This window comes from Streptomyces sp. NPDC031379 (genome assembly GCF_055569615.1).
On sequence record NZ_JBVIIT010000025.1, the window covers coordinates 122,841 to 165,870 of the forward strand.

The 43,030-nt window shown below is 69.0% G+C and carries 38 protein-coding genes and 10 pseudogenes; 31 read left to right on the forward strand and 17 right to left on the reverse strand.

The features are described from left to right. Positions 1 to 381 precede the first annotated feature (381 nt). Positions 382 to 1,098, reverse strand: coding sequence for a TetR/AcrR family transcriptional regulator (locus ACZ5CW_RS31770; protein WP_468607446.1), 717 nt, complete (start codon positions 1,096 to 1,098; stop codon positions 382 to 384). Between the two features lie 115 nt (positions 1,099 to 1,213). Here ACZ5CW_RS31770 and ACZ5CW_RS31775 point away from each other — a divergent pair, with 115 nt between their 5' ends. Next, on the forward strand, positions 1,214 to 1,921 hold the full coding sequence (locus ACZ5CW_RS31775) for an NAD(P)-dependent oxidoreductase (RefSeq protein ID WP_468607448.1): 708 nt from the start codon (positions 1,214 to 1,216) through the stop codon (positions 1,919 to 1,921). Between the two features lie 276 nt (positions 1,922 to 2,197). Here the strand turns inward: ACZ5CW_RS31775 and ACZ5CW_RS31780 are convergent. After that, positions 2,198 to 2,491 (reverse strand): annotated as a pseudogene (locus ACZ5CW_RS31780) (transposase); the annotation flags it as partial. A gap of 309 nt (positions 2,492 to 2,800) precedes the next feature. Next, on the reverse strand, positions 2,801 to 3,199 hold the full coding sequence (locus ACZ5CW_RS31785; RefSeq protein ID WP_468607450.1) for a hypothetical protein: 399 nt from the start codon (positions 3,197 to 3,199) through the stop codon (positions 2,801 to 2,803). A 331-nt stretch (positions 3,200 to 3,530) separates the two neighbouring features. On the opposite strand from ACZ5CW_RS31785, the gene ACZ5CW_RS31790 reads away from it, so the two are divergent. The 6 genes and pseudogenes from ACZ5CW_RS31790 to ACZ5CW_RS31815 all read left to right on the forward strand — a co-directional run bounded on the left by ACZ5CW_RS31790 (position 3,531) and on the right by ACZ5CW_RS31815 (position 6,073). Further along, positions 3,531 to 3,758 carry an FG-GAP repeat protein gene (locus ACZ5CW_RS31790; protein ID WP_468607452.1) on the forward strand — a complete coding sequence of 76 codons (228 nt, stop codon included), beginning with the start codon at positions 3,531 to 3,533 and terminating at the stop codon, positions 3,756 to 3,758. Continuing rightward, positions 3,671 to 3,871 (forward strand): FG-GAP repeat protein, encoded by a 201-nt coding sequence (locus ACZ5CW_RS31795; RefSeq protein WP_468607454.1) that lies wholly within the window; start codon positions 3,671 to 3,673, stop codon positions 3,869 to 3,871. The genes ACZ5CW_RS31790 and ACZ5CW_RS31795 overlap by 88 nt, the downstream gene beginning before the upstream one ends. A 316-nt stretch (positions 3,872 to 4,187) precedes the next feature. Next, positions 4,188 to 4,442 (forward strand): DUF6332 family protein, encoded by a 255-nt coding sequence (locus ACZ5CW_RS31800; RefSeq protein WP_468607456.1) that lies wholly within the window; start codon positions 4,188 to 4,190, stop codon positions 4,440 to 4,442. Positions 4,443 to 4,479: 37 nt separating this feature from the next. Beyond that, a pseudogene (locus ACZ5CW_RS31805) lies at positions 4,480 to 4,930 on the forward strand (transposase). 223 nt (positions 4,931 to 5,153) lie between these two features. Then, on the forward strand, positions 5,154 to 5,369 hold the full coding sequence (locus ACZ5CW_RS31810; RefSeq protein ID WP_468607458.1) for a hypothetical protein: 216 nt from the start codon (positions 5,154 to 5,156) through the stop codon (positions 5,367 to 5,369). A 482-nt stretch (positions 5,370 to 5,851) separates the two neighbouring features. After that, a complete protein-coding gene (locus ACZ5CW_RS31815) occupies positions 5,852 to 6,073 on the forward strand; it encodes a hypothetical protein (protein ID WP_468607460.1) in 222 nt (73 codons plus the stop codon). A 538-nt stretch (positions 6,074 to 6,611) separates the two neighbouring features. On the opposite strand, the gene ACZ5CW_RS31820 is transcribed toward ACZ5CW_RS31815, so the two are convergent. Then, a complete protein-coding gene (locus tag ACZ5CW_RS31820; RefSeq protein WP_468607462.1) occupies positions 6,612 to 6,914 on the reverse strand; it encodes a hypothetical protein in 303 nt (100 codons plus the stop codon). Here ACZ5CW_RS31820 and ACZ5CW_RS31825 point away from each other — a divergent pair. The 4 genes from ACZ5CW_RS31825 (at position 6,913) to ACZ5CW_RS31840 (ending at position 9,469) form a co-directional block, all read left to right on the forward strand. After that, on the forward strand, positions 6,913 to 7,059 hold the full coding sequence (locus ACZ5CW_RS31825) for a hypothetical protein (protein WP_468607464.1): 147 nt from the start codon (positions 6,913 to 6,915) through the stop codon (positions 7,057 to 7,059). The two genes, ACZ5CW_RS31820 and ACZ5CW_RS31825, sit on opposite strands and share 2 nt — an antisense overlap. A gap of 28 nt (positions 7,060 to 7,087) precedes the next feature. Continuing rightward, on the forward strand, positions 7,088 to 7,357 hold the full coding sequence (locus tag ACZ5CW_RS31830) for a cadmium resistance transporter (RefSeq protein ID WP_468607531.1): 270 nt from the start codon (positions 7,088 to 7,090) through the stop codon (positions 7,355 to 7,357). Positions 7,358 to 8,049: 692 nt separating this feature from the next. Continuing rightward, the gene (locus ACZ5CW_RS31835) at positions 8,050 to 9,009 is read left to right on the forward strand and encodes an N-acetylmuramoyl-L-alanine amidase (protein ID WP_468607466.1); all 960 of its coding nucleotides are present in this window, start codon (positions 8,050 to 8,052) and stop codon (positions 9,007 to 9,009) included. Positions 9,010 to 9,280: 271 nt separating this feature from the next. Continuing rightward, positions 9,281 to 9,469, forward strand: coding sequence for a hypothetical protein (locus ACZ5CW_RS31840; RefSeq protein ID WP_468607468.1), 189 nt, complete (start codon positions 9,281 to 9,283; stop codon positions 9,467 to 9,469). A gap of 143 nt (positions 9,470 to 9,612) precedes the next feature. Here the strand turns inward: ACZ5CW_RS31840 and ACZ5CW_RS31845 are convergent, their stop codons facing one another. Continuing rightward, the gene (locus tag ACZ5CW_RS31845) at positions 9,613 to 9,897 is read right to left on the reverse strand and encodes a hypothetical protein (protein WP_468607470.1); all 285 of its coding nucleotides are present in this window, start codon (positions 9,895 to 9,897) and stop codon (positions 9,613 to 9,615) included. 7 nt (positions 9,898 to 9,904) lie between these two features. After that, positions 9,905 to 10,813, reverse strand: a complete 909-nt coding sequence (locus ACZ5CW_RS31850) for a hypothetical protein (protein WP_468607472.1) — start codon at positions 10,811 to 10,813, stop codon at positions 9,905 to 9,907. 398 nt (positions 10,814 to 11,211) lie between these two features. On the opposite strand from ACZ5CW_RS31850, the gene ACZ5CW_RS31855 reads away from it, so the two are divergent. Next, entirely contained in the window at positions 11,212 to 11,904 is a 693-nt protein-coding gene (locus ACZ5CW_RS31855) for a transposase (RefSeq protein ID WP_468607474.1), read from the forward strand. Between the two features lie 19 nt (positions 11,905 to 11,923). On the opposite strand, the gene ACZ5CW_RS31860 is transcribed toward ACZ5CW_RS31855, so the two are convergent. After that, the gene (locus ACZ5CW_RS31860; protein ID WP_468607476.1) at positions 11,924 to 12,781 is read right to left on the reverse strand and encodes an alpha/beta fold hydrolase; all 858 of its coding nucleotides are present in this window, start codon (positions 12,779 to 12,781) and stop codon (positions 11,924 to 11,926) included. Between the two features lie 80 nt (positions 12,782 to 12,861). On the opposite strand from ACZ5CW_RS31860, the gene ACZ5CW_RS31865 reads away from it, so the two are divergent. Continuing rightward, positions 12,862 to 13,293, forward strand: coding sequence for a winged helix-turn-helix transcriptional regulator (locus tag ACZ5CW_RS31865; protein WP_468607478.1), 432 nt, complete (start codon positions 12,862 to 12,864; stop codon positions 13,291 to 13,293). A gap of 95 nt (positions 13,294 to 13,388) precedes the next feature. Further along, complete coding sequence (locus ACZ5CW_RS31870; protein WP_468607533.1) at positions 13,389 to 13,529, forward strand: hypothetical protein; 141 nt, start codon at positions 13,389 to 13,391, stop codon at positions 13,527 to 13,529. Positions 13,530 to 13,613: 84 nt separating this feature from the next. Here ACZ5CW_RS31870 and ACZ5CW_RS31875 read toward each other — a convergent pair. After that, positions 13,614 to 13,802 (reverse strand): annotated as a pseudogene (locus tag ACZ5CW_RS31875) (IS5/IS1182 family transposase); the annotation flags it as partial. A gap of 359 nt (positions 13,803 to 14,161) precedes the next feature. On the opposite strand from ACZ5CW_RS31875, the gene ACZ5CW_RS31880 reads away from it, so the two are divergent. After that, on the forward strand, positions 14,162 to 15,913 hold the full coding sequence (locus ACZ5CW_RS31880; protein ID WP_468607480.1) for a serine/threonine-protein kinase: 1,752 nt from the start codon (positions 14,162 to 14,164) through the stop codon (positions 15,911 to 15,913). Between the two features lie 481 nt (positions 15,914 to 16,394). On the opposite strand, the gene ACZ5CW_RS31885 is transcribed toward ACZ5CW_RS31880, so the two are convergent. Then, positions 16,395 to 17,288: an NADP-dependent oxidoreductase gene (locus ACZ5CW_RS31885; protein ID WP_468607482.1), complete on the reverse strand. Its 894-nt coding sequence runs from the start codon at positions 17,286 to 17,288 to the stop codon at positions 16,395 to 16,397. A 70-nt stretch (positions 17,289 to 17,358) separates the two neighbouring features. On the opposite strand from ACZ5CW_RS31885, the gene ACZ5CW_RS31890 reads away from it, so the two are divergent. Continuing rightward, complete coding sequence (locus ACZ5CW_RS31890; RefSeq protein WP_468607484.1) at positions 17,359 to 17,934, forward strand: TetR/AcrR family transcriptional regulator; 576 nt, start codon at positions 17,359 to 17,361, stop codon at positions 17,932 to 17,934. A gap of 314 nt (positions 17,935 to 18,248) precedes the next feature. Then, a pseudogene (locus ACZ5CW_RS31895) lies at positions 18,249 to 18,596 on the forward strand (IS30 family transposase); the annotation flags it as partial. A gap of 90 nt (positions 18,597 to 18,686) precedes the next feature. On the opposite strand, the pseudogene ACZ5CW_RS31900 reads toward ACZ5CW_RS31895, so the two are convergent. Together ACZ5CW_RS31900 and ACZ5CW_RS31905 are read right to left on the reverse strand one after the other, a co-directional pair. Beyond that, a pseudogene (locus tag ACZ5CW_RS31900) lies at positions 18,687 to 19,237 on the reverse strand (IS5 family transposase); the annotation flags it as partial. Further along, positions 19,216 to 19,473: pseudogene (locus ACZ5CW_RS31905) on the reverse strand (RNA polymerase subunit sigma-24); the annotation flags it as partial. The pseudogenes ACZ5CW_RS31905 and ACZ5CW_RS31900, both read right to left, overlap by 22 nt. 1,210 nt (positions 19,474 to 20,683) lie before the next feature. On the opposite strand from ACZ5CW_RS31905, the gene ACZ5CW_RS31910 reads away from it, so the two are divergent. Then, a complete protein-coding gene (locus tag ACZ5CW_RS31910) occupies positions 20,684 to 22,003 on the forward strand; it encodes a helix-turn-helix domain-containing protein (RefSeq protein ID WP_468607486.1) in 1,320 nt (439 codons plus the stop codon). A 3-nt stretch (positions 22,004 to 22,006) separates the two neighbouring features. After that, entirely contained in the window at positions 22,007 to 25,780 is a 3,774-nt protein-coding gene (locus ACZ5CW_RS31915; RefSeq protein WP_468607488.1) for a hypothetical protein, read from the forward strand. A gap of 355 nt (positions 25,781 to 26,135) precedes the next feature. Here ACZ5CW_RS31915 and ACZ5CW_RS31920 read toward each other — a convergent pair whose 3' ends face one another. The 3 genes from ACZ5CW_RS31920 to ACZ5CW_RS31930 all read right to left on the reverse strand — a co-directional run bounded on the left by ACZ5CW_RS31920 (position 26,136) and on the right by ACZ5CW_RS31930 (position 29,246). After that, complete coding sequence (locus tag ACZ5CW_RS31920) at positions 26,136 to 26,534, reverse strand: peptidase inhibitor family I36 protein (RefSeq protein ID WP_468607490.1); 399 nt, start codon at positions 26,532 to 26,534, stop codon at positions 26,136 to 26,138. A gap of 362 nt (positions 26,535 to 26,896) precedes the next feature. Beyond that, the gene (locus ACZ5CW_RS31925) at positions 26,897 to 27,907 is read right to left on the reverse strand and encodes a hypothetical protein (protein ID WP_468607492.1); all 1,011 of its coding nucleotides are present in this window, start codon (positions 27,905 to 27,907) and stop codon (positions 26,897 to 26,899) included. 982 nt (positions 27,908 to 28,889) lie between these two features. Next, entirely contained in the window at positions 28,890 to 29,246 is a 357-nt protein-coding gene (locus ACZ5CW_RS31930) for a MerR family transcriptional regulator (RefSeq protein ID WP_468607494.1), read from the reverse strand. 98 nt (positions 29,247 to 29,344) lie between these two features. Between ACZ5CW_RS31930 and ACZ5CW_RS31935 the strand changes: the two genes are divergently transcribed. The 8 genes from ACZ5CW_RS31935 (at position 29,345) to ACZ5CW_RS31970 (ending at position 36,739) form a co-directional block, all read left to right on the forward strand. Continuing rightward, positions 29,345 to 30,133, forward strand: coding sequence for an amidohydrolase family protein (locus tag ACZ5CW_RS31935; protein ID WP_468607496.1), 789 nt, complete (start codon positions 29,345 to 29,347; stop codon positions 30,131 to 30,133). Positions 30,134 to 30,536: 403 nt separating this feature from the next. Continuing rightward, positions 30,537 to 31,043 carry a hypothetical protein gene (locus ACZ5CW_RS31940; protein ID WP_468607498.1) on the forward strand — a complete coding sequence of 169 codons (507 nt, stop codon included), beginning with the start codon at positions 30,537 to 30,539 and terminating at the stop codon, positions 31,041 to 31,043. Positions 31,044 to 31,070: 27 nt separating this feature from the next. Next, positions 31,071 to 31,817, forward strand: a complete 747-nt coding sequence (locus tag ACZ5CW_RS31945) for a hypothetical protein (protein ID WP_468607500.1) — start codon at positions 31,071 to 31,073, stop codon at positions 31,815 to 31,817. Between the two features lie 607 nt (positions 31,818 to 32,424). Further along, positions 32,425 to 34,134, forward strand: a complete 1,710-nt coding sequence (locus ACZ5CW_RS31950; RefSeq protein WP_468607502.1) for a sensor histidine kinase — start codon at positions 32,425 to 32,427, stop codon at positions 34,132 to 34,134. Then, complete coding sequence (locus tag ACZ5CW_RS31955) at positions 34,131 to 34,541, forward strand: roadblock/LC7 domain-containing protein (RefSeq protein ID WP_468607504.1); 411 nt, start codon at positions 34,131 to 34,133, stop codon at positions 34,539 to 34,541. The genes ACZ5CW_RS31950 and ACZ5CW_RS31955 overlap by 4 nt, the downstream gene beginning before the upstream one ends. Continuing rightward, positions 34,538 to 34,909, forward strand: coding sequence for a DUF742 domain-containing protein (locus tag ACZ5CW_RS31960; RefSeq protein ID WP_468607506.1), 372 nt, complete (start codon positions 34,538 to 34,540; stop codon positions 34,907 to 34,909). The genes ACZ5CW_RS31955 and ACZ5CW_RS31960 overlap by 4 nt, the downstream gene beginning before the upstream one ends. Beyond that, on the forward strand, positions 34,890 to 35,495 hold the full coding sequence (locus ACZ5CW_RS31965; protein ID WP_468607507.1) for a GTP-binding protein: 606 nt from the start codon (positions 34,890 to 34,892) through the stop codon (positions 35,493 to 35,495). The genes ACZ5CW_RS31960 and ACZ5CW_RS31965 overlap by 20 nt, the downstream gene beginning before the upstream one ends. After that, positions 35,492 to 36,739 carry a cytochrome P450 gene (locus ACZ5CW_RS31970; protein ID WP_468607509.1) on the forward strand — a complete coding sequence of 416 codons (1,248 nt, stop codon included), beginning with the start codon at positions 35,492 to 35,494 and terminating at the stop codon, positions 36,737 to 36,739. The genes ACZ5CW_RS31965 and ACZ5CW_RS31970 overlap by 4 nt, the downstream gene beginning before the upstream one ends. 54 nt (positions 36,740 to 36,793) lie before the next feature. Here ACZ5CW_RS31970 and ACZ5CW_RS31975 read toward each other — a convergent pair whose 3' ends face one another. Further along, on the reverse strand, positions 36,794 to 38,467 hold the full coding sequence (locus tag ACZ5CW_RS31975) for a hypothetical protein (protein WP_468607511.1): 1,674 nt from the start codon (positions 38,465 to 38,467) through the stop codon (positions 36,794 to 36,796). 383 nt (positions 38,468 to 38,850) lie between these two features. On the opposite strand from ACZ5CW_RS31975, the pseudogene ACZ5CW_RS31980 reads away from it, so the two are divergent. Beyond that, a pseudogene (locus ACZ5CW_RS31980) lies at positions 38,851 to 39,095 on the forward strand (TetR/AcrR family transcriptional regulator); the annotation flags it as partial. A 174-nt stretch (positions 39,096 to 39,269) separates the two neighbouring features. Here ACZ5CW_RS31980 and ACZ5CW_RS31985 read toward each other — a convergent pair. Beyond that, entirely contained in the window at positions 39,270 to 39,458 is a 189-nt protein-coding gene (locus tag ACZ5CW_RS31985) for a hypothetical protein (protein WP_468607535.1), read from the reverse strand. 105 nt (positions 39,459 to 39,563) lie between these two features. On the opposite strand from ACZ5CW_RS31985, the pseudogene ACZ5CW_RS31990 reads away from it, so the two are divergent. Then, positions 39,564 to 39,924: pseudogene (locus ACZ5CW_RS31990) on the forward strand (IS5 family transposase); the annotation flags it as partial. A 57-nt stretch (positions 39,925 to 39,981) separates the two neighbouring features. Next, positions 39,982 to 40,651: pseudogene (locus ACZ5CW_RS31995) on the forward strand (NAD(P)/FAD-dependent oxidoreductase); the annotation flags it as partial. Positions 40,652 to 41,189: 538 nt separating this feature from the next. Here ACZ5CW_RS31995 and ACZ5CW_RS32000 read toward each other — a convergent pair. Then, a pseudogene (locus tag ACZ5CW_RS32000) lies at positions 41,190 to 41,998 on the reverse strand (IS5 family transposase). 148 nt (positions 41,999 to 42,146) lie between these two features. Between ACZ5CW_RS32000 and ACZ5CW_RS32005 the strand changes: the two are divergent. Further along, positions 42,147 to 42,887, forward strand: coding sequence for a class I SAM-dependent methyltransferase (locus tag ACZ5CW_RS32005; protein WP_468607513.1), 741 nt, complete (start codon positions 42,147 to 42,149; stop codon positions 42,885 to 42,887). The last annotated feature ends 143 nt before the right edge of the window (positions 42,888 to 43,030 follow it).

Consider the following 43,030-nt stretch of genomic DNA (forward strand, 5'->3'; position numbering starts at 1 on the left):
TCCTCCGTGGGGGTAAGCTGCACCACGGTCGGTGGTTGGTTGGTTTTTCTTTTTTCCTTTCTTCTCTCCCCCTCCTCCCCCCCCCCCCCCCCCCCCCCCCCCCCCCCCCCCCCCACCACCCCAAACCAGCCGAGGCTGCACCACGACGACCCATGACCCGTCCGCCGTCACGGCCCGGGCAGGCCCACCTTCTGCGCTGACGCACACCCGAACGGCGATCAGCCACGGTGGAAGACAGCACCGTGTGACGTGGCCCTTGCCCGTGACAACGAGCCCATCAGGCCCGCCGCTTGCTCATGTCAGTTACGCAAGAGCGAAGGCCAGCCGGGTTTGGGCATGCCCAATTCCGCAGTTCAAGGAGCATGTCGGCGCTTGGGAGGCTCAGCGCCGACGCGGGATGCCCAGCCTCTGTATGAGCTGGGCGAGTTCCTCCCGGAAGAGCTTCTCCGGGCTGGTGGTCTGGGTGTGCATGTGGCCGTAGACCTCCAGTGACACCAGTCCATGCAGGTGCCCCCAGATGCGCAGGGCAAGGGCGACGGCTGCGGGCGGCAAGTCGGGGAAGGCGGGACGCACCTTCTCAAGGAGCCCAGGGTCAAAGTCGGACCAGTCGAAGGTGCTGTCCTGGTAGAGGTGTCGGGCGTGGGGCCAGGCGGCTGCCGCGAGGGCGGTGAGCCCGGTGCAGACCCGGCGTGCGGCATCCGGGGCGGGGCCTCCCTGGGGCGCCTGGTAGCCGGGCACGGGGTCGCCGTAGATGAGGCGGAACCCCTGGGGGTTGACCAGGGCCCAGGTCCGGAAGGCATTGGCCCATGCCTCGATCCGGACGGCGGGATCGGCGGAGGCCGTGGCTTCCCAGGCCGTTTCCACAGCGTCGGCCAAGGCGGTGTACACGTCGTTGATCAGCGTGGTGACCAGGTCGTCCCTAGTCGGGAAGTACCCGTAGATGGCGTTAGCGGTCATGCCCATCTCACGGGCGATGGCCCGCAGGGTGATCGCGTCCGGCCCGCCCGAGGCCATCAACCCCAGTGCCACCTTCTTGATTTCGGCCGTGGTCTCGGCCCGTAGCCGCTCGCGCCTTCCCCTGCTTCCCGTGACTGTCACAACAGACACTCTACAGCGTCGACTTACTTAGCCCAGTACCGAAACTTCACGGCGTATAGTTTCTGTACGGCGTCACATCAGTGGCGTCCCACTTCTGCATGCACAGGGGAGAACCATGCACATCGGAGTCATCGGAGCCACGGGCACCATCGGCAGCCGGGTCGTCACCGAGGCCCTCGACCGAGGCCACAACGTCAAGGCGCTCAGTCGGGACGCCGTTCAGGCGCAGCGCGAGGAGCGTCGGGACAACATCACCTGGACGAGCGTCGACATCCTGGACCCGAAGAGCATCGCCGGCGTCCTGCCCGGACTCGACGTCCTGATCAGCGGCTTCCAGCCGGGCAATGCCGCCAAGGACTTCGCGGACACCGTCCGGCGCTCGATCGCCGACCCGACCGTCTACGCGACGGCGGCGCGGGCCCTGCTGAAGGCTCTCGAGAGCCGCCCGCAGACCCGACTCATCGTGATCGGCGGCGCCGGCAGCCTCGAAATCGAACCTGGAGTGGTGCGAGCAGATTCCGACGAGCTGCTGCACGCCGCCCTCGACCAGCTTGGGCTGCCCCGCGAATACGCCGCAGCGGTCCGCGGTCACCGCGACGCCCTAGCCGTCCTGCGGACATCGAACCGGCTGTGGACCTACTTCAGCCCCGCGGAGGAGATCGGCCCCGGCGAGCGCACCGGCCGCTTCCGGATCGGCGGCGACCAGCCGGTCCTGGACGCGGACGGCCGCAGCCGCATCTCGGTGGAGGACGCGGCCATCGCCTTGATCGATGAGGCGGAGCTGCCGCGCTTCGTGCAGCGCCGCTTCACCATCGGCTACTGAATGCCACAACCCACGTCCCTGTGGGGGACCTCATGAACTCCCCAACGGGTCAGGGCAACGTCCGTCCGAGCCAACCCGGCTGGTCGGCCTTCCAGCGTTGTCAGCCCAGATATGGCCCCAGAGAGGTGCTGCCAGTCCAGCTGCGCGGCACATCCGCACTTGGCCGTAGCCATCACGCAACCGCGGCCAGAACCGATTTCAAAGATGAATCAGCAGGGCGGGGCTCGCCGTGCGTCCAGTCTGGAGTCTGTCGCGCTGAGGCCAGGCTCCGACGAATCACCGAAGCAGAAAGGTAAGCGGCAAGTTCACCGACACGGCCCAGGCCAGGTCTTCATCGGCTTCGGCCTGAGCTATCAGCGCGGTGAACACCCGCTCCCAGGTGCCGTCGACGGCCCACATGCGCAGCCGGTTGTAGATGCCCCGCCAGTTGCCGTACTTCCCTGGCAGGTGCACCCACTGCGTTCCGGTCTGGAACTTGAAGGCAATCGCATCGATCACCTCACGGTGATCCCGCCACCGGCCGCCCCGCTTCGGCGTCCGGTCCGGGAGCAACGGCTCGATCCGAGCCCACTGCGCATCTGTTCACGGCACACCCGGACCAACGACCGACCGATCCAAACGAAACCGCCTAGGCCGCCCTGTGCATGCCCCCCGCCGCCTCACCGGTCGGGGGTTATCGACGGCCGTAGAGACCGGGCGGGCGTCCAGGTGCCCGCCCGCGGGCCGGCTTCTGCTCCGCGAAGAGCCAATACCTCCCCAGCAGTAAGCTGCCTCTTCGTAATTCCGCGTCTGGCCCACCGGAATGCACCTCGCAGACCATTGCGGCTGCCGGCCCGCACTGGCTGCCACTACCGGTTGTTGCGATCTTCTCAGGGGCGATCAAGCGGCGAATGGAAATATGCGACTCTTTTTGGTTTGACTCACAACGCCAGGCAGGTTGCGTCGATGGTGGACCACTGCATAAACCTCTTCGTTGTCGATCTCCGTGTCGAGCTCGGAGGCGGTGATGACGATGTCGTCGAAGCGGCGCGTTTCGATGCGTGATGCAGGTCGGAAGAACCGTATCGGAACATTGAAGTAGTGGTCGTCAGCGCCGCCGAGGGGTTCACCCTCGTCGCTCTCGAAGAGGGCCATGCTTTCGGCGAAGGAATCTCCAGGGAGACTGAGCTCTTCTGGAGTGTATTCGATGGTGTACTCCACCGTCAGTAGAAAGTGAAAGCTAAACCCGGCAAGGTTGTGTTCGATTTTAATATTTGGGGGGTCGACGAAGCGTGCCATGAGGAAGCTCTTTCCGTTAGATGTGAAAGGGGATCGCTGATCAGGATTCTTTCCCCGCCAGCCACACCCCTAGATCCTTTTCCGGGTAGAGCGAGCGGACGGTTTCTGATCCGTGCGAACCAGCACTTCAAGTAGGCCCTGCCAGAGACATCGCGTCACGCCACTGGAACTCGGGACTTGACAGGGCCGTGCAGAAGGGCGTCGTGGGCGGCTCGATGGTCGTCACACGGAAGCGCCGCCGGGATGAGCACCGTCCGCAAGCCGGTGCGCATCAGCCAGGACACCGCCGACGTCCCGGGCCGGAGAGACGTACGACCGGTTCGGATACGACGTGGACTCCGGCGACGTCAACGACGACGGCTACGCCGAGGTCGCAATCGGCGCCATGCAGAAAAGCATCTCCGGAGTCAGCACGACGGGCGCGGTCACCGTGATGCGCGGCTCGTCCAAGGGCCTGACCGGCACCGGCAGGTGTCCCTCCACCAGAACACCCCCGGAGTCCCGGGCGTCAACGAACCGTACGACCGGTTCGGCCAACAGGCCTCCCTCGTCGACATGAACCATGACGGGCGCAGCGAACTCGCCGTCGGCACGGACAGCGAGAACAGCTACGGGGCAACGTCTGGTATCTCAAGTCGGGCAGCAACGGCCCGACCACCAGCGGCATCGTGACCTCCGGCCCCAGAACGGTCGGCCTGACGGGCAAGTACTTCCCGGAGGATGGCGGCGGCATGGACACTTGGCGCGGACGGCTCCTCGCCGTACATGCCCGGGTGCTCGCCGTACGTCTGCTGCCAGTGCTCCCGCTAGGCCTCGGCCAACCCCCGTTCGCTCCCAGACACTGCCGACGCCCCTCTCACTGCCCAGCCCGCGCCGGGACTCTCCTGCACGTGAGCCTAGGAGGTCATCTCAATTGGTGGTGAGCCGCCTGTGAGCCAGCGGTCAGGCGCAGGCGGGGTGGACTTGACTGTGCTGTGAGACTTGCGGCATGGACATGGGGCGTGAGTCGCGGTGGGAAAAGGACGCAATGACGGTGGAGATCGTTTTTGCCCTGGTGACTGCCGCCGCGCTGGCTGGGGTGATCTTTGTTGTCGCCTGGACTCTCGTCCAGGTCCTTGACCTCTCTGGTTCAGCGGAGAGGGGCGTGTTGGCGGGGGGCGCACTGCTCGGAGCAGTGGCCGGAGTGTGGCTTCTGGTACGGGTGTTGCTTCGGTTCGACAAGCAGCGCCGAATGGGCCGCTGACTACGGCCCTTCCCCTTGCGGTCGGTAGCCTTCCGGCGTGGGGATCGTTGAGCGGCTGGTGCCGGACGAGTTGTGGCAGTTGTTTCAGCGCGTGGTTCCGGAAGCGCCATCGCGGCCGCAGGGTGGTGGCCGGCGTCGCCACGGTGACCGCGAGGTGCTGGCGGCGATCGTGTTCGTGGCAACGTCAGGTTGCACGTGGCAGAGGACCTCGCCGGCGCAAGCCCGGCAAGCTTCACGGCGACAAGGGCTACGACCACCGCCACCTGCGCCAATGGCTGGCACAGCGCGGCGTCCGACACCGCATCGCCCGCAAGGGCGTCGACACCTCACAGCGACTCGGACGACATCGGTGGACCATCGAACGGACCATGGCCTGGCTCGTCGGCTGCCGCCGGCTCCATCGCCGCTACGAACGCAAGGCTGAGCACTTCCTCGCCTTCGCGAGCATCGCCTGCACGCATATCTATTACCGAAGGCTCGCCAAATGAGATGACTTGTAAGGGCCCTGGAGAGCCAGTTCGAAGAAGTCATCGCCGCGCCATACGGCGAAGCGGTCGACTCCCTGGACCCGGACGCCCGCCGCGCGCTACTGGTCCTCGCCGTGCGCGAGGGGAAGCCACCCTGTTCACAGACGTCTTCCCCAAAGAACTGATCCGCGACAAGCACCCGGACGCGCTGCCCGCCCTGCAGCACTGGGCCTCCCATCTGCAAGTGCCCTCCCCCTTCTGGCGAGATGCCGTGAGCTGCCACCTGCTCGGCATCGAAGGCTGCGCCGCCCACCTGCCCGCTCCTCCCCCGCTCTTGGACGGCCACCAGGGCACCGACGCCGACGCCCGGCGCTGCTACGGCCACATACTGTTCTGGCTGGCCCGCCCCGGCCTCGGCCCACACGAACGAGACACGCGCTGCGCTCCCCTGTGGGAGTAGCTGACCGAGCCTCTCCTGGACGCCGCAGTCGATCCCCGACGTCAGTTCCAGCACGCCGCCATGTTCGCCCAGGACATCCGCACCAGCGCGCTCGGTCGCATCATCGACGCCTTCCCCGCCCAAGCCCGCACCGTGCTCCACCACGGCCTGCACGCTCCTGACCAGTTGACCTCGCTCTTCCCGCTCCCCCGGCCAGACCACCGCACCGCCACCGTGATGCGCCTGCTCGCCCGCATAGGCGACCGCTCCTCCCCCCTGCTCGCCGCCTACCGCGACCACCCTGCTCTCGGCAGCACACCCGCAGACACCATCCGCCGCATCAACAAACGCACCACTGCGGAACGCGGGCCGACACCTGGCTCACTCACGGCGAGCAGAAGCACCACGTCCACCTGCCCCACGCGCTCACCGCGCTCGGCGACACCAGACGGGCACGCGAGAGCCAGCAGCGGGCATGGGAACTGTCCGCGCCGACCAGCACCATGACCCGCGCTCTGCTGACCATCGACGCCGCTACCTGCGTCCACCACGACGGCAACACGCAGGAGGCATGCCAACGCACCGTCGCCGTCCTGTCCGACCTCCCGGCGGTCTACCGCTCCGGACTCGTCCGCCGCCGCGCGCTCGACCTGTACCACTCCATCCCCGCCCACCATCACCAGGAGACCGACGTACGCGCACTGCACGAGGCCCTGGCGCCCTGAGAGCCAATGGGACGGCTACCGTGCCCAGCTCGCCGTATACGCGGACGGGCAGGTGCTGCTGCGCTCCCGGCAGGGCACGGAGATGACGGCAGCGTTCCCCCGAGATCCGGGCGGCCGCACTCGCGCAGGGGGCAGCCGCCACCTGCTGGAGGTGACCCTGGTGACCCCCGACCTCGTGGCTGAGGTCGGTGTCGACGTTGCCCGCGATGCGGGCGGCCGGTGGCGCCATCCCGCCGGCTTCCACCGCACCCAGGCCGATCTACGGCCGATCGACGTCGCATGTTGGGCAGGACCGTCGAACTGACGGCGAAGGGCACCAGGGCGCGGGCCAGGTCGTCGTCGAGGTCGGTGAGAGAGTCGAAGCCGAGCTTGTTGGCCTCGGTGAGGACGGCGGCGTAAATGTCGATCATGCGGTAGTTGATCCTGGTGGACCAGCTGGCGGCGAGCATCCGCATGCGCGGGTCGGCGATGATGGGCGGCCGCGTACGTCGGCGAGCGCGGCGGCGCGGGTGACGAGCCCGTCTACAGAGACACGCTCCTAGCGGTGCAGGAAGGTCCCGCCGTCGATGACCCAGAGGCTGGCCGGAACCGCGCCGCACTTGACGACTTCGGAGTGCATCTGGAGGTTGGTCCGGTTCCAGCCGACCCGACGCTGGTGCTGCTCGTCGGCCGGGCAGAAGGTGAGGCCGACCTCGAGGTGCTGGCCCTCCTCGAACAGGTACGGCTCGCCCCCGAGCGGGGTGACCACAGTCTGCGAGATGGGCCCGGTCACGGTGATGGCGCCGTTCCCGTCGGCGGTCAGGCAGTCGACGTCGAACTCGGCCGGGCAGGGCGTCATCATGGGCGCCGCACTCACTGGCGCGACCGTGGCCGGGACTCTGCTCTACGACAAGTGGCGCGCCCGGCGCGCCGCCGCCGAGCCGGCGCACGAGAACACTACAGCGGCGCCGGCACCCGACGACGCCCCGGCGACCGAGCACAGCTGACCCCCAGGCGCGGGGCGGCCCCAGCCCACTGTTAGTCGCCGCGGTCACCTTCGCCAACGACGGCGACAACGTCGGCGTCTACGTCCCGGTGTTCGCCACCGCCGGCATCGGCGGGATGAGCGGATACGCCGTGATATTCCTCGCGCCGGTGGCGGTGTGGTGCTTCGCCGGCCGGTTCTTCGCCACCCGCCCCGTCATCGCCAAGGTCCTCGCTGGCTGGGGCCACATTCTGCTGCCCCTGGTCCTGATCACCATCGGCCTGCTCATTCTCATCGAAGGCGGAGCCTTCGGACTCTGAGCCGGCGCAGGACCGGGGCAGTGGTCCAACTCCGATGGCAAAAGGACATTCGCCCCCTCCGAACGAGCTTTGAGACTCGTCCGCCTTGACTGTCACACCGCGCGTCGTCCGCACATCTGTAGCAGGTGACAGCGGACCTCACAGCGGGGATTGCACGTGATTCACGCCCTCACCCCGTACACGCCCGGACAGCAGTGGGGCCTTCGCACAACCGACCCGGACCTTGCTCCGATCGCCCTGCGCCAGATGGCCACGGGTGAGTCCGAGGAAACCGCCCGGGCCGAGCTCATGGACCCCGTGCACCTCATCCTGATGCCCACGCTCGGACAGGCCCGAGGCGAGGCATGGGTGTTCCAGGCACTCATCGCCGCCTACCGCCGCCACCGCCCCGCCCTCACCGGAGGCCCCTTCGGTATCCGCAGCCTCACTCCCCGCCCCGACGAACTGGTGGTGCGGATCACACCCTCCCCACACGACCGGTGGATCAACGCGCTCGCCCACCGCCCGGGTGGGATCGGCGTCGCAGGCCTGCGCTGGGCCGGCCCTGTGACCGCGTACGTCGGCCAGCGGGTCGGTGTAGGTGCCGTCGTCAGCCCAGGTGGCGGTACTCGGCGACGCCGTTTGGCTGATCGGCTGCGGTCTGTGTGGCAAGGCCGCCGTCCGCGACGGAGCCCGGACTCTACGGTGGCGGCGTGTCGTATCTAGACCCGGAGTTCGAATCCCCCGAGCGGCGTTCTGCCCGGCGCGGCCCGCTGCTCGTGGCACTCGCTGCGCTGGTGCCCGGCGCGCTGCTTGGCTGGATGGTGTACGAAGCGGTGGGCGGAGGTGGTTCGGGCGCTTCGCCGCACGCGGGCGTCCCCGCCTCGGCGTTCTCCCGGACGTCCGCAGCGGCCTCCTCGCCGGTGCGGTCCGCGTCGGCGCAGCCCTTCGCCTCGCCCGGCGACGACGCCAAAGGGGCCGCGATGGCGGAGTCCGGCCCGCTCGCGGGGAAGGTGATCGTCATCGACCCCGGACACAACCAGGGCAACTTCCAGCACCCGACCGAGATCAACCGTCAGGTGGACATCGGAACGAACTGGAAGGAGTGCGACACCACCGGGACGTCCACGAAAGCCGGTTACACCGAGGCCAACTTCACCCTCGACGTGGCGCACCGGCTGGGCACCCTGCTGGAGCAGCAAGGTGCCACGGTGAAACTGACCCGCGACGGAGACGCACCCCTTTGGGGGCCGTGCGTGACCGAGCGGGCGCAGATCGGCAACGAGGCGCACGCCGATGCCGCCATCTCCATCCACGCTGACGACTCGGCCGAGGGCGACCGCGGCTTCCACGTGATCCTCCCGGGCACGGTGCACGCCGGAGCTGCCGACACCCGCCCGATCGTCGGCCCGTCCCGCGACCTCGGCGCTCGCGTCGCCGACTTCTTCCAGCGCGAGACCCGCGAACCGCCGTCCAACTACGTTGGCGAGGGCACCGGGCTCGTGACGCGCACGGACCTCGGCGGCCTCAACTTGTCCACGGTCCCGAAGGTGTTCATCGAGTGCGGCAACATGCGTGACAGCAAAGACTCGGCACTGCTGGCCTATGGTGCCTGGCGGCAGAAGGCGGCGCAGGGGCTCTTCGAGGGCATCGCGGACTTCTTGAACCGATAGCCACCCGCGCGAGGGTTGTCAGGGAGGTGCGCAGGTTGATCTCATTGGCGAAGTCCGACTCCTTCCACTCCTTCGCCCGCTCGATCCGCCACATCCGGTCGACCAAGTCGGCGTCCTTCAACGGCCTCGGTATTCCCACCACCACTGACCGTGCTGCCCGATCCGGCAGCACGTGCTCGGGATGCCCGCACCGGTTGTCGCGAAGGCTCTGAGCTACCACCGAGTTACCTCGGCCAAGCTGGCCTCCGAGGCCGGAGGCAGTCGATGCACCATGCCGCATCGTTCGGCCCATCCGGGGCCACGGCCCGGGCTGTACTTCTCCATCCGCCTGGTGTGGGCGGACGGCGGTTATGCCGGAAGCCTGGTCGACTGGGCCGGCGAGAAGCTCCGCCTCTCGCTGGAGATCGTCAGACGCTCCGACGACACGACGGGGTCGTGGTGCTGCCGCGCAGGTGGGTAGTAGAGAGAACGCTGAGCTGGCTGATGCGCTCGCGCCGCCTGGCGCGCGATGTCGAGCGCTGCCCGCCATGCACGAGGCCATGGTGCTGTGGTCCATGACCATGCTCATGAGCGGTCGCCTGGCCGGGCGCCGCCCGGGTTCGTTCAGCCGGACGGCGCCACGAGCGCGGTGAACACCCCCGGCCGCTCCTGCACGGCCCATCCCCGCTCCACCAGGCGTTTCGCCTTCGACCGCAGTCCCTCGACCTTCGCCGGCACCGCCTCCAGCCCCAGGGCCGCAGCCAGTTGCTGGCAGCGCATACCCTCCTCGCCCGCTTCCGACTCCAGCACCGACACAATCCGCCGGTAGTCCGGCGCCAGGACCGACGCCGCCATGCCTTCGGTCCGGTGCGGCACCACCGAGCCCGCCACCGCCTTCCGCGTTGGCACCTTGGCATCAGAGTGTCACGGTAAACCAGGGAGCCCACAGGTGGTTCTTTGCACCGGCGAATGAGTACCCGATGGCCTTCTGGCCGGAGTCAACGACGACAGCCGTGCTGAGAAGGGTCACGTGGAAGATTTGCCCTGCCGCTAGGGCAACGGTGGTCTCGATGTCGGGCACGTAGATCTGATCCGCATACTCACCTTCGGCGCGTGTTTGCGATGTGTGGCTCCACAACCTCACCACCTTGTGCCCCTGGGGAAGAACTGTCCCAGAACCGTCCTGCACCACCATCTCGCACCAGCCCTCGGTGTACCCCGAGAGGAAGGAAGCGAAGATGTACCACTGATAGTCATACTTGAAGACAGGCGCAATACGTGCGTACCCACCTGTCTGTGCCTGCAAGGCCATGCTCACGCCTGCTGTAGCGACGCGCCTGCCGTGGGCGTTTCCCTCTTCCGGCCCAGAAAAGTGGACCGTGAAGCGTCCCGTTCCCAAGTCCGACTCCGCGTGGGCATGCTTGCCCTGAGTGGGCCCGAGAACTCGCCAGTCGTAGGGCGGGCCGAAAATATTGAGTCCGGGCCTCGCCGGGTGCACGGCTCGGGTCGGGCCGCCGAAGAGTTGAACTCCGCCCCCACCCCCCGACGGCAGCCTCTTGCGCGGGCGCTTCATCGCCTCGACATCCAGATTCTGCAGTTCCCGGGCCGCCGCTACCGCCTTGGGATCACGCTCCACAAGTTCGAAAACCGGCGCCAAAACCTGGAGCTCCAGATCGTTGATGCGCGTCTGCACGTCGGCCGCACGCGCGTTTTCCTCTACCAGCCGGTTCAGTTCAGCCTGATGAGGAGGAGTGATTGTCTGGGGTACGCCTTCGGCGCGGCCTACGGTCGCTTCCGCTTCGAGGTCGTCCTGCTTGTAGTCCATACAACGAGCCTGCTTCCGCCCGACATGGGTGCAACCCGGGTCGGCCGTTCGGGTCAATAATTCGTTTCGGGGAAGTCCGGAGGTCACGCCGACTACGCGACAGCAGCGGCGAAACGGTGGGCGGCGGAAGGCACCCCCACGAGTCGGTCGGCTTGGGCGGCGCGGATGCTGTGCGGGGCTGGGGGCCGGCGCCAAGGGTGCGGCGGCCTGTCACGCGATCATCGTACGAGCGGCGTATCAGTCACAGACGGCGCGCAGGGTGACGCCTCGTGGGCCCGGCCGCCGTCGGTCTGCTTGGAGGTCGCGTGGATAGGCGCGGTTGGGGACACCGTCAACAGAACGGGCACAGGTCCCGGTGATCATGGAGTTGCGACGCTCTGTGATCACTGGGGAGACCTGTGCCCGCGCTTCCATCATGGCTGACCGAACCGCTCTGGGACCAATTCGCGGCCCTGCTGCCCGAGCGGCCGAAGTACCACCCGGACCATCCACTCGGCTGCCACCGCCGGCGCATCAGAGACCGGATCACCTTCGACAAGATGCTGCAACTGCTGCGCCTCGGCTGTTCTTACGAGGCGATCGCCGACACAACCTGCTCGGCCCCGACGATCCGCAGCCGCCGCGACGAGTGGATACGACTGGGCGTTTTCGCCCGGCTCATGCAGCTCGCGCTGGAGTCCTACGACCGGATCGTCGGCCTCGTCCTCGACCAGATCGCCGTCGACGGAGCGATCACCAAGGCACCTGGAGGCGGAGAGGCCGCCGGACGCTCACCGGTCGACCGCGGCAAACAGGGACTGAAGCGCTCGGGCATGACGGATGGATACGGCATTCCGCTGGGCCGTGTCCTGGCCGGTGCCAACCGTCACGATTCTCCGCTGCTCGCCCCGACTCTGCACCGGCTGGAGGGCCTCGGCCCGTTGCCCGACACCATCACCGTGCACCTGGACGCCGGCCGGTGCTACGAGCGTCGCGTCACTGTCATCGATGCCTTCTTCGACCTCGCCGGCACGATCATCACCGTGCGCAGCCTGATCCGGCGGTCCTGGACAACTCACCGCTGGGACGAACGCCCGAACCGCCGACCGTGATCCTTCGGCCCCGCTCCGGTCACTTCGGCAGATCGGCGGAGAGGAAGGGAGCAAGGAGCGCGAATAACGCGTCGGGGCGGTCCAGGGGGATGATGTGGCCGCAGTCCTGGAGATGGTGTCCGACCAGGTCATCGGCGATGGGACGGAGTTGGCGTTCGAGCCCGGTGCCGACGGGGTGAGAGCCGACGGCCATGGTGGGCATGGTCAGCCGAGCCGTCGCGACTGCGTCCTGGATCTGCTGCGCGCTGGTGGGCAGGGCCCGGTAATAGGAGAACGCGCAGCGCAGGGCCTCACCCCTGGTGTACGCGTGGACGAAGGCCGCACGGATATCGTCGGGTACTCCTCGCCCGAGCGTCCCCGAGTCGAGGAACCAGTCGACGTACGGGGCCTCGTTGCCGGCCAGGACGGTCTCGGCGAGGCCGGGGACGGCGTGGAAGCCGAACCACCACGGGGCACCGCCCGCGACGACGTCCTCTGCTCCGGGCAGGCGGCCGAGCAGTGCCTCCATCACGACCAGGCGCCGGACGAGGCCGGGCCGGCGCAGCGCGAGCAGGACGGCGGGGGCAGTGCCCGCGTCGATGCCGACCACCGCTGCCGAGGGCTCGCCGAGTGCGTCGAGCAGCCCTTCGGCGTCGGCGGCGAGTGTGCCTGCGTCGTAACCCTCGACGGCGCGTGCGCTGGCACCGAAGCCTCGAAGATCCGGGGCGATGACCCGGTACTGCCCGGCCAGTCGGCCCATGATGCCGCTCCAGAGTTGCCAGGTGTGCGGGAAGCCGTGCAGCAGGAGAACCGCAGGTCCGTCCCCGGCGATTGCGACATTGAGTTGGACGCCGTTCGTCGCGATGCGGCGCAGGTGGTGTGCGGTGGTGACGGGCATGACGGCTCCTCCCGGATGGTTACCATTGGTGACCACAGAACGATAGGTAACTGACCGACCGCTTCCTAGACGGCACTTTCATGGAAGGTGGTGAGCCACAGGTGACCACCCGAGGAGCCCGGGCCGCTGGTCACGGGGTACGCGGCGATCTGTTCGATCCCCATTGCCCGACGCGGCAGTTGCTGGACCGCCTCGGTACGAAGTGGACGTCCATGGCCGTCAAGACGCTCGCCGATGCCGCACCGGACGAGGTGCGCTTCGCGGAGCTGAGACGCCGGATGCCCGGCGTGTCGCAGAAGATGCTGTCCGTGACGCTGCGAAGCCTGACCCGCGACGGGCTGGTGGCGCGCCGGGTCGAACCCACCGTGCCGCCGCGGGTCTTCTACCGACTCACCGGACTCGGGCTGTCCCTGGAAGCCGCGCTTGCGGGGCTGCGGACCTGGGCGGAGGAGCACATGGCCGAGATCGACCGCGCCAACGAAGCCGCCGCCCAGGAGGCCGATGAGGGGTAGGCAGGCCGATTCCGCGCTCAGTACTGGTGGCTGGGGTACTCGATGCAGCCGGCATCGCCGCCCTGATACCACGTCGCCTTGTCGGGTCGACGCCAGTGGAGGACGTCGACGCGATGGTGTTGGGCACGTCGTTCCACTTCGACGGGCAGGGCACGGCGACGGCCGCGCACGCGATGAAGCGGTACTGCGGGCTGCTGGGCGAGCAGGAGATGGAGGGGATGTCGCCGACGCAGTAGCTGGCGGCAAAGGAGCTGGTGAAGGACGACGGGGAGATGGTGTTCGAGGACGGCATCTCCCGGTTCTGCCCGAAGCACCAAGATTGCCCGCCGTTGCCAGCGGATCCGCAGGCGTCGGAAGCCGTGCCGCCAGGCAAAGGTCCGTTCGACCACCCACCGGTAAGTTCCCAGGCCAGTGCCGTGCCGGGTTCCGCGTCTGGCGATGGCCGGCACGATGCCGCGAACGCGGACCTGGTCACGGTAGATGTCGTGGTCGTAGCCGCGGTCGGCGTGGTACGCCACGGTGCGCAGGTCCTCTTCGTGAGCTGACGGGTCAGGCAGTCGACGGGTCTTCTCCCAGCTGGTGCCACCTGCAAAACTTCGGGGAGCGTCAGTGCCTCGGCGGCCTGGACGCGCCGGCGCAGCCATGACGGTGGCGCCGTACAGAGTGTGGTGGGCGAAGCGGTGGCGTACGGAGGCGGATGCGGGCACCGCCCTGGGGGCCGACGGGGCTAGGGTCGATGCCGCGGGCGCGGTCGGCCGCGGGCCGGCCCGCTTTTAACTCACGCGCGCCGTCGTGGAACGCACCGGCTCGCAGGCGTTGGACCTACCTGCGCGGGACCGTGTCACCGGCATCTCGTAAGCTCCCGCGCATGAGCGAGGGGGAATCCGGCAGACGGGTGATAGACGGGCGCTTCGAGCTGGGGGCGCGGCTCGGTGGCGGCGGCATGGGCACGGTGTGGCGGGCGCGCGATCTGGTCCTTGACCGGGCCGTGGCCCTGAAGGAGGTACGGCCGCCCGATCCGGCTCTTGCTGAATACGATCCCCGGGGCTCGGCGATACTCCGGGCCCGGGTGTTGCGCGAGGCTCGGGCGCTCGCCCGTGTCGATCACCCCAATGTGGTGTCCATCCACCACGTGGTGGATGGTGGGGAGCACACCTACCCGTGGCTCGTCATGGAGCTTGTGACCGGCGGATCGCTTCAGGACCGGCTTGGGAAGGGGTCGCTGGAGCCCGTGGAGGCCGCCCAGATCGGCCGTGAGGTGCTGGCCGCGCTGCGCGCCGTGCACGATGTTGGAATCCAGCACCGGGACGTGAAGCCCGCCAACGTCCTGATGAGGCCCGACGGACGTCCTGTCCTCACCGACTTCGGCATCGCGGCCATCAGGGAGTCGACCGCCCTGACTGCGACCGGGTCCGTCATCGGCACGCCCGACTACATGGCGCCCGAGCGTATCTCCGGCGGCGAGGGCGGCCCGGGCTCCGACCTTTGGTCGCTGGCGATGATGCTGTACGTCGCAGTCGAGGGGCATCACCCGCTGCGCAGGGCAACCACCCTGGCGACACTGGCGGCCCTCTTGAGCGAAGAGCTTCCGCCGCCCCTCCGGGCCGGAGTGCTAACCGGCTTCCTGAACGCCGTGCTCGTCAAGGACCCGGCCGGCCGGGCGGATGCGGAGACCGCCGACCAGATGCTCGCGGAAGCGGCCGAAGGCAGGGATACGACTCCGAGGACTCCAAGTACTGAGCACGGGGCGGGCGGGCCCACCTCGTACCGGCTGGCACCTCCGCCGGGACCGACGCCCACACCCTCCGTACCGATCGGATTCGGACCGCCCTCGGGCTTCGGGCCGCCTGCTTGCATCGGACCATCGGCTCCGCACGACGCCGTGCCCGGCCCCCTTGGGCCGCCGACCCCCTACCCGGTGGCCCCCACTCGGCCGACGTCCCCGCGAACGGGCCGCCGCGCGAAGACCCAAGTCGCGATCATCTCGTCTGTCGTCGGGACCATGCTGGCAGGAGTCCTGGGGTGGGCCCTGATGCCGGACGGAGGCGACAAGGACGCGGGAATGGCAGCCAATTCACCCGTCTCGTCCTCAACCCGGACAAAGGCCCCGACTCAAGCAGCGCCGGAAGCGTCCCGTTCGCCCTCGGCGCCCCAGGCCGACACGAAGGCCAATCTGCTCACCCCGGACGGCATCAGGACGGCGGTGAAGGAGATCAAGGCCGCGACCGGCACTGACCGCGCGTGCGACTTCACCGTCTATCCGGACTACGTATCCGCGGAAATCATGGTCAAGGGCAGCGATACCAAGTACGACAGTTACACCTACCGCCCGGGCCAGGGCGTCGAGAAGGGCATCATCAGCAGCGCCCTCATTGGCGGCGAACGCCCGTTCAGCCTGGACAGCTTCGATTGGGACGTCCTTCCCGCCCTGCTGAAGCGGGCGGAGAAGGACCTGAACGTCAAGCGGCCGACCATGCGATACGTCCTTGTCCGCCCTGCCGACACCACGTTCAGCACCCCGCTGGGGCTGGCCGTCTATCTCGGCGACGACCACGCCACCGGCTATCTGAATGCCGACCTGAAGGGCAAGGTAACCCGGGTAATGCCAGCCCAAGACTGACCGGCCTGCCGACTGGGCGGCGGCGCGGTCGACAAACGCCGCCCCGGTCTGGGGGCCGTGGTGAAGATCGAGCCCCTCCGGTTCTTGCCGACGCTGGTGAAGGCGAGGCTTCTTGAGGCGCGGAGCAGCCCCAGCCGACTGGGGCTGGAGTGGCCGCCCCTGCCTCATGCAGGCCGGTCAGAACGAAGACGAGTCCGTACTGGACCGCTGAGCGTGCCAAACCGCCTAAAAGATCACCAGCTCGTGCAGCACCGCGAAGGCGTCCCCGCATGAGGAGTGGGGTCCTGGCGCACGGTGAAGCGCGCCAGGACCGTGGGCATGTGCCATGGCTAGCGGGCCGGGGTGCCAGTGACGGGGACGTTTGGGCAGCGCGCGAGGGCGATCCGGCCCGCTTCGACGCTTACGTGTGGGAGGCGCTGCGCTTCCACCCGTTCGCGCCGATCACGCCCCGGCTGTGCCCGTACGCCGGGTGGGCCGCGGCTCAGACGACCAGGACCCGACGCCCCCGGGTGTGGCCGGTGCGGCTGTCAGTGTGCGCCGCCGCTGCCTCGGTGAGCGGGTACGACTTCTCGACCGGGATGTGGAGCCTGCCCCGGGAGATGAGGTCGACGGCCTCGGCGAGCGCGTCCGGCACGCTCCCGGCCACGCCGGAGAACCGGACGCCCAGCCGCGGCGCACCGAGGTCGGCGATGGAGACGACCTTGCGCGGGTCCCCGGTCAGCTCGACGAGTTCGCGGATCACGCCCGAGCCGGCCAGGTCAAGGGCCGCGTCGACCCGGCCCAGGTGCCGCACTCGTTCGACCCAGCCCTCGTCGTAGGTCGTGGCGAGGGCACCCAGGCCACGCAGGTAGTCCTGGTTCGCAGCCCCGGCCGTGCCGATCACCGTGATGCCGCGCTCGCGGGCGATCTGCAGTACCGCCGACCCGACGCCGCCGGACGCGCCGCTGACCAGCAGCGTCTGCCCGGGCCGCACGCCGACCTCGCGGATGATGCGCAGCGCGGTCTCCACCACCGAGGGGTACCCGGCCGCCTCCTCGAAGGCCAGCCCCTCGGGCATCCGGGCCCAGGCCGACAGCACGGCGAAATCGGCGTACGTGTCGGCGCCTTCACCGAACACGCGGTCGCCGACCTCGACCCCCTCGACGCCCTCGCCGACCTCATCCACCACCCCGGCGGCGTCCAGTCCGACGCCGGCGGGCAGCTCGACAGGATGGGCTCCCAGGACCTGGCCCTCCCGAATCCTCCAGTCGACGGGGTTGACACCCGCCGCCCGTACGGCGATGCGTATCCGACCGGGGCTCGCGTGGGGCTCCTCGGCTTCCACCAGTTGCAGGACCTCGGGACCGCCGAACTCGGCGAAACTGATTTTCCTCATGCGGCCGAAGATAGCCATAACCGTTAGGGTTTAACAACGGTTATGGATTCCTACCTGGTAGTGTCAGCGCATGACCGAGCCGTCCGGACGCCGCGAACGCAAGAAGGCCGCGACCCGTCAGAAGATCGCTGACACCGCGCTGCGGCTCTTCCTGGAGCGCGGGTACGACGCCGTGGGCATCCGTGACGTGGCGGCCGAGGCCGACGTGGCCGTCACCACCGTCTTCGCCCACTTCGCCTCAAAAGAGGCCCTGGTGTTTGAGCGCGACCAGGACTTCGAGCAGCGCCTCACGCGGGCGGTAACCGACCGGCCTCCGCACGAGCCGCTCATCCCGGCGCTGCACCGCGAGGTCCAGGCCCTGGTGCGGCACTGCACGGCAGAGGACAGCGCCCCCGTCCGACGCATGATCGAGGGATCACCCGCCCTACGGGAATACGAGGAGTCGATGAGCCTGCGTCACGCGCACGCGCTGGCAGCGGCGCTGACCGCCGATCCCCACCTGTCCCGGAGTGCGACGGCCTGCCGGGCGACCGCGCGGTTCGCCATCGACGCCTACGCGCTGGCCTGCCGGGCCGAGGATCCCGGGGCCACGGTGGACGAGGTCTTCCGGATGATCAAGGCGGCCTGGGAAGCCACCGCGCCCTGAGCCGGGGACGCCGCGGCGCACTGCCCAGCAGAACCGGGTCTGCGCAGCAGGCCGAGCACGACCGGCAGGCGGGCGGCAGGGCCCGGACCAACAGCCCGGCCCGGGCCGACAGGGCGGCGAACGAGCGGCCGCCGCCCTGAGGGCCCGACAGCCAGCAGGCCGGCCGACAGGCGGGCCGCAGGGCGGCAGGAAGGCAGCCTGGTCCTCACTGGCAGGCGGCAAGCCGACGAGGCAGGCCCGGCCGACGGGCGACCGAGCGCGGCCGACAGGCTCGGATGCCCCATGACAGCCGCCCCCCTGGCAACCGCGACACCCTGACCGTTCGCGACGCACTGATCGACACGGTGAGCAGGATCCCGGTCAGCCTGCGACGTTCCTTGACCTGGGACCAGGGCACGGAGATGGGCCTGCACGATCAGTTCTCCATGGCCACGGGCATGCCGGTCTACTTCTGCAACCCCTCCAGCCCCTGGCAGCGGGGATCCAACGAGAATACGAACGGCCTGCTGCAGCAGTACTTCCCGAAGGGCACGAACCTCTCCCAGCACAGCCGCGAGCACCTCGACGCCGTCGCCGCCGAACTCAACGGCCGCCCACGCAAAACGCTCGGCTGGGAAACCCCAGCCGAGCGCCTCGCTAAGCTACTGACAACAGCCGCTTGACCAGCGGTGTCGCCACGACCCGTTGAATTCACCTCTGCGGCGGCCTTCTGTCTGTTCGTCAGCTAACAACGGCTGACACAATGAGCCGAGTTGCCGGAGGGTGATGAGGCAGCAGGCGAGTTTGAGGAACGCCTCGTGGATGTCGGCCCGCCGTTGCCAGCGGATCCGCAGGCGTCGGAAGCCGTGCAGCCAGGCAAAGGTCCGTTCGACCACCCACCGGTAAGTTCCCAGGCCAGTGCCGTGCCGGGTTCCGCGTCTGGCGATGGCCGGCACGATGCCGCGAACGCGGACCTGGTCACGGTAGATGTCGTGGTCGTAGCCGCGGTCGGCGAACAGCGAGTCGGGCTTACGGCGAGGACGGCCGATGCGGCCGCGGACCGGCGGGATCGCGTCGAGCAGCGGCAGGAGCTGCGTGACATCGTTGCGGTTGCCGCCGGTCAGCAGGACCACGAGCAAAATACCGTCCCCATCGGTGATCAAGTGGTGTTTCGAGCCTGCCCGGCCCCGGTCGACCGGCGACGGGCCCGTGTGCTGCCCCCTTTTAGCGCCCTGACGTGGGAAGAGTCGACCACGCAGCGCGACCAGTCCCGCAGCCGTCGCCAGCAGGTCATGCCCGAGCGCCGCGATGCGCTACAAGGCAGAGCACGCGCAGCACGATGGCGAGGCCGCCGGCTCGGCCCAAGCGCACGCCCGCAACGATGCGCTAGGCACGGCTGACGCGCTGCGCCAGGCAGGCGCGGGCGATCTGGCGGGCGGACGGCCCGCCCAGGGCGCGCAGAGTGAGCGCGATCGCGAAGGAGCAGGTCAGTGACGGGTGCGCGCACAGGAAGTACAGCCGGAGCCAGTCGTTCACCGCAGGGACAGGGGGCTGATCCGGGCCGGTCCGTGGCGGACGAGCCCCGGACGCGGGCGGATACGCCGGTGGGGCCGGTGGGAGCCGTCCTGCGGTGCCCGCCTTCACAGCGGGACACACGGACCGAACTGTGTGTGAGCCGGGCAAGGCAGGGCCCCTTCAGCGAAAACAGGGACTTGGGAAACGAGACCCTCGACGACAAGCCAGACCTGCGACGGAAGCGAGAGCCTCGACGGAAGCGGGAACCTCGGCCTCTGCACGGATTGCGGCGACGGCGTCGACGACCAGCACGACGCCCCCGAGGGCCGCGAGGACCTGGAGGTGCCGTGCGCGGACGCGGTCGCGGTCGCGGTCGCGGTCGCGGTCGCGGTCGCATGAGCTGCGCCGCCGACGGCCCGCATACGCCCGCCCAGCCTGGCCGACCTTCCGGCCGGGCTGAGCGGGTGCGGATGCGGATGCGGATGCCCGCAGTGTCACCTGCCGATCCAGGGCGGGGCCCCCGACCTCACCGCGCACCGCAGCCCGTGCACACCGGTGCTGGTGAACGTCGGCGGCCCATCACCATCCACCTGGAGTTCTGACGTGCCATCACCGGAGTGATGGACGCTCCGCGCCACCCGGGCCCTTCGACGGTTCGACGCGGGCCCGGAGGCTCGTGGTGCACCCCGATGTCGCCGGCGTCCGCCGTAGCAGCGAGACGCTGGTGGAGCCGTGCATGGCGGAACTCGTGGTGCCCACCTGACTGACGCAGCAGAGGCAACGTCCTGTCCGATCTCCGCCTGACCTCTCGAAGGTCACCGTGGGGCCAACTCAGCTGGTGGCGGCCCGAGTCCGTCCACGACCATTCGGACTCACCATGAGGGTGTGACGTCAGTTCAGCGTGGCGACCCCGAGTGCGATGAGGCTGCAGAGCAGGGTGATGCTGGCGCCGAAGACTTTGCCTGCGTGAAGGAGGGCGCCGGGAAGGGACGCTCCGTCCCAACGAGCGAGGAACCCTGCGGAGATCGCGGCCAGGAGTGCGAGAAGGGCCGCAGTGAGGACCGCGGCAATTACAGTGAGGGCGCGCACGGGCGGCGAGGCCAGTGAGACGGACATGTTTCTTTCTCCGTTCCCTGAAGGGCTGTTGTCCGGGAACGAAGATGCCGGGGTCCCCGTACGCTGGCGTACGGGCGAACGAATCTGTATGGGACAGCTCATCGATATGGCTGACCGTCAAGGAGGTCCGGTGCCATCCGTGGAGGGCAAACCCGACGGCGATGCCGTGTTGGCTCAGCTCCAACAGCGCTTACGGGATCGGCGGGATGCGCGCGGCGTCAGGATGCTCTCCCTGGAAAGGCTGACGGGGCTGGGGCACACCACCGTAAGCAAGGCACTCAACGGCCCGAACATCCCGAGCAGGGCAACCGTGATCGCGCTGGCGAATGCCCTGAAAATGGATCCGGATCCGCTGCTGCACCTGTGGGACCAGGTGATGGAAGCCAGCCGCCAAGGAACGTGGCAGGAGCCGCCGACACGGGACTTCTTCCGTGATCTCATCGCGAAACACACGCAGTTGTTCGCGGGGCGGCAGGCCGAGAGCGCACGGATCAAGGAATTCATACGGGATCACGCCTCCGGCTACGTCTTCGTGGAGGCGCTCTCGGGATACGGCAAGACCTCCCTCCTCGCGGATCTGGTCAGGCAGAACCCCGAGTTCCGCTACCACTTCATCAGCCAGGCGTACCGGCGCAGGGGCGGCGGTTTCGACCCCACCAGCCCCGAGGACGTGCTGGAGTGCCTGTGCGAGCAGTTGGACCCTGCCCATGTGCGCGGCGGAGGGCTGAAGAACCTGGAGCGGCAGTTCCGCAGCCTCATGACCCATCCTCCGCAGAAGCCGACGGTCGTCGTGCTGGACGCCGTCGACGAACTGGAACCACCGGACCAGCTCCGTACACTGCTGCCGAGGCAGTTGCCGCACGGCTTGGTGCTCGTGCTCTCGGGCCGCGCCCAGGGCGATCGGACCTGCCTCAGCGACATCGCGCTGTCCCCGGCGGACGTGGGCCTGCACCTGCGGTTGCAGGGCCTGGACGAGGCTGCGCTCGTGGACCTTCTCCGGATGGCGGGCGGTACGGCGGCGGGACTGGCGCAGGATGCCGACTTCGTCGCCGAGATGCACCGTGTCTCCGCGGGCGACCCTTTCTATCTGCGCTTTCTGGTGGAGGACGCGGCCGTCGGCACGCTCACACGCGAGAACGTCGAGCGCACTCCCACCGGCCTCGAAAGCTACCTGGACCAGCAGTTGGAGCAGCTGAACCGCAGCGCCCACCGCACCGAGCACGTCGAGATCCTGGGGTTCCTGTTGGAAGCCGGCACGCTCTCCGCGTTCGATCTGCACAACCTGGTCGAGGGGCTGACCTGGCTGAACTTCGACACCATTCTGCGGGAGATCCACCGCTTCCTGCTGGTTCACCGGCGGGCCCTGCCAGGCGTGCGAGTACAGAGGGGCAGCGAGGAGTACAGCTTCTGCCACGACCGGTTCCGGCAGTATTTCCGGGGCCGCGCCGGGATCGGATAGCGGATGCGGTCCATTCGCGACGATGTCAGCGCACTGGTGTCCAGCGGGCGCACGCGTGCCGATCTCTCGGCCCATGTGCGGAACTGGCGTCAGTGCCCCACGCCCTACACCCTCGAGAACGCCATCCGGCTGGCAGCGGACGAGGGGCGTGGCGACGACCTCCACGACACGATCCTCGACGAGGAGTTCCGGCGCATGCGACAGCGCGTGTTCGGTGTCAACGCGTTGCGGGCCGATCTGCACATCGCGCGCACGTACTCCCTGATGCGCCGACCTGATCTGGTCAGGTACGTACAGGTACTCCTCCTGGAGCAGCGCCCCTTCGGCACCCCCGAGAGCACGCATGTCCAGCAGCGGCACTGTCGGGAGTTGGCCGAGTTCCTCCAGATCGACCGGCTGCCGCACGAGCGGCTCGACATGGGCCTGCACAGGGCTCTGAGGCGTTTCTTCACCGCCACCTCCGCCCCTGCTCTGCGGCTGGCCGGGTACGAACTCGGTGAATGGAGCTGTTCCTGTGGTCAGTCGACCGGCCTCGACCGGCGCTACGACCACACCTGCCCCTGTACGGCGGTCTCGGGGCACGGCAGGATCACCGAAGCGACAGCCGGCTGCCCGGACCCCAACTGCGCCGGGTCCATCGACTACGTCGCGTGCCCCACCTGCCGGACCAGGGTGACCCTGGCGAACCTCTGGCAGGTGCGACGCGGCGGAGCCGGCCCCGACGACTTCCTGGTTCCCCTCACCCTGGACCTCGTCGTCGAGGACGAACAGGGGCCGATCAAGCGGGCGCGCCACCTGCTGATGCACCTGCCGCTCCCCCTCGGGCTGCGGGAACGAAACGGCGAGATCGTCTTCGACGCACCCACCGTCTTCTGGACGAGCCCGAGCGCGGAGCTGTGGTACCGGCGGTCCCCGGGGGACCGTTTCCTCGGCCTGAAGGACACACTTCGCTACGACGGCCGGACCGAACTCCGGCCCATCCTCGAAGCCCTGCTGCGCCGCACCCTGCTGGGACACCGTCAGGGATACGCCCGGTTCGCCGACGAACTGCGGCAGGACGTGATCGCAGGGCCGCCCGGGCAGACCCGTCCCCTCAGACGGCGACCCTGGACCGGGTCCGAGTACCGGAGCAGTTCCGCGTACACGCGCGGGTTCTGGAGCCGGCTGGCACGCGTGACCGTGCGGGATCTCGCGCTCGGCGATCTGGTGAGCCGCGGCGCGGTGTCCGCCCAGTGCACCGTCGTCGCCTCACCGAGCCTGCAGGGCAGGGCGGCCCTGGTCAACGAGCGGCTGGCGGACCCGGACGCGCTGTCGATCCCGACACTGGTTCAGCTGAGCACGACGATGCCCGACGGTACCGTCCTCACCTCAAGACCGCCGACTGTGGCCCCCGAGCGGGCATCGAGCCTTGGCAAGGAGGGCCTGATCACCCCGGGCAGGCTGGTGCAACCCGGACAGCTTCTGGTGGGGGCCGCCTCGCCCGTGGCGGGTGACGAAATGCTGCGCACCCCCGAGGAGCGCCTGCTGTACGCCGTCTTCGGTGACGAGGCGCTGCGGAAGGCGCTGCTGAACAGGTCCCTCGGGATGCCCGGACGGCGGCCTGGGCACGTCCTGGCGCAGCAGATCAGCGGCGCTCTGGCGACCGACGCGATCCCGGCAGTGCCCGGTCGGCACCTGCGGGGTGGCGGGTCCGGGACGCGCATCACCGTCACTGTCGCCGTCGACCAGCCGGTGCAGCAGGGGGACACGCTGGACGACGAGTCCGGAGCCTCCGCAGTCGTGTGCGGTCTCGCAGGCGGGCCCTCGCTCCGGCGGCTCGTGGGCAGTCCCGACGAACCGGACCTGGTCGTGGCGCCCGACCACCCCTGGGCCCCGCCATCGGGCGAAACCGGCCACACCATCCGGATCCGTCTCGCCGCCCACGGTCTTGCAGGACCGGACACCGGCGCCCGGTCCGCGGGCGACTACTCCCTGGTCCTCGACCGGCCGCTGTCGAGTGGAGCCGGCGACGGCGCCCAGATGATCGAGCCCAGGGAGTTCCAATGGCTCCTCGCGCACGGAGCCCGGCACCTGGCGATGGAGATCTACGGACCGCGCGGTGACTGTCCGGACTGGCGGAACGACCTGCGCACCGCACTGGGGGAAGGCGGCAGAGCGCTCGGCCCACCCCGCCACGGGCCCGTCAGCCTGCTCGACTCGCCGGCCCACGCCATCCGTCGGCTCGATCCGACGCTGCGCGCCGCCCGCGTCGTGCCGCGGCTCGAAGCCGATCGGATCGGCCTGCGTCTGATGACCGATGCCGACGTGGCGCGCCTCTCGCACGGCGAAGTGGTGAGCGAGGTCTTCTACAACATGCGAACCAGACGCCCCTGGCCGGGTGGGCTCTTCTGCCAGCAGATCTTCGGCCAGGACCGCGAGAACGAGTGCGTCTGCGGGGAGCGCCGCCGCAACTGGGACGCGGACGGGACCTGCGGCGCTTGCGGACGCACTCCGACCATGCCTCACGAGCGGGGCCGTCGCCTCGGCCACATCGAACTCCCCGTGCCAGTGGTCCACAGCTGGTGCCTCCGCGGCCCGGCCGGCGCACGGCTCGCGCGCTCGCTACGGCTGACCGAGCAGGAGCTCCACCAGCTCGCCTACTGCGAGCTGGTCCTCGTCACCGACCCTGGCCCCACGGCGCTGACCACCGGACAACTGCTGAGCGTCAAGGAGTGGGCCGTCACCGCCGACCGGCCCGAGGCTTCAGCGGTAACGGGTGGACAGGCGGTGGATGTCCTTCTGCGTCAAGCCGGCGGTGCCCTCGCGTCCGGTCTGTCCCCGGACACCGTCACCTTTCAGATGTTGCCGGTCCTGCCTCCGGATCTGCGACCCCACGTCATCGAGGACCACCGGGCGATCGAGAGCGGCCTCAACAGCCTCTACAGCGCGGTGCTCTCCAAGTCCGCCCAGCTTCGTCGCCTGGACGACCTCGGCGCCCCCTTGGACGTGCTGATGGGCGCACGCCGCCTACTCCAACACAAGATCACCGCGGTGCTGGGCAGCGGCCGCCGGCCGGAAGCGACACGGGAGGGCAACGGGAGACAGTTCGTCAGCCTCGCGGACTCGCTCGTGGCTCGCCCGAGCTCCACCGGCACACTGCGTGATGACTTCCTGCGTCGGCCCGTGGACTACAGCGCCCGCGCCCGACTGGTGATCGCCAAGCCGCCGAATTCCTGCGAACCAGATGCCGTTGCCGATCCGGACACCGTCTTCCTAGGCCGAGACCTGGCTCTTCATCTCGTCGAGCCGTTGCTCGTGCACGCGCTCCTCTCCACCGCTACGGCCCGGCAAGAGTGGGAGGCGCAGGCGATGGTCAAGAAACATGCCGAGGAAGCCATGCGGCTGCTCGACGCGGCGTGCGAGCAGGTCCGGATCCTGGTCGCCTTACCCTACGGGCCCTGGCCAATGGTGGCCCTCCGTGTTCAGACGGCGGAGGTTCCCGCCCTGCAAGTGCAACCCGGGCTGCTCGACCTTGCCGGTTGGAAGAATCTGGGCCGGACGGTACGCATCTTCAGCGTCCTGACCACCGAGGCGATCAGGGAAGCGGCCAGCCTGCTGACGGTGGGCACTCTGCGCAGGGCAGCTTCCCCACGCCTGCCCACGACGCCGAACTCCTTCTTCGATCTGCCCTGCGGGGAACTCGGCAACCACATCGCCGACGCGGCACTGACCACCGGCTCGTTGCCCCTCCAGCCGGACGACGGCTTGCTCCTATGCGACCCCACATGGCTCTCCTGATCACGCAAGCATGAAAGCGGTATCCCTCGGGATTTGCACACGGCCGCCTGCCGGCGGTCTCGGACGGGCCTGGAATCGACAGCGACGCCGTCGACACGGCCGACGACTTCCTCCTCGGGCCGCAAGCCGGTGCGCCGTCTTTACCAGGATCCGTCCGCCGATCAGCGGCGATGTCGCTCATGGTCCGTCAGACCGGCCCGAACCGTTCCGGCAGATCTCTCCGCTGCACCCCGCCACTCCGCATTCGTCAGATCACGTCGCCCCATGCCACCGAAGGGAGCCTCAAATCGTGATCACCACGAGAGATCCGAGAAACAGCCCTGACAGCCTGACACGTCTGGTCCGGGCGAGGTGATCAGCATGCCCCGACCCATAGGGAGCTGATGTTGTCGTTTCGGTTGTACTGGGAGGTATTGCCTTGCCAGTTCCCTACTGGCCATGTGGCGCCGTCGCGGTTGATATTCAGCCACGTGCAGAACGTCTTGCCCGTCCTGTTCCACACTGAGGAGATCTGGTCGTTCAGGTTGAAGTCGCGGAGGTCGTCGGAACCCAGCTGGAAGCGCGCCATCCGGCCCCATCCACCGGCGTCTTCCCAGACGCAGAACCAGCCGACCGGGCAGTCCTGGTACGCGGTGGCCGACTTCGGAGTCGCGTGGGTGGCGGGTAGCGCTGCCGACGCCGGTGCGACGAGAGCAGCCGACATGGCCAACCCTGCCGCGGCGGCGAGGGGGAAAAGTGAGCGGGGCAGTGACATCGCGGGATTCACCTTCGGTCGGGAACACATGGATGACTCCCTGCTTACTAGAGCAGCCCGATGCGGGGAACCGTGAAAACAGGCCTTTACCGCGGGCACGTTGTACAGGATGACAAACCGATGCTTCCACCTGGCAGGCCGCGACCGCGAAAGCACGGGTTCAAGGACAGCGACACACAGGAAAGCGCCGTGCAGGCGGGGCAAATTCAGGCGTCGCGAGCGGAACGTGGCCCCGATGCACTGACCGGGGCCACGTAGCATTTCCGGGGCGGGCAGGGCTTCTCCCCCGCCCCGCACGAGCGTCACATGGGCCGAGTCGAGGAGGGCTCCGTGCCCGCCCACCGAGCCTTCTGCAACACCCTTCAGGTGGTGCGCCGGTGGCGCCGTCTCGGTAGGAACCGCCTCCAGCCTGTGGACTTGGCGTGGTCTCTGGCGACCTGGGTGAGAAGGCGGGCTCTCTCCGGATCGTGATGCTCCTCAGTAGGTGCTGGGCCGATGGTGAAGCGCACTTCTCCTCCGGTCCGCAGGGCGGCTTCGTTACTCAGGGCACGAAGCAACTCGCCCTCGTAGCGGGAGTTCAAGTCGGTCAGCCGACGAAAGATGTCGATCGCCTCTGCGACGGTGCGCAGGGCCTCCTCTCGGCGATCCGCTTGGGCGTAGTGCACAGCAAGGTTGTTCAAGGAGCGGGCGAGATCCGGTTCGTGAGCGAGTGGATTGGACGCTGCCAGGCGGCGCCGGATCGTCGTCGCCCCTTCTTCAGCTGTCACTGCCTCATGCTCTTTTCCCACGGTCATGGACAGATAGCCCGCGAGGTTCGACAACGCGATGGCAAGGTCAGGCTCGTACCAGTCCGGTGCAGTGTCTGCAAGGAACCGGTAGAGCATCACCGAGTCCTGCGTGTCGAGCAGCGCCTCGGGCAGCCTGCCAAGCTGGGCCTTTCCTACTGCGCTGTTCAGAAAGGCCCGAGCCAGCCCGACTCCGTACTTCGTATCTTCGCTCGCCAGCGCGGCGTAGATGCTCACCGATTCCTGGCTGCAGAGCACTGACAGCTCCTGTTGGTCCAACTCGGCCAGATGGGCGGCAAGGTTGGTCAGGTAAAGGGCAAGTGGGGGCCCATGCTGTGCCATGTCCGTGTGCGCAAGTGCACGCTGGATGTCCACCGCCTCGGCGGTGATCAACGCCGCTTCGTCACGTCGGCGCAAGCCGGCTGGATGGATGCCTAGATTGGACAGGGAACCCGCGAGCCAGTCGGGGTGTTCTCCGGGATGGTGCTGGTCGTAGCGACGATAGAGCTCCACAGCCTTCTCGGTTGTCTGAACGGCCTCCTCGTGGGGGCCGGCAAACCCCTGCCGGGTCGCCAGGTCCAGGTACAACCGAGCATGTCCCAAGTCACCGGTGGTTGCGCCGATACGCAGCGGGTCAGACGGGCCGAGAGAGCGGCCATACCGGGAGCGAGGTCGGCTCGCTGCCCAGCAAGCAGGAGAGCGTCGATGGCTTCCATGACTGCAGGATCGAGGGCCGGGACATCAGCAAGCGCGGCGAGCGCGGCACTGCCGCCCGCGACAGCGAGCGCTGGGTGGGCACGAAGGACTTCGTTGAGATAGCCGGCCACGTGCGGCCAGCGTTCAGGGCCCGCAGCAGCAGCAGCAAGCAACGTGATCGTGTGTGGGGTGTGGTCGAACTCGAGGCGGTCGCCCGTACGGGCGGCGAGGGTTGTCAGGGTGGAAAGGGCCCATGGGGCAGAGGGATGGGCGGTGACCGCGTGGCCGGGGAGCGTGAGGGCCAGGAAGTCCTCGGCTAACCGGTCTGGGTGCAGCGGCTCCAGCACGGCGCCGGGAACTGCGGGCGGATAGCAGACGCAGTGGTCCGCCAGCACTCGATCCGCGGAAAGTTCTATGTCGAGCAGGCGCAGAACTCGCTCGCCTTCCGCATAGGCCGTCCCGCCGATGAGGCTGGCCACGAAGACGGCCCGGTTCATCAACGATGGGGGGTGCGGAAATCCAGTCCGTGGTCGTGGTTCTCATGCAGGTGCGTCCAGTGCGCGCGCTCGCGAGCCAGCACGCCGTACCGGGAGGTCACAAGCGCCTCACTATGTGCGCCGCCATATGCACGCCCGGCGGCCGGTGTTCCACTCCGAGGCCCCACTCCAGCACAGCTCCGCCCTCGCCATGGGGCGAGGTCGCGCGGGAGGTCAGGCGCCGCGTGGAGGGGCCAGGCCCGTCGGCGCCTGCTCCCTTCTGGCGGGTGAGACATTGACTTGGCGGGCCTGAGTCTCCGCCTGACGCATGCCGAGTCGGCTGCGGTTCTCCTCTCATGAACCTGCGATGCGAGGCGCGGGCGCCCCGGCACCGGGTCTCAGCTTGCCGCGTTCTCGGTGGCGGCGATCGTCTGGCGCAGCAGGCGGCGCACGGCCTCCAGGTCGGCGGCGCGCTGGTCGAGAACGTGCAGTCGGTCGCGGAGGCTGGTGAGCACGCCGGGGCAAGGGCGCAGCGTCGCCTCGCCGAAGGTGCAGGGCAGGACCTGGCGGATGGTGCGGGTGGGCAGGCCGGCTGCCAGCAGGGCGCGGACGCGCCGCACTGTCTCCACCGTCTGGTCGTCGTACTCGCGATAGCCGTTGGGGCGGCGCTGCGAGTGGATCAGCTCCATCCGCTCGTAGTAGCGCAGCAGGCGCTCACTGACTCCGGCACGACGCGCCAGCTCCCCGATCAGCACTGATCAGCTCCCTCCAGCTTGACCTTCCCACGGTGTCAGGGAGCAACAGTGCACTGGTCGGCCGTATTCCGCGCCGATCGCCAAGGAGGGAGTAAGCATTGATCATCGATGCGCACAGCCACGTCCACGATCCCGTCGAAGCACATGTGGGGCTGTTGGACGAGGCCGGGGTCGACCGCGCCGTGCTGTTTGCCACCCGCCCACACCCGGAGCGGGCCGGGGATCTGGCCTCGTTGCGCCGGGAGATGGCGATCCTGGACGAAGCCATCGGGGGGCGGGCCGGCACGGTCACGGGGTATCGCAGCGCGTGGCGGGAGTTGGACACCGCACTCGCCGCATGGCAGGAGCGGTTCATCGGCTTCCTGTCCGTACCGCTGGATCTGGAACCGGAGCAGATTGCCGCGGTCGTGGAACGCGAGGTCGTCGGGCGCGGGCTGCACGGGATCGGCGAGCTGACGCCGCCGCCGGGACGGGCAGGAGTCATCGAACCAGTGCTCCAAGCGGCTGCCGATCACGGTCGACTTCCCGTGGTCGTGCACGGATTCGCCCCGACCACGGCGGACGACCTGAACACGCTGTCAGCCCTCGCCGACCGGTATTCGACAGTTCCGCTGGTGATCAGCCAGCTCGGCGGGCTGAACTGGATACAGGCCGTCGAACTGGTGCGGGACACCCCGAACATGTACCTGGAGCTGTCCACGGCCTCCATCATCTTCGCGGTCCGCCTGGCCATCAAGGAGATTCCGGACCGGACCCTGTTCGGCTCGGACGCTCCCTACGGCGACCCGGTCCTTGCCCGGGCGATGGTCGAGCGGGTCACCAGCCCGGGCGAGGTACGCGACCGGGTGCTCGGCGGGACGATCGCCGAGTTGGTCGGGCTCGGCTGAGGCAAGCCCCCTCAGTGCCCAGTCACACCTGAGTGTGCCTGAGCGCGCTATCTGGCCCGGATGGACAACTCTGGTGCTCAGAATCGGCCCGGCGGCCGACCGGCATGTCGGCCGCCGAACCGTGCAGCGCTCGCCGTGCGGTGCCTTTGTCGTTCAGCTCGGGGTGCGAAGACCTGTCGTTAGGGTCACGTCCTATACCCCCCTTGATTGCGGCATGTCGCCCTTTCCCCGAAATGACCTCAGCGCGGCAACTGGCGGGCACAATCGCTGCATGCGAGGCATGGGGGGACGCCGGGACCGTCGGACATGGCGGATGCTGTTGGTGGTCGGGGCCGTGGTGGTATTCGCCTGCTTTGGCTGAATGGTTTGGCAATTCAGGCATGGGCAGAGCCCGGTGGACGCCGTGGCACTGATCGGCCTGCCGGTGGCCGTGCTGGGACTCGCCGCGGCCATCCTGGCGCTACGCAAGCCTGTCGACGGCTCGACGGCGGATCTCACGCGGTCGTGGGCTGCCACGTTGGCCCGTCAGGTCAAAGCCGGCGAGGGGCAGGTGTGGCGACAGCTCCTCGGCAACGACACCGAGCCCATCAACCTCGCCTATACCCTGCGTCCGGCCGGCGGCCGGGACGCCGACGCCCCGACATCGGGCCGGATGCGCGGCGGCCAGGACCCCGGTGCGGCATCTGCGCCGGACATCGCTGCCTACCACCGCGATGTGCAGCCGCAACGTCTGGTGGTCACGGGCGGACCCGGAGCGGGCAAGACGACGCTGGCGCTCGAACTGATGCTGGCCCTCGTGGAGAAGCGTGACGCGGACGACCCTGTGCCGGTGCGGATCCCGCTCGCCGGGTGGGACACCGAGTCACATTCCCTGGCTACGTTGCTGACCCGTCATCTGGTCGCCGTCTAGGACTGGCCGAGGCGGCAGACCGAGACGTTGGCCGAGCACGGGCGCGTGCTGCCGGTGCTCGACGGTCTGGACGAGATGGACCCCGCCCTCGGCGACGGGAGGCCCGACCCTGCCGCCCCTCGGGCACGTGCCGTGCTGGCCGCGCTCAACGCTCACCAGGAAGGCCGCGCGGCCGGGCCTTTCGTGCTCACCTGTCGCAGCGATCACTATTCCGCGCTGGCCGAGGATCCCGTGCTGGTCGACGCGGCCTGTGTCACCATCGAACCCGTGGAGGCGTCAGCCGCGATCGCCTACCTGGCGGGCCGGGCCCGGGATGTCACCCGCTGGCAGTCGCTGCTGGCCCGGCTGCGGGACGATCCCGACGGACCACCGGCCCGCCTGCTGTCCACCCCGTGGCGCCTGGGCCTCGTCGCGACCGTCCACCACCGCGATGGCGACCCGGCGCAGCTCTTGGCGCACGAGGACCGGGACAGCCTCGATGCACGTCTGCTCGCCCGCTACGTCACCGCCGCCACCGCTCTCGCGCCCGGCCCGCGCCGGTATGCGTCGGTATGCGCCGGACGCCTGCTGACCAAGATCACCAAGCGCAAGACCTGCAGCTCAACTCATTCTGCGCGGGCGTGGGCGAGGCTGCTGGCTGCTGGCTGCTGTCCGATCGCATGCGTGGGAAGCCAGAAAAAGGCAGTGCGCACAGTAGCGGGTAGACGACGTCGCAGTGTTCTGCGGTGTGCAGTTGTGCCTCCTCGCAGTCGTCCACGTGGATCCGCCCGCTGAGTCTGATGGTGATGGCCGCGCTGCCGTCACGGGGCGGTTCGACCCAGGCGGAGTACCGGCCGCCGCCTTCGGTCACGATCAGTCGGCGGGCACCGACGGTCACCCGCCCGAAGTTGCCGACTTCTTGGCAAAGGTAGAGCCGGGTGGCCGGCAACTCCTCCTGACAGCGGGCAAAGCGACCGGAGTCGATGACCATGTCGCCAGCCTGCTCCGGTACCGGTGCGACGACCAGATGCGGCGTGGTCCGCGAGGCCACAGCATCGACGAGTTCCTCTTCGACGTCGGCCAGACGCTGGTCACTTGGTCGGGTGAGCGGTGACGGCGTGCGGGGCGTGCGGACCGCGTGGAACGGCGAGCAGCAGGAAGCCTGTGCCAAGACAGCTGTCCTGTAAATATCCGGGTCCAATTCGGACCGATCCTGTCGGAGAGTGATGGAACCCTCACCTCCGTGGACCGGGATGGTTGATCCTTTCGCCCTCGGGCCCGATAAGCTCCCCTACAACGCCGCGAGTTGGCCCGGTCACCACCGGTGTCCCCGTGGTGCGTACTCATGAGTGCGGTCCCGTGCACACCCCCCTGTTCGATCGTGTTGGTTCGAAGGATGCAGATGGAACTCGCCACTCCGCCTCCGGCGGCGCGGCCCCCCGTCGCCTGGTACAGCTGGTGGATGATGCCGCTAGCCTTGGGAGGCGGGACGGTAGCCGCGACATTCATGAGCTCCGAGCGAATAACCGTCGCTGTCGCCGGCGCCGCGGCCACCGCGGCTGGCACCGCGTGCGTACGGCTCCTGCTCCGCACGCGGACGCAACTCGGGCGCGCCGAGGCCGGGTTCCGCGCCCAGCAGGCCGAGCACACCCAGCAGTGGCAGCAGCATGTGGCGGGCCTGGAGCGGAAGTTAGCGGCCGAACGTGTCGCCCTGGACGGCGAGCGTGCCGCCATGGAGAGCCACCTCGTCGAGCAGACCGGCGGCTTCGAGGTACAACTCGCCGAGCAGACCCGGACCTTCGAGGAGCGACTGGCCGGACAGGCCCAGTCCTACGAGGCGCGGCTTGCCGACCAGGCCGAGGTATTCGAGGAGCGGCTGGCCCAGCAACACGAGGCGGTCGCCCGGGTCGCCCGTGAGCAACTACCCGAGGCACTGGAGCGGTTGCGCGCCGGCGACGCCGTCGACGACCTGCTGCCGGCCACCGGCCAGAACGGCAAGGTCAGCGCCGAACTCCAGGCAGAGCTGCGCAGGGTCCTGCGGACCTCCCTGATCGGTGTTGAGGCGGAGTTCAACCGCTCCACCTCCGCCGAACAGGCCGTGATCAGTATCGGCAACCGAATCCACGTGCTCACCAGCAAGCTGCGCGGACGCCTGCACGAGATGCAGGGCGAGCACGGACGGCTGCCGTCCGTGGCGCGCGGACTGATGGAGCTGGACCAGGTCATCGGCCCCGCCGACTGTCTGGCCGCCAGCGTCGGCGTGCTCGGCGGCACGGACCGGCCCGGCCGCCAGTGGCAGGAGCCGCAGCGGCTGCTCAGCGTGGTCCGCGGCGGTATCGGCCGGATCAAGGACTTCCACCGCGTCGAGGTCCGACAGTTGCCCGAACTCGGCGTCGACGGCAGCCTGGTGGACCACCTCACCCTGATCTTCGCCCACCTCCTGGACAACGCGGCCCGCTACTCGCCACCCACCGAGCCGGTGGTCGTCTCCGGCAAGGAGGTGCCCAACGGCGTCGGCATCGAGATCCAGGACTCCGGCAAGGGCCTGAGCGATGAGAAGAAGCGCGAGGTCGAGCACGCGCTGGCCGGCACCGCGCCCGGCGCCGGCCTCGGTGGCATCTCGGAGGATGCCAGCATCGGTCTGCGGGTCGTCGGCTCACTGGCCCGCCGCTACGGCATCCGCGTCACCTACGCCGACTCACCGTGGCTCGGCACCTCGGTGGTCGTCGTGGTCCCGCACAAGTACTTCAGCCAGGTTCCCGCGGCCACCGCTCCGGCCACCCCGGTGGCCCGGACCGCGACCGCGCCGGAGCCCGCGCCCCGCGCCGCCGTCGCCACCGCGCCGGCCGAGATGCCGACGCTCGCGGGTGACGAGGTCGAGACCACCCCCGGGGGACTGCCCCGACGCCGCAGCAAACGAAGCGAGGCGGCCCGCCACGAGCCGGCCGAACGCACCGAACGCAGCGAGGGGACCGTAGTCGCGGCCGTCCCGCCGGACGAGTCCTTCACCGGGCTGGCCGCCTTCGCCACGGCGGGCCGGGAGCCCGCCGACGCCACCGCCGGACGCGAGTCCACCGAGCACCACGCCGAAGAGAGCGACAAGTCCGTATGACGCAGCAGGGAACCGACGTGAGCTGGGCGCTCCGCGATCTGGTGGAGTCCATCCCCGAGATCCGCTTCGCCCTGGTGGCCTCCAGCGACGGCAAGGCCATCACCTCCTACGGCGCCGAAGACCCCGACGACGTGGACCGCTTCGCCGCGGTGGTGGCCGGGCTCCAGGCGCTGGCCCAGCCAGTAGCCGAGCAGTTCCCCAAATACGCGGGGCAGTTGCGGCTGGCGATGATCGAGGTCGACGGCGGCCACCTGTTCGTCGTGCGGGCCGGGGTGGAGACCTATCTCGGCGTCCTCGCCCGCGAGGGCCTCGACCAGGGGCTGCTCGGACATCAGATGAGGGACTTGGCGCGCAGAATGGGCGAGCTGCTCGGGACCACCGCACGCGTGGAGGAGCACTCTGGATGAGTGCTCCCCGTCGGCCCACGGACCCGTCCGGTCTTGAGCGCTACTACGTCCTCACCAAGGGGCGCAGCGGACCGGGCGGTTCGGCGTCGAGCCTTGACGTGGCGACCCTCATCGTATCCCGCGCGGCCCCCGTCCCCGGGGTGCAGCACGAGCACGAGGAGATCCTCCGGCGCTGCCGCGATCCCTTGTCGGTGGCCGAACTCGGCGCCCACCTCGGATTGCCCTTCAACATTCTCGCGGTGCTGCTGGCGGATCTGCTCGAGGCAGGTCGCGTGGAAGCCCGTGACCCCATCCCGGTGCACGACGCCGGCCGCGGGCCCGACCTCGCGCTCCTTGAGGAGGTACTCAGTGGACTTCAAAGGCTTTGACCACCCCGGCGGGCCGGAGACCGGCGGCACCCGCTCGGTGAAGGTGATGATCGCCGGCGGGTTCGGCACCGGCAAGACCACCATGGTCCGCTCGGTGAGCGACATCAAGCCGCTCACCACGGAGGAGACCCTCACCCAGGCGAGCGCCGACGTCGACCATCTGATCGGGGTCGCGGACAAGACGGAGACCACCGTCAGCCTCGACTTCGGCAGGATCAGCATCAACGACAGCCTGATGCTGTACCTGTTCGGCACCCCGGGACAGGAACGTTTCTGGTTCCTGTGGAACGGACTGTTCAAAGGCGCGCTCGGCGCGGTCGTGCTGGTGGACACCCGCCGCCTCGCCTCCAGCTTCCGGGCGATCGAGGAGATGGAGCGGCTGGAGGTGCCGTTCGTCATCGCCCTCAATGTCTTCCCCGACTCCAAGGAACACCCCATCGAGGAGATAAGGGACGCCCTGGACATCTCCCCCCGCACCCCGATCGTGGTCTGCGACGCCCGCGACCGGGCCTCCAGCCGTGATGTGCTGATCACCCTGATGCGTCACTTGAAGGAACGCGCTGCCGTCGCCTTGGAGTCCCGATGAACGACCAGAACCCCGACCTTCCCGACGCCCCTCGCGGCTGCCCGGTCGCGCACGGGTCGGCAGAGCTGGTCCGGCTGTACGGGCCCGAGGCGGCGACCGACCCGCGCGGCATCTACGAGCGGCTGCGCAAGGAGCACGGCTCGGTCGCGCCGGTGCTGCTTGAGGGCGACATCCCCGCCTGGCTGGTCCTGGGGTACCGGGACAGCCGGCGGGTGCTGGACAACCCCCGCCAGTTCGCCCGGGACGGACGGATCTGGCGGCACTGGCGGGAGGGGCGGATCGCGGACAACTCCCCGCTGGTCCCGATGCTCGCCTGGCGTCCCGACTGTGTGTCCCAGGACGGCGAGGCGCACCGCCGACTGCGCGGTGCGGTCAGCGACGGGCTCCAGTCCGCCGCCGGCCGCGGTATCCGGCGTCACGCCACGCACTTCGCCAACAAGCAAATCGACGCATTCGCGGACGCCGGCCGCGCCGATCTGGTGGCGGACTACGCCGACTTGCTGCCGATGCTTGTGACGGCCCGCATCCTGGGGCTCACCGAGGCGGAGGGGCGTCGCCTGGTCGAGTCCTGCGCCCAGGTGATGAAGGGCGGCGAGGACGCCGTCCTGCACGACGGCGTGATCCGGGAGATCTTCGGTGACCTCGCCGAGCTCAGGCGCTCCGAGCCCGGCTCCGACCTCGCCACCGGTCTTCTGGAGCACCACGCGGGGCTCGACCACGACGAGGTCGTGGCCCATCTGCGCGCGGTGCTGATCGCCGCGCACGTCACGACCAGCCTGCTGGCCCGGGTGCTGGAACTGATCCTGACCGACGCCTCCCGGTTCTCCGGGCTGATCAGCGGTCAACTGAACATCACGGCGGTGATGGAGGAGGCCATGTGGAACTCTCCGCCGCTCGCCGTCCTGCCGGGACGCTTCGCCGCCAGCGACGTCGAACTGGGCGGGCACCGCATCGAGGAGGGCGACCTGCTCGTGCTCGGTCTCGGCGCGGGCAACGTCGACCCCGAGGTCCGGCCCGACCCGGGTGTCTCGGTACACGGCAACCAGTCGCACCTGGCGTTCGGTGCGGGCCCGCACGAGTGCCCCGGGCAGAGCATCGGGATGTCCATCATCGAGATCGCGGTGGACGTCCTGCTGCACCGGCTGCCGGGCCTGCGCCTGGCCGTGCGGGCGGAGGAGCTCAGCTCGACCGCGTCCACCTGGATGACCCTGCTGGACAGCCTGCCGGTCGAGTTCGAGGTGTAGGCAGGTCCTCGGACGACGCTGCCCCGGCCGGGGCAGCGTCGTCGGTCTGAGGCGTCAGCCGTCGAGCCAGTCGCCCGCGAGATCCGAGGGACGGTGTCCCATGGCGTTCCAGAGGAAGTGCGGGTGGGCGCAGCCGAACATGTAGGCGAGCAGCGCGACGTCCTCCCGCCCGGTGTGCGGGTCGTGCAGGGCGTGGAAGAACTCGGCTCCGACGGCGCCGGAGTCCTCCTGGATTTCGCGGGCGCGCGCCGTGGACGGCGCGGCGTGGGACGCCTCCACGGCGGCGATGTACGTGCGGCGCAGTATCTCCCAGGCGCCGTCGACGTTGCCGTACCAGGGGCCGTGCAGTGCCTCGAAGGCATGGAGTTCGGCGTCGAAGAGGGGCCACGTCTCGGGGTGTTGGACCCGGCAGCGTGCGGACAACTCGGCGGTCCGGGGGCTCAGCGCCGGTGCGGTGGGCCGCGGGGCGATGGTGAGGCTGGTGCCGTGGGTGAGGATGCCGGTGCAGGCGTCAGGCTGAAGGTCGCACAGCGGGCAGTCCTGGGCCGGGGGGAGGTTTTGGGTGATGCCGTCGAACCACAGGGCGTGCCGGCCGGTGAGCCCCAACCAGACGATGGTGCTGGGCATCAGCCAGGTGTTCCACATCGGGGGATGCGCCTCGGGCATGCAGCCGTACTTGATGAGGGCGATGGCACTGGCCGCGTAGAGGGCCTTGGTGTGGGACGGCATGTCGGCGAGCCAGAAGTTGCTGATCTCGCCGGTGAGGGCATCGGCTCGTACGTCGACCATGTCGTCCACGACGCGGCACAGCAGCAGGGAGGCGAGGTGTTCCTCCTGCCAGAGTTCGGTGTCGGGCGCGACGTGCCAGAACAGGCAGTCCATCATCTGGAGGAGCGAGTAACTGCTCCGGCCGAGCGGGTTGGTCTGGGGGAGTACGACGTTGCCCGCGTGGTGCTGCTGGAGCCAGTACTCGTCCACGGAGCGCTTGTGGGCGGCGTAGAGTCCGCAGACCAGGGCCCGTGCGGTGTTGATGCTGAAATCCTCGGCCAGGCGGTCTTCGATGAGTTGGGTGAGGTGCGTGGTGTCGATGGTGTCGATCACGCGCTTGTACTCGTGGAAGAGCAGGATGTCGTCCTCGAAGCGATGACGGTAGCCGAGGTCCCGCTCCAGGTCGTTCATCTGCCGGGCTAGGACCCAGCCACCGGTCAGCACGCTGTCGAGTTCCGCGTGGTACGGCCACGTCTTGACGGTGAGGGGACGACCGGCGCTCTGCCGCCAGCCGTAGTCGGCCAGTGCGCGCTCGGGCGGCGTGGGCAGCCGACGGCACAGGGAGCAGTCGCAGACGGCTGTCCGCTCCTCCTCGCGCGACGGGGCGAGTGCCCGGCTCCGCCAAGCCGCTTCCAGCATCGCGCAGGTCAGTCGGCAGACCTCGATATCGATGCTGACCTGGGGGAAGGCCTCTTCGATCACGCGCAGGCGGGCGTCGAGCCGCCGCAGCCTGGCGTGGCCCTCCTCGTCCGGCGGGAGGAACGCGCGCGGCGCCAGATGAAGGGCGCCCTCCACACGCAGCGTGGTACCGGAACCGGGGAAGCGGAGCGCGTCCAGCCGCTGCTGAGCGGCGTTCTCGTAGTGCCGGTACTCGTCCGTGCACCCCACGGTGTGTTTCTCGAAGAAGCGGGCCAGCGCCTTTCCCGCCTCCGCCGGCGGTTGTTGGGCGCTCGGCTGCACCGGGATCAAGCTGTGGGTGAATGTCTCCGGACCACCGCCTACGACTCCCGAATTCACACCGGTCTCCCCTCAAGCTGTTGTTCTCACAACGGAATTGACCGGCCGGGGTGGTCGGCCGGCCGTGTCCGAGCAAGGGCAGCGGGTTGCCCGCCTCGAAGGAGAGGTACCGCCCGCTCGATTCGAACTCACCTTCCCGATACGCAAGTTGAATCGAGAAGCGGAACGAGGCTCCCCAGAGACTAAATGATCTACACCGTGACCGGCCGTGATCTCCGTTACTGCTCAAGCGACTTGAGCTGCGTATACTCGCGCGCCCTCGCCGAAGGTCTGTGCCACCCTGCGCACCTGACGGCCCACCGGCGACTGGAGCGACGACATGCGCGGACCAGGCCTTCGCCTTCGGCGCCCTGGACTCGGCGAGCACAGCCCTGCCGCGGGCCGCCCGGGACGCCGAGAGCGCCGTATGGCGGCGACGCACGCCCGGCTGCCCGCCGAGACCCACCCGCACATTGCGGCGACGGCCCGCCATCTCGTCGCCGACATGCGGCTCAGTTCGTATCCGGCGGCACTGGACCTGCTGCTGAGCGCGGCCGAGGCGCGGCTGGCGGAATTCCGGGGACGGACATGATCACCCGCTGCCACACTGGTCGACACCCGTCGCCCGCGTTCCGACAGGAGGCCGTCCCACCGTGACCCCGCCGCCCGCACGCCCCGCGAAGCAGCGCAAGCGCGACACCCTCGACCGGCTGGAGCACGACGAGGACGCCTGGGTCGCCACCGCCGCCCCCGAAGGCGGGGCGCCCTACCCCACCCCGTGCCGCTTCGCTGAGCCGACCATCGCAGCCAGCGGCGCCCCGGCCTCGCCGGCCATGGCCAGCGGAACGATCACCAGTGGCCGGCCCGACAGGTGCCGGTGTCGGAACTCGGTCAGCGGCACCGCCTGCATCGACTCCATCGCCTGCACGTGCGCCAGCGCCGACAGCGTGCTCATGCCGCACCCCCGAGGTCTCCAGTTCTGCGCGCAGGCGCGCGGCGTGCCGCAGGGCCGCGGCCATCTCGGCCTAAAGGCTGTTTCTCGGATCTCCCATGGTGATCACTGGTTGGGGTTCACTCTGGTGGGAGGGGGCGGGGTGATCTGACGAATGCGGAGTGGCGTCGGCTGGAGCCGTTGTTGCCGCCGGTCGGGCTGCGTGGTGGTCGGTGGGCTGATCACCGGCGGGTGGTCAACGGTGTGCTGTGTCGCGTGTGGACCGGGGTTCAGTGGAGGGACCTGCCTGAGCGGTTCGGCCCGTCGTTGACGGTCTACAAGCGGCATCGTCGCTGGTCGGCGGACGGGACCTGGCAGAGACTTCTCACCCGGTTGCAGGCCGAGGAGGAAGCCGCGGGCAGCGTCGAACTGGAACGTTGCTGTCGATTCCACAGCCGTCCGTGCCCACCAGCACGCGGCCGGCGCTCGGCACCCCTGAAAGCCGGGCTGCTGTTCACTGCCAACGCACCACCGCCCGCGCCGTCCGAAAAGGGCCGCCCTGACCGCGGCCGTGCGGCGGGAACCCACCGTTGAGGTGCGGCAAGGCTGCCGGGTGAGCGCCCTCACCTTCGGGCAGGGCCGCCTTGCCCGGGTCACCGGCGTACAGGTAGGCGCGGAAATGCACCAGGCAGACCCTATCGTCGACCCGTCCGGTCGCCGCTCGCCGGTCCCCGACTGGCTGACCGCGGCCGGCTGCCGCCCGCCCGTGGTCGACAGGCACCGCACCGGGATCGCCTACCTGTGCCGCTGGTACCGCCTGTGCGCCGACGGCCCGCGTGACCCCGGGCGAGTGAGACCGGCTCGGCCGCACCGTTCGCACTCGCCGGCGTCTTCCCTTCCGACAACGGCACCTTTGCAGTGAGCCTGATGCTCTCCACAGGGGATCCGACCCGCGGCGCGCTCACCGACCCTGCCGTGTTCGAGGCCGTCGCCCGCCGCTCCCCGCCACCTCCGCGTGGCTCGACCTAGCCCCCGAACCACAAACAGCCGTCCTGGCAATGGCCGGCCTGGACAACCGCTGGACTTCCCTCGCCGACGACGGACCTGTCGTCACGGGCCTGGTCAACGCCGGGGACAGCCTCGTCCACACCAACCCCACCCTGGGCCATGGCGTGGCCCTCGGCTTGCGTGCCGCCCAGCACCTCGCCCTCGGCGCTCCGTGTCGACAAACGAACGTCTGCCGAGACTCGCCCGTGATCACGAAGCCGCAAGTGGGCACTGCCGACAACTCGCGGCGACAGGCGATGGCGCGTGAGCGGCGCCGTCCGGCGGACCCGTCACCGCGGTCGTGGCCCGGGCTGTGGTGGGTATCCAGCGCGCACCGGCCGGTGGAGGTGGGCACGGGCCTGCTCCTGCTGGCAGACGCAAACAGTGCCGACCCTAGCGTCGTGCAGAGTTCGGGTGCGTTGGAATGTGGCGGCTCGGAGGGTCAGAGGAAAGGGCAGGCCGGATTGGTGGCGCCGCAGCGTTGTGGCCATGGGAAGGGGGTTCGGCAGCGGCATCCTTGAGCTGCTCATCCACCCGGCGGCTCTCGCTGAGCTTGGCCTCCGCTGTTCGCAGCGGCGATCAGCTGCCTTCGCCGCCATGCGGTTGTTCTGGTGACACCAGGCGCGCTCACCGCACCGCAGCGCCTGGCACGCCGGGCCACCGGGGTGGTGGCCCTCGTGTCGTTACTACTAGGCAGCGTCTTGTCGATCACTTGTCGAGCCAGATGAGGGTGCTTGCGAGGGTGATCGCGGCCTGGTAGCGGGCGGGGTGCTTGTCGTAGCGGGTGGCGATGCCGCGCCATTGCTTGAGGCGGAAGCAGCGTTCCACGACGTTGCGGCGCCGATAGACGGCCTTGTCGAAGTGGCAGGGGCGTTCCCGGCGCCGGGCTCGGCCTGCGAGTTGGTCGAGACGCTCCGGAATCGTGGCCTTGATGCCGCGCTTTCGGAGGTAGGCGCGGAAGGTCCGGGACGAGTAGCCCTTGTCCGCGATGACCCGCTCGGGCCGCACCCGAGGCCGTCCCGGCCCGCCGCCCGCAACACGGATGAGGCCGATGACGGTCTCAGCCTGGGTGCAGTCGTTTCGGGTGCCCGCGGTCAGCACGAAGGCCAGTGGCCGGCCGCGTCCGTCGCAGGCGAGGTGAATCTTGCTGGTCAGCCCGCCGCGGGAGCGTCCGAGGGCTCGTTGTTCGAGCCCCCTTTGGCGGCGGTGTGCTGGTGGGCCCGCACGATCGTGGAGTCGATCGCGACCAGCCAGTCCACCCCACCCCGGGTCTGGGCGGCGGCCAGGAGACGGTCGAAGGTGCCGTCGGCCGCCCAGCGGGCGAAGCGTCCGTGGACGGTCTGCCACGGCCCGAACCGCTCAGGAAGGTCCCGCCAGGGCACACCGGTGCGGAACTTGAACACAATGCCTTCCAGCACTTGACGGTGATCACGCCACCGCCCGCGGGCCCGGCCTGCCGGCGGCAACAACGGCGCGATCACCGCCCACGCGGCATCAGACAACTCGGCTTCCCTCACGACCGGACCAACGATCCGATGATCGGCGAGACACCCCCTAGGGCTCGTCCGGCGGATCACGGGCCGAGCCAGGGCCGGACCGAGGCGAGGGCCGGCCAGTGCCCTAATCGTGTTGACCGCCCCTGGCAGGCAGTGCTGGAGTCGGCACGTGGACAGCATCCCCGCCAACCGGCGGCTCTGGAACCGGATCAGCAGCGCCTACCAGCACGAGCACGACCCGCAAATCGGCGCCACACCCCGGCTGTGGGGCATGTACTCCATCCCCGACGCACACCTGCACGCCCTGGGCGACGTCACCGGCAAGCGCGTCCTCGAACTCGGCTGCGGCGCCGGCCAGTGGTCCAGGGCGCTCGCCGCCGAAGGCGCCACCGTGGTCGGGCTCGACCTGTCCGAAGCCCAACTCGCCGCAGCGGCCCGCGCGATGGGAGCGGCCCGCTACCCGCTGGTGCAAGGCGCCGCCGAACAACTCCCCTTCGCCGCCGACAGCTTCGACCTGGTGTTCTGCGACTTCGGTGGACTTAGCTGGGCGCCCCCGCACCTGGCCGTCCCGCAGGCCGCACGCGTCTTGAGCCGAGGCGGGCGCCTGGTGTTCAACGTCGCCAGCCCATGGTTCGAAGCTTGTTACGACGAAGCCGCCAGCCGCGTGACCACGACGCTGCAGCAGGACTACTTCGGGCTGAACACCATCGCCGAAGACGACGGCGCGACCAGCTATCAGCTCACCTACGGCGACTGGGTCAAGGTCCTGCGCGGCGCGGGTCTCATCATCGACGACCTCATCGAGCCGCGGCCCGAACTCGGAACACCCAACGGCTACAACGAAACCGACCCACCCGACTGGGCACACCGCTGGCCGGCGGAACTGCTCTGGGTAACCCACAAACCGTAAGTTCCGCCGCGCCGAGACGTGAAGGCATCCCCTCGCCGGGCAGGCCTAGGGAGTGTCTTTCCGATCATCCGATCGTTGGACTGGTCGTGAGGGATGGGGAGATATCTGATGCCGCGTGGTCGGTGATCGAGCCGTTGCTGCCG

Bases quoted from the DNA above. Each gene is read 5' to 3' on its own strand.
- ACZ5CW_RS31800 (WP_468607456.1), top strand. From the start codon at position 4,188: ATGGACATGGGGCGTGAGTCGCGGTGGGAAAAGGACGCAATGACGGTG.
- ACZ5CW_RS31865 (WP_468607478.1), top strand. From the start codon at position 12,862: ATGGAAGGTGGTGAGCCACAGGTGACCACCCGAGGAGCCCGGGCCGCT.
- ACZ5CW_RS31840 (WP_468607468.1), top strand. From the start codon at position 9,281: ATGCCGCATCGTTCGGCCCATCCGGGGCCACGGCCCGGGCTGTACTTC.
- ACZ5CW_RS31915 (WP_468607488.1), top strand. From the start codon at position 22,007: ATGCGGTCCATTCGCGACGATGTCAGCGCACTGGTGTCCAGCGGGCGC.
- ACZ5CW_RS31985 (WP_468607535.1), bottom strand. From the start codon at position 39,458: ATGAGCACGCTGTCGGCGCTGGCGCACGTGCAGGCGATGGAGTCGATG.
- ACZ5CW_RS31890 (WP_468607484.1), top strand. From the start codon at position 17,359: ATGACCGAGCCGTCCGGACGCCGCGAACGCAAGAAGGCCGCGACCCGT.
- ACZ5CW_RS31950 (WP_468607502.1), top strand. From the start codon at position 32,425: ATGGAACTCGCCACTCCGCCTCCGGCGGCGCGGCCCCCCGTCGCCTGG.
- ACZ5CW_RS31880 (WP_468607480.1), top strand. From the start codon at position 14,162: ATGAGCGAGGGGGAATCCGGCAGACGGGTGATAGACGGGCGCTTCGAG.
- ACZ5CW_RS31955 (WP_468607504.1), top strand. From the start codon at position 34,131: ATGACGCAGCAGGGAACCGACGTGAGCTGGGCGCTCCGCGATCTGGTG.
- ACZ5CW_RS31960 (WP_468607506.1), top strand. From the start codon at position 34,538: ATGAGTGCTCCCCGTCGGCCCACGGACCCGTCCGGTCTTGAGCGCTAC.
- ACZ5CW_RS31920 (WP_468607490.1), bottom strand. From the start codon at position 26,534: ATGTCACTGCCCCGCTCACTTTTCCCCCTCGCCGCCGCGGCAGGGTTG.
- ACZ5CW_RS31815 (WP_468607460.1), top strand. From the start codon at position 5,852: ATGACCCGCGCTCTGCTGACCATCGACGCCGCTACCTGCGTCCACCAC.
- ACZ5CW_RS31970 (WP_468607509.1), top strand. From the start codon at position 35,492: ATGAACGACCAGAACCCCGACCTTCCCGACGCCCCTCGCGGCTGCCCG.
- ACZ5CW_RS31860 (WP_468607476.1), bottom strand. From the start codon at position 12,781: ATGCCCGTCACCACCGCACACCACCTGCGCCGCATCGCGACGAACGGC.
- ACZ5CW_RS31785 (WP_468607450.1), bottom strand. From the start codon at position 3,199: ATGGCACGCTTCGTCGACCCCCCAAATATTAAAATCGAACACAACCTT.
- ACZ5CW_RS31850 (WP_468607472.1), bottom strand. From the start codon at position 10,813: ATGGACTACAAGCAGGACGACCTCGAAGCGGAAGCGACCGTAGGCCGC.
- ACZ5CW_RS31825 (WP_468607464.1), top strand. From the start codon at position 6,913: ATGGGCGCCGCACTCACTGGCGCGACCGTGGCCGGGACTCTGCTCTAC.
- ACZ5CW_RS31775 (WP_468607448.1), top strand. From the start codon at position 1,214: ATGCACATCGGAGTCATCGGAGCCACGGGCACCATCGGCAGCCGGGTC.
- ACZ5CW_RS31885 (WP_468607482.1), bottom strand. From the start codon at position 17,288: ATGAGGAAAATCAGTTTCGCCGAGTTCGGCGGTCCCGAGGTCCTGCAA.
- ACZ5CW_RS31820 (WP_468607462.1), bottom strand. From the start codon at position 6,914: ATGATGACGCCCTGCCCGGCCGAGTTCGACGTCGACTGCCTGACCGCC.